At 35.2% G+C, this 56,828-nt stretch carries 58 protein-coding genes, 4 tRNA genes and 1 rRNA gene (1 of these 63 only partly in view); 21 read left to right on the plus strand and 42 right to left on the minus strand.

The genetic code is table 11. From position 1 onward, the window contains the following. The 32 genes from QM923_RS08335 to yfmF form a co-directional block, all read right to left on the minus strand. Positions 1–323: the beginning of a type IA DNA topoisomerase gene (locus QM923_RS08335; RefSeq protein WP_414291514.1), read on the minus strand. Its footprint begins 1,423 nt before the window's first position; only the first 323 of its 1,746 coding nucleotides appear in the window; it begins with the start codon at positions 321–323; its stop codon lies off the left edge, out of view. 161 nt (positions 324–484) lie between these two features. Beyond that, on the minus strand, positions 485–5,344 hold the full coding sequence (locus QM923_RS08340; RefSeq protein WP_414291515.1) for a PBECR4 domain-containing protein: 4,860 nt from the start codon (positions 5,342–5,344) through the stop codon (positions 485–487). Between the two features lie 11 nt (positions 5,345–5,355). After that, complete coding sequence (locus QM923_RS08345) at positions 5,356–5,616, minus strand: hypothetical protein (protein ID WP_044021393.1); 261 nt, start codon at positions 5,614–5,616, stop codon at positions 5,356–5,358. 117 nt (positions 5,617–5,733) lie between these two features. Then, complete coding sequence (mobP2, locus tag QM923_RS08350; protein WP_414291552.1) at positions 5,734–8,070, minus strand: MobP2 family relaxase; 2,337 nt, start codon at positions 8,068–8,070, stop codon at positions 5,734–5,736. Positions 8,071–8,119: 49 nt separating this feature from the next. Continuing rightward, on the minus strand, positions 8,120–8,569 hold the full coding sequence (locus QM923_RS08355; RefSeq protein WP_216732924.1) for a hypothetical protein: 450 nt from the start codon (positions 8,567–8,569) through the stop codon (positions 8,120–8,122). 10 nt (positions 8,570–8,579) lie between these two features. After that, entirely contained in the window at positions 8,580–9,368 is a 789-nt protein-coding gene (locus QM923_RS08360) for a DNA/RNA non-specific endonuclease (RefSeq protein ID WP_061409477.1), read from the minus strand. Positions 9,369–9,370: 2 nt separating this feature from the next. Beyond that, positions 9,371–9,718, minus strand: a complete 348-nt coding sequence (locus QM923_RS08365; RefSeq protein ID WP_414291516.1) for a hypothetical protein — start codon at positions 9,716–9,718, stop codon at positions 9,371–9,373. Further along, on the minus strand, positions 9,711–10,046 hold the full coding sequence (locus tag QM923_RS08370) for a hypothetical protein (RefSeq protein ID WP_049493995.1): 336 nt from the start codon (positions 10,044–10,046) through the stop codon (positions 9,711–9,713). The genes QM923_RS08365 and QM923_RS08370 overlap by 8 nt, the downstream gene beginning before the upstream one ends. 404 nt (positions 10,047–10,450) lie before the next feature. Further along, complete coding sequence (locus QM923_RS08375) at positions 10,451–10,738, minus strand: hypothetical protein (protein WP_084939918.1); 288 nt, start codon at positions 10,736–10,738, stop codon at positions 10,451–10,453. Between the two features lie 33 nt (positions 10,739–10,771). Beyond that, positions 10,772–11,128 (minus strand): hypothetical protein, encoded by a 357-nt coding sequence (locus QM923_RS08380; protein ID WP_414291517.1) that lies wholly within the window; start codon positions 11,126–11,128, stop codon positions 10,772–10,774. A gap of 418 nt (positions 11,129–11,546) precedes the next feature. Continuing rightward, positions 11,547–12,557, minus strand: coding sequence for a hypothetical protein (locus QM923_RS08385; RefSeq protein WP_261053604.1), 1,011 nt, complete (start codon positions 12,555–12,557; stop codon positions 11,547–11,549). Between the two features lie 4 nt (positions 12,558–12,561). Continuing rightward, a complete protein-coding gene (locus tag QM923_RS08390) occupies positions 12,562–13,044 on the minus strand; it encodes a hypothetical protein (RefSeq protein ID WP_414291518.1) in 483 nt (160 codons plus the stop codon). Beyond that, entirely contained in the window at positions 13,031–13,252 is a 222-nt protein-coding gene (locus tag QM923_RS08395) for a hypothetical protein (protein ID WP_000284342.1), read from the minus strand. The genes QM923_RS08390 and QM923_RS08395 overlap by 14 nt, the downstream gene beginning before the upstream one ends. Before the next feature lie 9 nt (positions 13,253–13,261). After that, a complete protein-coding gene (locus QM923_RS08400; protein ID WP_130897386.1) occupies positions 13,262–13,492 on the minus strand; it encodes a hypothetical protein in 231 nt (76 codons plus the stop codon). Further along, complete coding sequence (locus tag QM923_RS08405) at positions 13,485–13,931, minus strand: thioredoxin family protein (RefSeq protein ID WP_414291519.1); 447 nt, start codon at positions 13,929–13,931, stop codon at positions 13,485–13,487. Before QM923_RS08405 ends, QM923_RS08400 begins: the two co-directional genes overlap by 8 nt. Then, complete coding sequence (locus QM923_RS08410; RefSeq protein WP_001292118.1) at positions 13,928–14,350, minus strand: hypothetical protein; 423 nt, start codon at positions 14,348–14,350, stop codon at positions 13,928–13,930. The genes QM923_RS08405 and QM923_RS08410 overlap by 4 nt, the downstream gene beginning before the upstream one ends. 15 nt (positions 14,351–14,365) lie before the next feature. Continuing rightward, on the minus strand, positions 14,366–14,569 hold the full coding sequence (locus QM923_RS08415) for a hypothetical protein (RefSeq protein ID WP_000878299.1): 204 nt from the start codon (positions 14,567–14,569) through the stop codon (positions 14,366–14,368). Between the two features lie 8 nt (positions 14,570–14,577). After that, a complete protein-coding gene (locus QM923_RS08420) occupies positions 14,578–14,739 on the minus strand; it encodes a hypothetical protein (RefSeq protein WP_000600808.1) in 162 nt (53 codons plus the stop codon). Between the two features lie 88 nt (positions 14,740–14,827). Next, positions 14,828–16,330, minus strand: coding sequence for a primase C-terminal domain-containing protein (locus QM923_RS08425; RefSeq protein ID WP_414291520.1), 1,503 nt, complete (start codon positions 16,328–16,330; stop codon positions 14,828–14,830). A gap of 31 nt (positions 16,331–16,361) precedes the next feature. Next, complete coding sequence (locus QM923_RS08430) at positions 16,362–16,607, minus strand: hypothetical protein (protein WP_000601796.1); 246 nt, start codon at positions 16,605–16,607, stop codon at positions 16,362–16,364. A 43-nt stretch (positions 16,608–16,650) separates the two neighbouring features. Continuing rightward, entirely contained in the window at positions 16,651–16,950 is a 300-nt protein-coding gene (locus QM923_RS08435) for a hypothetical protein (RefSeq protein ID WP_414291521.1), read from the minus strand. Further along, positions 16,947–17,468: a modification methylase Sau96I gene (locus QM923_RS08440; RefSeq protein ID WP_414291522.1), complete on the minus strand. Its 522-nt coding sequence runs from the start codon at positions 17,466–17,468 to the stop codon at positions 16,947–16,949. Before QM923_RS08440 ends, QM923_RS08435 begins: the two co-directional genes overlap by 4 nt. Positions 17,469–17,807: 339 nt before the next feature. Further along, positions 17,808–19,028 (minus strand): peptidoglycan hydrolase PcsB, encoded by a 1,221-nt coding sequence (gene pcsB / locus QM923_RS08445; RefSeq protein WP_414291523.1) that lies wholly within the window; start codon positions 19,026–19,028, stop codon positions 17,808–17,810. A gap of 93 nt (positions 19,029–19,121) precedes the next feature. Beyond that, positions 19,122–19,616, minus strand: coding sequence for a rod shape-determining protein MreD (gene mreD / locus QM923_RS08450; protein ID WP_414291524.1), 495 nt, complete (start codon positions 19,614–19,616; stop codon positions 19,122–19,124). Continuing rightward, entirely contained in the window at positions 19,613–20,434 is an 822-nt protein-coding gene (gene mreC / locus QM923_RS08455; protein WP_414291525.1) for a rod shape-determining protein MreC, read from the minus strand. The genes mreD and mreC overlap by 4 nt, the downstream gene beginning before the upstream one ends. 31 nt (positions 20,435–20,465) lie before the next feature. Then, on the minus strand, positions 20,466–21,260 hold the full coding sequence (locus tag QM923_RS08460; RefSeq protein WP_414291526.1) for an energy-coupling factor transporter transmembrane component T family protein: 795 nt from the start codon (positions 21,258–21,260) through the stop codon (positions 20,466–20,468). After that, positions 21,253–22,092, minus strand: coding sequence for an energy-coupling factor transporter ATPase (locus QM923_RS08465; protein ID WP_414291527.1), 840 nt, complete (start codon positions 22,090–22,092; stop codon positions 21,253–21,255). Before QM923_RS08465 ends, QM923_RS08460 begins: the two co-directional genes overlap by 8 nt. Continuing rightward, positions 22,077–22,904 (minus strand): energy-coupling factor ABC transporter ATP-binding protein, encoded by an 828-nt coding sequence (locus QM923_RS08470; RefSeq protein WP_414291528.1) that lies wholly within the window; start codon positions 22,902–22,904, stop codon positions 22,077–22,079. The genes QM923_RS08465 and QM923_RS08470 overlap by 16 nt, the downstream gene beginning before the upstream one ends. 2 nt (positions 22,905–22,906) lie before the next feature. Continuing rightward, positions 22,907–23,446, minus strand: coding sequence for a CDP-diacylglycerol--glycerol-3-phosphate 3-phosphatidyltransferase (gene pgsA / locus QM923_RS08475; protein WP_414291529.1), 540 nt, complete (start codon positions 23,444–23,446; stop codon positions 22,907–22,909). A gap of 11 nt (positions 23,447–23,457) precedes the next feature. Continuing rightward, entirely contained in the window at positions 23,458–24,285 is an 828-nt protein-coding gene (gene rodZ / locus QM923_RS08480) for a cytoskeleton protein RodZ (RefSeq protein WP_414291530.1), read from the minus strand. Between the two features lie 42 nt (positions 24,286–24,327). Continuing rightward, positions 24,328–25,608 carry an EF-P 5-aminopentanol modification-associated protein YfmH gene (yfmH, locus tag QM923_RS08485; RefSeq protein WP_414291531.1) on the minus strand — a complete coding sequence of 427 codons (1,281 nt, stop codon included), beginning with the start codon at positions 25,606–25,608 and terminating at the stop codon, positions 24,328–24,330. Beyond that, on the minus strand, positions 25,605–26,855 hold the full coding sequence (gene yfmF, locus QM923_RS08490; protein WP_414291532.1) for an EF-P 5-aminopentanol modification-associated protein YfmF: 1,251 nt from the start codon (positions 26,853–26,855) through the stop codon (positions 25,605–25,607). Before yfmF ends, yfmH begins: the two co-directional genes overlap by 4 nt. 159 nt (positions 26,856–27,014) lie before the next feature. On the opposite strand from yfmF, the gene yaaA reads away from it, so the two are divergent. Next, positions 27,015–27,383 (plus strand): S4 domain-containing protein YaaA, encoded by a 369-nt coding sequence (gene yaaA / locus QM923_RS08495; RefSeq protein ID WP_414291533.1) that lies wholly within the window; start codon positions 27,015–27,017, stop codon positions 27,381–27,383. Between the two features lie 2 nt (positions 27,384–27,385). Further along, positions 27,386–28,477, plus strand: a complete 1,092-nt coding sequence (gene recF / locus QM923_RS08500) for a DNA replication/repair protein RecF (protein WP_414291534.1) — start codon at positions 27,386–27,388, stop codon at positions 28,475–28,477. Between the two features lie 53 nt (positions 28,478–28,530). Here the strand turns inward: recF and guaB are convergent, their stop codons facing one another. Beyond that, a complete protein-coding gene (gene guaB / locus QM923_RS08505; protein WP_414262705.1) occupies positions 28,531–30,009 on the minus strand; it encodes an IMP dehydrogenase in 1,479 nt (492 codons plus the stop codon). A gap of 162 nt (positions 30,010–30,171) precedes the next feature. Next, positions 30,172–31,197, minus strand: a complete 1,026-nt coding sequence (gene trpS / locus QM923_RS08510) for a tryptophan--tRNA ligase (protein WP_004250956.1) — start codon at positions 31,195–31,197, stop codon at positions 30,172–30,174. A gap of 207 nt (positions 31,198–31,404) precedes the next feature. Between trpS and QM923_RS08515 the strand changes: the two genes are divergently transcribed. Beyond that, positions 31,405–33,027, plus strand: coding sequence for an ATP-binding cassette domain-containing protein (locus tag QM923_RS08515; RefSeq protein ID WP_414291535.1), 1,623 nt, complete (start codon positions 31,405–31,407; stop codon positions 33,025–33,027). Positions 33,028–33,219: 192 nt separating this feature from the next. Here the strand turns inward: QM923_RS08515 and QM923_RS08520 are convergent, their stop codons facing one another. Further along, the gene (locus tag QM923_RS08520; RefSeq protein WP_414291536.1) at positions 33,220–35,874 is read right to left on the minus strand and encodes a YhgE/Pip family protein; all 2,655 of its coding nucleotides are present in this window, start codon (positions 35,872–35,874) and stop codon (positions 33,220–33,222) included. Positions 35,875–36,002: 128 nt separating this feature from the next. Here QM923_RS08520 and QM923_RS08525 point away from each other — a divergent pair, with 128 nt between their 5' ends. Further along, positions 36,003–36,545 (plus strand): TetR/AcrR family transcriptional regulator, encoded by a 543-nt coding sequence (locus tag QM923_RS08525; RefSeq protein ID WP_414291537.1) that lies wholly within the window; start codon positions 36,003–36,005, stop codon positions 36,543–36,545. 39 nt (positions 36,546–36,584) lie between these two features. Here QM923_RS08525 and QM923_RS08530 read toward each other — a convergent pair. The 7 genes from QM923_RS08530 to rlmH all read right to left on the minus strand — a co-directional run bounded on the left by QM923_RS08530 (position 36,585) and on the right by rlmH (position 39,756). Beyond that, positions 36,585–36,658 (minus strand) — tRNA-Asn (locus QM923_RS08530). A gap of 5 nt (positions 36,659–36,663) precedes the next feature. Beyond that, a tRNA-Glu gene (locus QM923_RS08535) sits at positions 36,664–36,735 on the minus strand. A gap of 51 nt (positions 36,736–36,786) precedes the next feature. Continuing rightward, the gene (gene comE, locus QM923_RS08540) at positions 36,787–37,539 is read right to left on the minus strand and encodes a competence system response regulator transcription factor ComE (protein WP_414291538.1); all 753 of its coding nucleotides are present in this window, start codon (positions 37,537–37,539) and stop codon (positions 36,787–36,789) included. Continuing rightward, on the minus strand, positions 37,536–38,855 hold the full coding sequence (gene comD / locus QM923_RS08545; protein ID WP_414291539.1) for a competence system sensor histidine kinase ComD: 1,320 nt from the start codon (positions 38,853–38,855) through the stop codon (positions 37,536–37,538). Before comD ends, comE begins: the two co-directional genes overlap by 4 nt. A 16-nt stretch (positions 38,856–38,871) precedes the next feature. Continuing rightward, positions 38,872–38,997, minus strand: a complete 126-nt coding sequence (comC, locus tag QM923_RS08550; protein ID WP_414291540.1) for a competence-stimulating peptide ComC — start codon at positions 38,995–38,997, stop codon at positions 38,872–38,874. A 164-nt stretch (positions 38,998–39,161) separates the two neighbouring features. Continuing rightward, positions 39,162–39,235 (minus strand) — tRNA-Arg (locus QM923_RS08555). A 41-nt stretch (positions 39,236–39,276) separates the two neighbouring features. Further along, on the minus strand, positions 39,277–39,756 hold the full coding sequence (gene rlmH / locus QM923_RS08560) for a 23S rRNA (pseudouridine(1915)-N(3))-methyltransferase RlmH (protein ID WP_414291541.1): 480 nt from the start codon (positions 39,754–39,756) through the stop codon (positions 39,277–39,279). A gap of 186 nt (positions 39,757–39,942) precedes the next feature. Here rlmH and QM923_RS08565 point away from each other — a divergent pair, with 186 nt between their 5' ends. From QM923_RS08565 to QM923_RS08645, 17 genes are all read left to right on the plus strand, one after another. Further along, entirely contained in the window at positions 39,943–41,127 is a 1,185-nt protein-coding gene (locus QM923_RS08565) for a S1C family serine protease (RefSeq protein WP_414291542.1), read from the plus strand. A 56-nt stretch (positions 41,128–41,183) separates the two neighbouring features. Further along, positions 41,184–41,945, plus strand: a complete 762-nt coding sequence (locus tag QM923_RS08570) for a ParB/RepB/Spo0J family partition protein (protein WP_414291543.1) — start codon at positions 41,184–41,186, stop codon at positions 41,943–41,945. A 212-nt stretch (positions 41,946–42,157) separates the two neighbouring features. After that, positions 42,158–43,516 carry a chromosomal replication initiator protein DnaA gene (dnaA, locus tag QM923_RS08575; RefSeq protein ID WP_414291544.1) on the plus strand — a complete coding sequence of 453 codons (1,359 nt, stop codon included), beginning with the start codon at positions 42,158–42,160 and terminating at the stop codon, positions 43,514–43,516. A gap of 158 nt (positions 43,517–43,674) precedes the next feature. Continuing rightward, entirely contained in the window at positions 43,675–44,811 is a 1,137-nt protein-coding gene (dnaN, locus tag QM923_RS08580) for a DNA polymerase III subunit beta (protein ID WP_006154821.1), read from the plus strand. 66 nt (positions 44,812–44,877) lie between these two features. Continuing rightward, positions 44,878–45,072 (plus strand): DUF951 domain-containing protein, encoded by a 195-nt coding sequence (locus tag QM923_RS08585; RefSeq protein ID WP_004250933.1) that lies wholly within the window; start codon positions 44,878–44,880, stop codon positions 45,070–45,072. Between the two features lie 84 nt (positions 45,073–45,156). Continuing rightward, on the plus strand, positions 45,157–46,272 hold the full coding sequence (ychF, locus tag QM923_RS08590; protein ID WP_195184356.1) for a redox-regulated ATPase YchF: 1,116 nt from the start codon (positions 45,157–45,159) through the stop codon (positions 46,270–46,272). Positions 46,273–46,344: 72 nt separating this feature from the next. After that, positions 46,345–46,914, plus strand: coding sequence for an aminoacyl-tRNA hydrolase (gene pth, locus QM923_RS08595; RefSeq protein ID WP_004250929.1), 570 nt, complete (start codon positions 46,345–46,347; stop codon positions 46,912–46,914). Beyond that, a complete protein-coding gene (gene mfd, locus QM923_RS08600; RefSeq protein ID WP_414291553.1) occupies positions 46,907–50,410 on the plus strand; it encodes a transcription-repair coupling factor in 3,504 nt (1,167 codons plus the stop codon). The genes pth and mfd overlap by 8 nt, the downstream gene beginning before the upstream one ends. Before the next feature lie 65 nt (positions 50,411–50,475). Further along, the gene (locus tag QM923_RS08605) at positions 50,476–50,742 is read left to right on the plus strand and encodes an RNA-binding S4 domain-containing protein (protein ID WP_004250926.1); all 267 of its coding nucleotides are present in this window, start codon (positions 50,476–50,478) and stop codon (positions 50,740–50,742) included. Then, a complete protein-coding gene (locus QM923_RS08610; protein WP_004250925.1) occupies positions 50,735–51,103 on the plus strand; it encodes a septum formation initiator family protein in 369 nt (122 codons plus the stop codon). Before QM923_RS08605 ends, QM923_RS08610 begins: the two co-directional genes overlap by 8 nt. 6 nt (positions 51,104–51,109) lie before the next feature. Then, positions 51,110–51,232 (plus strand): SP_0009 family protein, encoded by a 123-nt coding sequence (locus QM923_RS08615; RefSeq protein ID WP_004250924.1) that lies wholly within the window; start codon positions 51,110–51,112, stop codon positions 51,230–51,232. Then, entirely contained in the window at positions 51,225–52,493 is a 1,269-nt protein-coding gene (locus tag QM923_RS08620) for a serine hydrolase (protein WP_414291545.1), read from the plus strand. The genes QM923_RS08615 and QM923_RS08620 overlap by 8 nt, the downstream gene beginning before the upstream one ends. Next, complete coding sequence (gene tilS / locus QM923_RS08625) at positions 52,490–53,767, plus strand: tRNA lysidine(34) synthetase TilS (RefSeq protein ID WP_414291546.1); 1,278 nt, start codon at positions 52,490–52,492, stop codon at positions 53,765–53,767. The genes QM923_RS08620 and tilS overlap by 4 nt, the downstream gene beginning before the upstream one ends. 4 nt (positions 53,768–53,771) lie before the next feature. Then, positions 53,772–54,314: a hypoxanthine phosphoribosyltransferase gene (hpt, locus tag QM923_RS08630; protein WP_004250918.1), complete on the plus strand. Its 543-nt coding sequence runs from the start codon at positions 53,772–53,774 to the stop codon at positions 54,312–54,314. A 16-nt stretch (positions 54,315–54,330) separates the two neighbouring features. Next, a complete protein-coding gene (gene ftsH, locus QM923_RS08635; protein WP_036756480.1) occupies positions 54,331–56,289 on the plus strand; it encodes an ATP-dependent zinc metalloprotease FtsH in 1,959 nt (652 codons plus the stop codon). Positions 56,290–56,449: 160 nt separating this feature from the next. Next, positions 56,450–56,521 (plus strand) — tRNA-Glu (locus tag QM923_RS08640). A gap of 228 nt (positions 56,522–56,749) precedes the next feature. Then, positions 56,750–56,828 (plus strand): 16S ribosomal RNA (locus QM923_RS08645); the annotation flags it as partial.

Below are 56,828 nucleotides of genomic sequence, written 5' to 3' on the forward strand. Positions count from 1 at the left end.
TCTCTATCAGCATCCGTCCCAATAATCACTTGATCCGCTGCTACCACTTCATCATAGATTCTCTTAAATTTTTCTCTCGAATCCTTGTCCTCTTTCAGATGTTGCTTAAATGAAACATTTGTAAGAGGTAATTTATCAAGCGACCAATTGTCTGGTTCACTATATTCAAATAGGTGCCCTTCAGCAGCCACCACATGTACTTCAACTGGAAAATAGGGTGACTGCCTAATGACATAGACACCTTTCTTTTTTCTAAATTGTCCCAAAGCTGTAGCGTAAGCTTCTGCCTGTTTCTCTTTTTCAGCCAGAACAACTATAACCATATCATTCTCCTTCTACTTCATTTTCTGTCATTGTAATCTATAATTAAAAAATATTTTGTAAAGGGACATTGACACAGAATACAACGAGTTCATATCAAAAAACAACACAAAAAGTTATATAACTTTTTACACAAAAAAGAGGCTCAAAAAGAGCACTCTTTCTAGACTTTAAGCCCCTTCTTTGGGCTTTGGATAAAATTTTGATTCTGTACCACCTGTCTGTTTAACTGGTAAGGTTTTGTATGTTGTTCAACACTTTTTACAATCTTTGATACTGTTCCATGAATCCGTTTCATAGATTGCGCTAGTTGTTGATCATCAAGAGATGTCAAATTATCAGTCCAAATTGCCATATAGCGAATGGCTTTCTCAGAGGTATCTAAGCCAAAATGCTTAGAAACGAGATAACTTGTCATCTCAGCTTCAAGTTCTCTACGATCTTTTGAGACATCCTCCTTATACGAATTAGCAAATTTAGGATTATGTAAAGTAGCATGCGCTAACTCGTGAATAGTGGTTGCAACGACTTCCCCAGGAGTATTATCTGGATTCAAAAGTATCTTTTGTTCATCTGAATAAAAAGCTCCTTTCGCACTTCTCAACTCTTTTGCATCGTCTTGATAGATTGTTACCCCAATACCCTTAGCATAGTCTGAAAGCCCTTCAAGTACCTCTTTTGTACGAATATGATCCATATTAAAATCATAGTGACGATTTGGCATCGCTTTGGGATAAAATTCAGGTTTCAAGGTTGTTTGAGATAACTCAAATACTTTATACGTAGCGAATTTAGCTAAGCCTGTGTTTGAATCTCTTTCCTGGAAGAAGCGAGATTTCAATTTTCCTTCTTTCTTTAATGCCTTTTCTTCAGGTGTCGCTTCAGAAAGTCTTTTATATTTTGGATTGCCTTTTCCATTTTTTACCTGATTTCCATTTTCATCCAATACAGGAATCATCTCAACCATCATAGGTCTAAACAAGGTAATATGTGATTTTTCTCCTGTCTTAACCGAAAGATTGTTATGGACAACTTCTCTTGTTCGACCTGTTTTTTTATTGGTATAGGTATTTCTAGTTTCAAATACCTGATCTGAAGTAATCCCAAGAACTTCCCCCATCGATTGCCATTGATTATAGGTTGCGACTGCACTCGCTCCTGGCCACTGTTCCTGAATCAAAGCGACATTTCTAGGTGAGAGCTCTGGAAACTTACTCATAAAATTCAGATACTCTTCTAACCGTTCTGGTGTTTCTGTGTACTCTCTCACTTTTTGGAAAGCAACCTCACTCAATTCATGAGGCGTTAAAGCAGCATAATCAATACTACTTGAGTTTACTTCAGGAGTCTCCAAATCCGAAATAGGTTCCTCTTTCAGAATCTCCTCTACACGCTGAAGCAAATTATTTTTAGTTTCTTGCTTAGAAGATTGAAAAGCTACCGTTTCTCTTGTATCAAGAGTTTGACCTGCTACTTCTTCTGTCAATCGAAATGATTCATTTGCTTCCTGGGAAATTTCCTTATTCACCTCTCTATTTTCCAGCTGAGAAAGAATTTCTTCATCCATCGATGCTAGTTCAGATTGACCGTTGAGTCGACGATATCCTAATCCTAGCATTTGTGAAATTGGTGTAGTCTCATCTCCAATATCATATCGAATTCCCTCTTTGATCACTTCACCACCTGGAGCATAGACATCAAACTTAATTTTGGTAGGAGGGATATAGCCTTCAGTATTGCCTGCTGTTACTTGTTTCATTCCTTCTTGATGAATTGGATAAAAGTCCTGATTGGCCTTATATAGCTCCCTAGCGAAATCTTGATAAGATATCAGCTCTGTCTCTTTAAATGGCAATATAGGGCTTTCTGGGCGTTCCTCAGACCATTGAAGGCGTACATGGTAGTTTTCCTTATAGATATGATCTTGTATCCATTCTTTATAAAAATCTGAATTTGTATCTAGGAGATGATCTTTCCCAGCGGCTGCAATAATCTGATCAAATCTATCATTGTACTGTTTTGCATAGTCAAGATACTGATTCCATGCCTGATGAAATTCTTCTGGAGTTTTTGAGATGTCACTAGGCACGCCTAAATTATAGACAGTATCTAAGACTTGAGTAAACTTATTCGCATCAAGTAGGGAGTTATTCAGTGTATTCTCTGGAGCTGGTGGTTCAGGTTCTTCAGAAACCTCCTCATACTGCTTATTTTTTAAGATAGATAACATTTCCTCGCCACCATCTTTAACATATTCCTCATTAATCGATAGCTGTTCAATCTGGCCATCACGTTCACGGAATACGCCAAGAATAGGTGTTTTATCTACCGTCTCCAGTTCCTTGGTAAGTTTTGTCCGAGACTTAAAAACTGATATTGGAATATAGTTTTCTTCCTCTAACTCTTTGAATAACAAGATAATATCTTTATCATCAGACTTTATAAGACTATCAAAACGTCCATCATATCGCCTAAGATCAGTTAAATCATCAAAATAGAAAGATGTACTTTCTGTTGCTACTGAAAGATCTGATAAGACCTTTAGTTTGTCAAAAGCTGCATCATTATTAGCCAATAAAATATTATCAAAATGCCCATTTCCTTCTGCAAAATCATGTAAAGTTTTCTCGGGTGTCTGCCCTAATGCAATTGGTTTAATTCCTGTTAGGTGCATGAAGTGCTTTTCTTCAAAATGAACTTGTACAGTCTTATCAGGGGTAACATAATAAATCTTTGAGTTGGCCAACTCATCCAAATAATACTGTGCTGCATTTTGCAAAGCTAGTCGACGGATTGGACGATTCAATTTAGTTAATTCATCTAAGGAAATAGAGTGATAGTAGCCATCGTTACTTGACTGAAACTCTTCATTTATGGTAAAATAAAGTAAATGAGAGGATGTCGTAGGACGACTGGTAACAGAGCGTTCAAAGGTGCCAGCTTTTGGTACGGGTGTGGGACTGCCTTCAGCTTCGGGCTGTAAAGACCCCAGACTACCACTGGTCCTCTCGTTTTTTTGTTGCTCAAAAATCATATCTAGCTCTTGAGATTTCTCAGGGGCTTTTTCTTTTTCTTCTGAAGCCTCTATTATCTTAATGGGATGAGTCTCAAAACGTGACATCAAGTTATCCAATAATTCATGATTTAAAACCACTTCTCCCTCTTGCTCATCCAAATAGTGAAACAATGTATTTGGTGTTGTCACAAAACCATGGGCAAAGTCTCTTGTTCCCGATTCAATCAATGGATACTCCAACATTCGCTCAACCGATTGTGATAGATTATCAAGTGTTCTTTCACCAAAATAGACGCCGAAACTGTCACTTGAGAGGCTTTCTATCTGCTTGTTGGTATTGTATGCTGCTATTGCAAGTTCACCAATAAATCGGGTTGAAATATCTACTCCCAAAGTTCTCTGATGAGGTTTCAATGCTTGATACAAGGAATCTTGCTCAGGAGTTCCTTTTGTCTTGTATAAATCAATCGTTTGATCATCAATAGAGGTCAAAAGTGAATGAATGGGAGACAACACTTCCATTCGCTTATCATTGAGATATTTGGTAGGATGGCTATTTCCTAACTTCGCAAAGACATCATATAGATAGAAATCTGGGGCAAATTCAATCGATAATTCTCCAGATTGAATCCGATTATTTAAACTCTTTGTTAATGCTTCATTTTCACGTTTTACCTCTTCATAGCTCATCAATCTTCCAGCATTCTCCTCTATATTCCTAATAGACTCTTGATCGCCTGGAGAATGCTTTTCTTCCGCAGCTAGATCTGTTTCAGAGGGTCTAGTTGACTGAACAGAGAAAGAAATATTGTTCCAATTTTCTTTAAGCCACTCCGCATCTTCAGGAGAAAGGTGGCTGGTATCAGGAAAGTGACTTGATTCTGATAAAGTTGCTTCAGCTATTTCTTCATATTCTGATTTTCGACTATCAGATTTTTCTTCACGCTGACTTTTTAGAACATCATTCCAGTCCGTTTTATCTTGCCCTGATCTTAGTTCTGGTAGATCCGAATTGATAACAGCTCCTTTTGCTTCCAATTCTTGAATGAATGTTCTACCTGCTTTATCATTATCTAAAGCTAGGGTGATTAAATCCGCATTTTTCCCATCTTCAAAAAAGTGATGATCAATAGCGATTTGAAGTCCGTCTGCCATTTGTTCAGGTGTCCATCTTAGTGGTTTTCCTGAAATTTCAGCTTGAATTTGAGATAGATGACGGCCAATAGTCGATTCTTTCAAACCATCCATAGAAACTAATCTGACGTCCTGAAGACTATCCTTGTGCAATTCATAGTAGGACATTAAATCAATTGGACTCTCAGTGAAAATCAATCGTTTTGGACTGCCAATATCAACATGAATACCTGTCATAGGATCGGAGTTTTTCATAATCACTTTAGCATATCCATGTTTTGGCCACTTCTCCCAATTCTCCTGGATTCCTTGTAAAGAGGCTCCAACAACTTCACCTGAAGAAGAAAGGGACTTGAAGACAATAACTGGCTCAATCGCATTTGTTGTGACTCCACCAGTGCCTTCCGCAAAGTAGTCAAGTTTGGCGTTAGCTTGGGCTAAAACACCTTGTTCCAAAAAATAATCAATTGTTTCATCTGATAGTCCACGTTGATTCCGCAAGTGATCTCGTCCAGCTGAAAACGGCTGCTCGTATTTCTCAAGATAGTATTTAAAATCTTCTTGAGGTCTTTCAACCATTTGAAACTCTTTAAAATTTCCATCATTTAAAAAATCTACAGACTGGTTAAAATCTACTTCCTTTATTGTCTCAACCAAAGAAATCGCATCACCACCTGTATTTCTAGAAAACCATTTCCATAAATTTTTATCAGGTGAAATAACTAGGCTATCATGTTCTTTCCATCGATAGTCTCGTCCAGAACGAACCAGCTCCATCTGAAGCTCGTTTGCAACATCCAAAATATCTCTAGAACGTGCAAATTCAACACGTTCTCTACGACTTTTCCCACGTCTTGATTCTTGTTCTGTCATATAAAATCTCCTTAAAATCCTTCATACTGTGGTTTATACGGCTCTTTCTCTGCTTGTAGAAACGTTTCTGGATCTAAGTGAACCAATTCCCCTACTGAAAAAGATTCAAATAGCTCAGAATTTTCCTTAAAATCTAGAACCATTTCTAAATCAGAATTTCTTCCTTGACCCTCAAAATGCACTTGCTTGTTATCAGCATTCATTGCCGTAATTAACCATTCGGCTGAGAAATCAAAGTCTTCAACTGCAACATCTGGAAATACTAGCTCCATTTTTCTACTCCTTTCTCTTTTTATCCTTCTATTCTATGTAATAATCGAGAAATCACAGTTAAAGGGACAATAGATTTCCATTTTCAACAAAAAAAGTCATTGCTTTTACAATGACTCTTATATACTGTGTCCCTTCTCCTCCAGTTCTTGTCTCTCATCACTTCTCTCACGTTCCATAAGGGCTTTTTTATTTGCACGTTGGGCTCTTTGAAGAGAGTTGGTCAAGTTTCTCATAAAATCTGTATTGATGAGTGCTTTACCTTGAGATTGTTGGGTATTTTTTCTTTGCAAGACCTTTCTTTCTTGCATTTTTTGTGAAACAGCCTGAGCTAACTGACTTTTCTGGTTACTTTCTTCTTCCGGCAACAATTTTTGATAAAGTGATTTGAGTTCAGAAAATCCTTTCGCATTCTCCTGTTTTAATTTTTTAACAGTAGCTTGATCAGTCGTTTGTGAAATTTCCTTGTTTCGACTGTAAATCTGATGTTTCAGCTGAAAAATAGAGATATGGGTCTGTAGCTCTTCTATATAGCTATCTTTCGTCACAGGATAGCCCTTTAGAATAGTCAGCACTCCTTCATCTTGAAGAGGTTGAACTGCCGCTAATTCTCCCTTCAGACGTTTAATTGGTGCTTGAATTGCTAATAAATCAGCCTTTTCTACTGAAAATGAAACACTATCTTCAAACTGGTTAGCAAGAGATTGTTTTAGAGATTGGTCTGCTTCACCTAGTTTATAATTTGGGGTCAGTTGCAATTCAGTCAGCTGCAGTCTTTGAAGAATCTCCTTCTTTTTTAATTCAACAAATGGCTTATCCGTTTCAAGTGGTTGAATTTGATCAAAGAGAGTTTTACGAACTAATAAACTACTTTGTTTTTCTTCCAATAAACTCAATTTCAATGCATAGCGAAATGTTCCTAACTCCTGGCGTTCTTTCAATGATCGATCGCTTTTCTTTTTAGCCGCTTCTACAAGATCTTTCAAATCAGCTGAAGAAAATAGCGACAAGTCTCTTAAACTAAGTTGCTTCTCCAGTAAGTCTTCTTTCATTTGACTCACATCATAAACTAATTCCCTAACATATTCAGGACGTCCCAAACCTGTTCCGTGTTTATCATAAGCAGCATAGACTGGTTTTGTGATTTCAATAGGTTTTGCTCCATCTTTCAAATCATAACCCAGTTTTTTCCAGGCATCTAGTGTTTTGATGACACTTGCGTTAGGATCCTGGGCTAAAATTAATTTTTGATTCTTTACTGAGAAATTGGCCAAATTTTTTTCCAGCCGAACGTCAGCTATTTCAGGAGCATTCTCACGAAATAGGTGCAAGATTCTATTTGCTAGTCGTTCTCTCAACTCTTTTTCTCGATTCGCTATTAATTGCTGCAGATGATAGCCTGCAGCCTCCTGTTGTGTTTTCTCAAAACGACCATCAACTTTCCGAATCTTTTCGTAGGTTGATTTTTTTTCAGCTGAATAAGCTCCTCTATAGGTTTCTAGGAAGTCCTTCGTTTCTTTCAGGAATTCTTGATAGAGCTCTTTCCCATCATTTTCTAAATAGGAATCCAGATAGCGGTCGATGAAGAATTTACTGACTGCAAAATCTCTTGCATTTGATCCATAACGCCATTTTTTATCCATAGGCAAATGATTATAAGCCTGCTCCAAAAAATTTTTTTCAGCTGAAGAACGCACCTTCTGATCTCTAAATACAGAATTGATCAACTCACTTCTGATATTGGCCAAGATTTGTTCTCGTCGAACAATCATTCCTCTAGTCTTCTCATTCAACAGACCATGAAAAACATCACTTTTAAAACGCTCAATGGTTTTCTGGGAAAAGTTACCTCTATATTCCATTCGTCCACGAGGTCGATAGAAAAATTTATCTCTTGCAGATTCAACTTCAGATAAACCAAAATGCACATGAATATTATCTGTGTTCAAGTGAATGTTAGCCCACCAAAATGATGAGTCGGATAATCCTTCTTTTTCAATCAACCTTGGCAATGCTTCACGTATGACCGACTTGATAGCTTGCTGATCAACTTTTCCAGTTTCTAAATCGTATAGTCCTTCATTGGCCAGAAAATCATTATCAAAAGAGATAACACCTTGCCATAGAAGAGAGCCATTTTGATAAGCCTGTTCTAACTTACTTTTCAATTCAGTTACTTTGCTACGTTGCAAGTAATTGGTCTCTTTTGTAAAAATCGCTGTCATCTCTTCATTTTGATTTTCAGTAGCATAAGAACGATTCATATAATCGATGTACTCCTGGAAATTAAGTTTTGTTTCTGGGACTTCAGCTTGGATTTTTTGTAGTTCATCTTCAGTTAGAGACTCAATGTTTTGTCTGTGCGTTTCTAAATTTAATTCATTATCAACCTCAACAGCTTCGTCTCTATTGGTGTAGTCTACAAACCCACTATTTGCTTCTGTATATTGCAGCATGAAGGTAATACTTGGACTAGACTCACTCACTTCCTACTTCTCCTTTCAATTAATGAGAATGTTTGATAGTTTGACCACGTGCAATATCTTCTTGAATGACATCGTTGATTCTTGCCATCAATTCATGCTGTGTAGGATCCAATCGTGAATGAATAGATTCCAATTCTTGAACATCAAAATCATCTTTCGTAATAGCATGAAAGTTGGTTAGTGTTAGATAGAGAATTTGATCAAGTTGACGATGAATTGCCTTGTTGTCATTTCCAGAATCAAAGGTATCCCCCAAATTTTTTTCCAGCTGAGTCAGTCGCTCATAGAAATTTTTTCCTTCTCCTAATTCAATAAAAAGTTTATAAAAAACTTCAATCAAAGTGACAAGTGTTGCTGAATTATTTCGATACTGTTTCTGCAAAGCAGATGATTCTTTCAAGTAGGATTTTATTTCCTTAAATTTTTCATGTGTTTCTTCGCTAAAATATAAGCTAAGTCTTGGATTCATTTTTCCCTCCTCAAATTTTCTGAGATGATCCTGTCAAATAATTGATTTTATATCCTGGTTGAATATTAAAGATATACACATCAAATGAGATCTCATCATCTTCAATACTCTGTGCTTCCATACGAACTCCTCTAGCAACTAATTCCACATTTCTAAAGATGGGAGTTACTCGATAGCGAACATGGTGGTTCGTATTTTTTATGTAGTTAGCAATTTTATTTTCATAGTAGACCATTGATGATTGTTCATCTTCAAAATTTGCATTTAAAGCACGTGTACCTGTAAATAAATTTTTCGCATTCGCATTTTCTCCACTTAATTGAAAACCAATTAAGTGAGAACGATTATACAAATAATCTTCTTTACCGTTGAAGATTATTTTTTTATTTTTCCACCCTGTTGGTGTGACAGATGAAATAGATTCTCTGTCTTCCGTTGGCATCAATTCTTTTCCCAACATCGCTTCAGCAATTCCTACACGATTTAAAAAATCTAGATCAGAATATTTTTCCCAGCTGCCATTTTCTAAACTCAATTCGCTTTTTGTAAATTGTGATTTTTCATTGACGACAATCACCTGATTTTTTCCATCATACTCCTTCGATTTCAAATCATCATTTTTCAGAGTAGGATTCAAATTTGAGTCGGAATTTTTTTCTTCAGCTGAATCGGCTATGTTCAATTGATTCGGGATATCATTTTGTGTTAAGCCAGATTTGATAGCATTAAAATTGTTAGGTTGTACGATAAAGATTGCAAGAAAAATGAGAATGATGAACAGAGATTTATTCTTCTTCATTTTTAAACACCACCTGACCGTCGTTCAGCTTCAAGTGCAGATACATCATCCATAAAATGTAACCAATTTGTAGTTAGATCATTTACAATATCTTGTTTAACATTTAAAGCTGAAAGAGAAATTTCATTCTTCAACATCAAATCTAAAATCTGACTTTGTTGTTCTTTGATGACAGATAATGTTTCCGCAAATTGGTTATTGTACAAATTCAATCCGTCATTCATTACGATATTTTGAACTTGCGATAACATAAACTCATTAAAGCTTGAATAGTTATATTTTTTGGAAATATCTCGAAGTTGTTCAAACATATCATCAGGTATATTTCTGATTTTGATTTCTTTAGTCATCACTTTCCACCTCTCCTTCATACTCTAACCAACGTGAAATATGATCGCCATAACGATTCATTTTTTCTTCAAATTCAGATAGTATCCTGGTCTGTTTTTTCATTTGTTCCAGAACATGGTCAGAAGCTAATTTCATATTTTCCAAATGAGCAACATACAAATCTTGAGCACGATTAAATTTTCCGTACTCAATTTTTTCACGACAGATTGAGAGCAGAAAATCATTAAATGACTTAGCTTTATTTTTTTCTGCGAGTGCTTTTAGATAATTAATTTCATCATCAGTAAGCCCTCTAATCTCAATTCGATTTTGTTTTATATTTGCCATTGTTTTAAATTTTCCTTTCTAAAAAACAGCGCCCTTCTTTTTTCTTTTGTCGAAGCAAAAGCAAAAAGAAGCAAAAAAGAAAACTTCAACCTCGCAACATCACGAACCGTGTCGGTTCTATTTTTGCGGTTTTTCAACACACTAACACACACAGAGGGACTAAGGTCCTTTTTAGGTGTGTTGTGTTAGAAAAGAGCATAAGGGAAACTGTCCCCACGAAGCGTGTGGAGTTGATAGTATCAACGTTTCCGGTACCGGTAATTTTCTCGGTTTCACCTACTTACACACACACGCTATACTTACCTTTACACACTTTATAGGTGTTATACTTACACCGTTTTTCTTCTTTACATACTTTTACTTACACTATTTTTGACTTCATTGAGAAGTTAAAAACTCAAAAATTAAGACTGATTTTCAGCTGGAAAGTTTCCTTCTTCACGATTTTTCTTAGCTGCTAAACGTTGTTCTTTTTCATCTTCTTTGATAAGGTTTAATTCCATTTTTAACTCTTCAAAAATTGATTCATACGACTGATTTTTATTTTTCTTCAATTGAATTTGAACATAAATTTTACCAATTTGTTTTTGAAGATTCTCTTCTGCTTCTTTACGTTCCTGTTCCAAAAGGGCAACTCTTTTCTTTGCCTCTTCTAGTTGATTATCAATTTTTTTTAAATCATTTTTGGCCATGATTACTTCTCCTTTTTTCTAATTTCGTATTTCTTATTTCCTTAATTTATTTCCTGCAAAGCTGGTAATTTTTTCTTTTATAATTTGGAAGTTGCTCCACAAATCGCCATCTAATTTTTTCAAATCAATTACATAAACTTCATGATCATTTTTCTTGATGGTTAGTGTGAAAGAACGTTCATAAATTTTAATTTCCTGTAGAACGAGGTACATTGAAGAAAACATTTCTCCTTTATACCCTGGATTACTATGATAGGTTATTCCATATTCATCAATATCCAGCGCAACCCTTTTTTGTTTTCTAAGCAAACCTTTTGTACTTGTGAATACAGTACGATGCTTTCTAACTGGTTGATTCTCCCTTGGTGCTAATTTAAGTTGTTCTTTCATTTTTCTGCCTTTCTTTTTTTGATTGATTCTAGTATAAAAGATAACTAAAAAAAATTTTTTAAAGGGACAATCATAAAAAATAAACCCCCTTAATTCAAAAATTAAGGAGATTCATTCTCTTTATTCACTATCGTTTATCTTATCCCACAAGGGTTGGAACCAAATAGAGCTTAACAATGGACGATATAATATCTTTGTCAAAATTGTAGAAATTAAAATACTAAACCATAGTACACTCATGGTATCGTAATAATAAAGAATTGTAGAAGAGTTAAGATTTACAAACCACTGATAAGTAAGAAAGGCCGACACAGTAAGTAAAATATATAGAGTGAAGCAACAATCAATCATTATAAAAAACATTACATGGTAAAGCTTTTTAAAACTTTTCTTTGATTTCATTTCATTTTACCTCACTTTAATTCATTTCTACAGTTTCAATAGGGTTTGAAAATTCAAATGTTCCATCTTTAACTGCCTGTTTTTTCTTGTCCAAAGACTCCAATTTAGCCTTCAACTTTTCAATGTTTTTATAGGCTGTTTCAATGGTTCTATTCTTCGTTTCAATGTTTGTATCCAGCGTAGCAATATTCTTTTGATTGGCTTCGAGATCATCACCTGTTAGATATTTTGCTTCTGCTTGAAGACTCGCTTTTCGTGAATTATCATCTTCAATTGATTCCTTCAATTGAGCAATTGATGTTGTCAATTTTTGAGACTGTTCATTCTGGAAATTGATCTCTTTTTCGATTTCCTGAAGAGTAAATTCTTCTCTGGAGACAACCTCAATAGCTTTGATTTCAAGCTGAGGATTTTGAGGAGTTACAAAAAACTGTACAGTGTCGTCTTCTCCAGATTTCTTCTGAGAAACCTTTTTAGAATCACTGGATGGAGATGAAATATTCACATCAATTGAGCTAGAAGAGACTGTCTGATTCGTCACATCGATCGCAAATGCACCAAAATTCTTCGGAACTCCTTTAATAATAACTGATACTTTATTATCAATGATTGGCACAACATCCATCTCTATTTTTGAGTCTTTATGCTGCGCATAGAGTTTCCATTTCAATCGTTTGGCATCGATGCCCCGATCTATCGAAGTCGTAGCATCTTTCGTCTCAAATTGTAAAACGATAATTCCAGTATCTGGTGAATATTCCTGGCTGACCAGTTTCATCTCACCACTGCCATTCGCAAAAACCTGCTTTGTTTTGAGTTGTTCTGAAGTATAAGTTTGTCTTTGTGGCGAGAAAATTGCTCCCATCAAAAGGGTTAACCAGGTCACAAACAACATTGAGAAAATAACTAGTTTTCTCTTAATAATATTCTCTTGAAACCAAACTTTAGTCTTAATAAATGGTTTCAAAATTGGGCTAGATTTTATCTTTTCAATCCATCGTTTGGATATTTCGATTAAAGTAGACATTTTATTATTCCTTCCTGATTTTTTCATAATACTGATATGTTAAAGAGTTTATATCAGTCTTTTTTTCAGTAGCCCAAATTATAAATAATGATAAAGAAAAAACTATAATAGCTACAAAAATAGTTGCAAACATATCTCTCATTAACTCGACACTTCCAAAATAAAATGATTCAAAGACTGTCATAAAAGAAACTTCTTTTACTCCTACTAATTTAAGAAAAGTTGGACTCATATTAACTAAATTTACAATTACATACGCATTAAATCCTAAAAAGAGATTTACTGATACTAAAACTAGCGAAATAAAACCAGATACACCTCCTAAAATTGCAAAAACTCGATACTTCACATTTGTTGCAAACAACATATCAAAAGTTGATACATCGTCGAAACCTTTTTGTTCACTCGATAGCGTGTAATTTTTTATACCTCTTAAATGTTTGTTAGCTCTTTTTTGCTTCAAACTAGGTGATTTAGTTCTTCTCATTCCTCTTATATCCTTTCCAAATAAATGAAACCTTACTTTTCGGCCAAACACTTTTTAGTAGCATTAAGAACGCCAATGGCAGCCTTTTCGTTTTGATTTCATTTCCGAAGTTATCACATATAGTTATCCTGAAGAGTGGTACGAACCAGATCGCAATCAAGATAGTTCCAACCACGCCATGCGCAATAGCATTTAAAATTTGATACATACTACCTCCTTAAATACAGCCTAACTTTTCAGGTGCCAAATCCAATGTTAGCCAAAGAGCTTCATCATGCGAAATATGTGTTAGTTGTCCTCCCTCATCATTAAAACGATGTAGGGTAAACGTTCCATCTGATAATTTTCCTAAAACAACCATTCCTTCATTTGTCCTAGTACGCCACAGTTCCCAATCATTTTGAAAAGCTGTCTCGGCCCACTTACTCAGTTTTATTCTTTTAGTCATTTATGGCCTCCTGGATCCCTTTCTCATCTGCTACAATCTTTTCCTCTGAATCCCTCAAAGCATATAGATATTTCTTTATTTTTCCCTTACGAATCTTGACGATAGTTGCAGCTTTTTCAACCTGGTATTTTTCTACCAACTTTTGACCTTCTTCTGTCTGAGTGTCAATATAAAATGTAGGATAAGAACCTTTATTGGCTGCATCTACAACTACACTTTTTCCAACCTGACAGTAAGGACAATCTTTTTTATAAAATACTAGATTTACATTTTGATCAAGTACAGTATTCTGGTATTCCTTCTGAGTAAGGTGAGGATTGTAATCTAAGATAAAATAATCTTTATATACCCTATACCCTCCTAGAACTGCGAGACTCACAACTAAAATGATAAGAATAGCCCCTACAGCTAACTTAATGTGTCTAAAAAGCTCTCTCATCCTATTTCCTCCTCATCCATAAAATCAAATATGGATCCTTGAACATAATCAATCTTGGCTAATTCTTTTATTTCTGATTTCAAGTTAGTGAACGTTGTCATCACTTCTTGAAAAAGTAAAGGATCAAATTCCTCGGAATCCAATACACGGACAATTGGCAACATTGGATAGTGATCTCTCAACTCCTCCTGCAGATAATCTGAAATCATTTTATCATTCGAGATAACACTATCTACTCTAATAATCGCTGGAATGCTAGAAATACTCTCCTCGTTTTGATAAAAAGTTAAAGCTACATCTCCTGCAGAAACAGACTCAAATTTTAAGTTATCCGATGAAAGTTTAAAATAATAAGCCAATGGTTCTTGTCCAACTCCTGTTAGGTAGTATCCACGGATAATTTTGAATAACTCTGACATCAACCTGTCTCCTTCCTAACAAACTTTTAGAAGTCTAAACGGAGCTTGATACACATCTGGATAGTGAATCAATCTCTTTTTTCTTTGTTCAGGAAGTGGCTTTCGATAATGTTTTTGAAGATACTGAAATGCTAGTCCCAAAGTATCAAAAACTAAAACTTTATTCTCCCCATTACAAATATAGTCACCTAATTCAAAACTGAAAATTACGTACTTCATTCTTTTTCTCACTTTCTATTTTGGCTAATCATTGCCAGCTGATCTGTCTCTAACTCAGCATCATATCCGTTTTCAAAACGAACTTGTTGACGAATCCCTATAAGTGAGAGAACTAAGAAAAATCCTCCTACAAATATAAGACTAAACAATCCAACTAAAATCAAAATCATATCATTCCTCCTTAAGTTATTTTATATACATGTATATCTTTGTAATAATCGTAGATATAAATGTAAGGCAGTTTACGGGTTTTTAAAATTATCCAATATCAAGTTCAAATAGAGATATTTGTTGTGTTTGTTTAAACCCATCTTTAACCCTTTCTATCACTCTCTGAGTGAACTCTATACTTTCTTCAAAGAAAGTGGCAATATTGGCCATATAAGCTTCCTGACGTTCTTTCTTTACCTGAATAAGGGAAAGTAAGATTGCTTTGATAGAGGCTAATCTGATGCCTCCTCCACGGCCATGTTTGACTGTGAAGAAGATCTTTTGTTCTGTTTTGAGAACCTTCAATACTTTGTCTAATGAGCGCTCAGGAATGTTCAAATTCTCTCGTATCTCTTTTTTTGTCGTCTGAATAAATGGATCCTCAGATTGATAGAAGCCTTCTAAATAGGCCATTACGTCTGTTTTCCATTCATGAAGATGACTATTCTTTCTGTCAGCACGTTTCTTCTTAAACTTGTACCAACGTTGCTTCACAAAGAGATCTGAAGCCTTGAGTTCCTGATTGACCCATGCTTTACATAAAGTCATTACATAGTCACGACTAGCAGCTTCATATTTTCCTGAGTAGGCGCTTGTGATAATCTTATGATATTCAGCTGAAGAGAGTGGTTCGTCTAGATTTGCATTAAAACTAGAAAGAACCTCCTCACACTCTTCCTGATCGATTCCTGAAGAGAAGTTAGCTAAAGCCAGCGTGAAAAGAACGTTGTTTCTTCCCATCAAGGCTTTTCCACCCTTGATATTTCCCTCTCTCATCAACAATTGATACCAGGGTTCATCAATCTGTTTTACCCCTTCAGAACCTGAAATAACTGTCAAATTTGGCTTTTTACTTGGGAAGGGAAGGTCTGATTGCTTCATTGACCAATCTAACCACTCCTGAAACGAATAAGTATAGTCAGCATCAAAGAATTCAACGTTATCAGTTCGAGGAATCCGAGCAATCCCAAAATGGTTACAGGTCATATCTACTGGTAAAGTTTGAGCAAAGTAATTTCTCAAATTTTGAGAGATAGCTTTGGCCACCTTCACCACTCGAAATTGAGAATGAACTGTAACATAAGCTGATTCTGAGAGGACAAAATAGGCTTGAAATCCCTTATCAGATTTTAGAATCAACGTCGGCATAAAACCTAACTCCAGGGAAGCAGTTAAAATATCTCCTGTCGTCATTTCTTCAGCTGAAGAGGTAATATCAAAGTCAATGTAGAATGTGTTAATCTGTCTAAGATTATCTTCAGAGTGGCCACGTGTAATCCGTCGTCCAGCATCGCTATAGCTTCCATAGCAATATACGTTAGGGGTCCAGTGTGTAAACTGATCCTGATTCTCCAGCAATGATTCGATAGAGGTTAAAACAACACCACGTGCCTTCACCATATTCGCTTTTGAACGATAAGCAAATACAGAGCCTCGTCTTCCTTCTTCAGCTGAAGAGATGAGATGTAGATGACTATTCTTAAATTTTTGTGTTCTTAATCCGTCTTTTGTGATGATGGATAAGCATTTTAATAAATCAATCTTTTTCATGGTTTTTAGGACTCTCATATCCCTTCACTAGTTATAGTTTGAAGTCAAGTACACTTATAATATATGGCGCCAACTCATTATATGAGAAGTAAATCATTGCCCCTCCTACCAAAATTAAAAATATACTTAACATCCATTCCCAAGGACTTAGAGACAAAAAGAAATCTTTCTCACCACTCCAGCCAAGTCTAATGTCTGTATTTTTAGCTATGATAAATACTCCATTGAACGAAATGCACACTCCTATAATAAACAATACAATAAACAACAAAATCATATAATTTCCTCCTACCCTCTTCTGAGGTTTTTTATTTTAACACTTAAATTTTATTTAAGCTCTTAATGTGTGCATCATAAACACACTTTTTCAACTCAAAGAAAACGCTCATATTTTCTTCGATAAACAAGCTCTTTTTCACCTCTCCGTCTGCGTAAAACAGACCGTTTAAGAGAAAATTTATTTTCTCTTGAAAAATGTCATCTAACATCAGCTTACTTTTCTCCAAGCAAGCTACCAAATGCGATGAATTGTTTGCGTAACGCATCGGCATCTCAAAAGCGCTTTCCACGCTTTTAAAATCAAAATTCGTAAAATCTTTATTTGTTTCTGTGTTTTTCATATTTCTTTCCTCCTATGTTCATTCTCATTTATTCTCATACTTTTAGGTAGCTTTTTACTCGGTAAACAGTAACCTTCGGATAAGTCCCTTTTGCTATAAAATTCAGGACTATTTGTCATGATGTGATCACTTCTTCTCCATCCTCGACGAAGTTGTTTGTAAGATAAAGAAACACGCTTCTCAATTTCTTTAAAACTAAATCCCAACTTCAAATATGTTGTTACAATAGTAGTAGCATGTTCTTTGGACTCTTCGCTTCTTGTTCTTCGCTGAAAGTTAATCTGCTTATCTTCTTCATTTAATGCTATCTGATAATCAATAAACAACTTCCGCATTTCCATAATTTTATGTTGCCAGGCCAAACTGTAAGGCTGCCCTGAATATCGATTCACTAAGTCCTTTACGGGTTGTTTAAATTTCAGCTGAAGAGGATCGAATTCGCCAAGGTCAGAAAAGGGATCAATGAAACCTAATGGTTCGCTTTGAATTAATTCATTGTATAGCGCTTCTCTGTCCATCCTAATATATCTCCTTCTGTCAAATGCACGTCATTGAGTCAAATAAGCTTAACTGGATGGTTGTAGGCGCTTGTTCGCTGTTTCCATTCTTATCATGATCGATAACGTCAAAGATTTCTAACGTGTCTAAATTCATTACAATCTCTAATCCTAACATCGTTGAACTCCTTTCAAATAGAATTTTAAGCGAACAAAAAAGAGAACAGATTTCTCTGTTCTCCTAAAAATATTGAATTATTTGATTTTCTAAAAACTCTTACCACTTACTGATAGTTTTTTAGAAGAACTTAACAATTTCAAGACAAGAAAAGAGACTCGGAAAGAGTCTCAATTTTTTCATTAGTTTGGATAGATGTAAGTAACATAACCTTCAGAAGTTGTAGTTGGGTTGAACCATCCACGTTTGTTACCGATTGTACGATCTCCACCGTAGTTAGATTCTGATACTTGGATACTTGTTGTAGATGAAACAGCTGTAACAACCGCTACGTGTCCATAGCCACCATCATTCCAACATGCAATCGCACCAACTTGTGGTTGAGAACCAGTACGGAAACCTGCTGCAGCTGCACTTGTTGCCCACTGCGCTCCGTTACCCCAGTAATCTCCAGCCCAAGGTGCCAATGTTTTAGCTCCCCATGTACATTCTCCAGTTGGATAACTTGAGGCATTTGAACTATAAGATGGACGTGGTCTTGATACAGTTGGTGTTGGAGCTGGTGTATAGCTTGATTCTTCTTCGTCAGATGATGAAGATGCTGATGTTGATGTAGCTTGTACTTGTGCTACAAATGTTGTGTTTGCTGAAGCTGCAACTGTTTGTTGTTGACTTGTTTGTTGAGCTTTGTAAGCTGCTTCTGCTTCTGCCGCTGCTTTTGCTTCTGCCTCAGCTGCTGCCTTTTGCTCTAGCAAGGTAGCTTTTTCACTTTCTGCAGTAGCTTTTTCTGCTGCAAGATTCAACTCAGCCACTTTCAATTCAGCTTGTTTTGTTGTCAAAGCCTGGGCGTCATCTGCAAGTGTTTGTTGGTTGGCAATAACTGTGTTGATTGCTTCATTGTTAGCAACTTGTTTCTCAGCAATAGCTTTTTTATCTTCTTTTTGTTGTTGCAACATTTTGTTGTTAGCTGATACAATTTCACTCATAGCCGCTACACGAGAAATAGCTTCTGTGATTGAGTTAGAGTTAATAATTGTATTAATGTAGCTTGTAGCAGTTCCGTTAGTTTGTGCACTACGAGCTTGGTTTTCAAGCGATTCATTACGAGCTACGATATTTTTTGAAAGCTCTGTGATTTCACCTTCAAGTTTTTTAGATTCTTCTTGAAGTCTTTCATTCTCAGTTTGCAACTTTTCTTGTTCTGTTTGAATAGCTGTAACTTGAGTTTGAACTTCATCAACTTGTTTTTGAGCTTCCTTTTGTTGCGTTGTCAACTCACTAATTTTGCTATCTTGAGCTGCAATTTTTTCATCTGTTGTGTTAGCTTTAACACTTGAAAGAACAGCTCCTTGTGAAACCAATACTGTACTTAACAAAAGTGATGCTAGAATTTTTTTCTTCATATGTGTAAATACTCCTTCTTAAAAAAGACAATACTAGTATATCAAAAAAAGGCCTAATAAATATTACGCCTTTATTACAGTTTTGTTTCTTTCTTATAGATATATTTTTTCAAAAATATATTGGAAAACTATCATCCATATAAAATTCAATATCATAGTAGGACCCAGACTATAAACTATAAAAACAGGTAGATTTTCAGCAGTCAATCCAACCACGTGTGCTAGGATAAAGCTAGCAAATTCAAATGTAAAAGTCATCATTAAAATAGCTAATAATCTTGTCCATCTATTTAACAAAATAACAGAGTTGCTTTTATATACGATTGCTCCAATAATCACAAAAAGAAGACTGGCTATCCCTATCAGATGGAAGAAATAGATATCGTATATAAGTCCTAGAACCAAGCAATAGGCCAAAAACAGATATTCTGATACTTCTATTGTTTCGAATAATAAGAAGATGAAGATAAAGTGGCTTACAATTTGAAGATGTGGAAAAAAGCTGTTTACAAACTGCCCTAAATGGCTATCTATCAAGACAATCAAGGGCAATAGTAAAAACATTCCTATCTGCTTAAAAAGTCTCATGATGGATTCCCCACTAACTCTACAACTTTAAGGTTCATTGGATCAGCATGTAACTTAACCATAACTTCTCTTGTTAGATAGTCAGTGCTATGTGTCACTGATACGACTTCTCCTACAGGGATATCTGTAGCGTTAAAGTTCCCCAAACCTCCAGTCACCACTTTATCTCCCTGACTAATATCGCCACTGCTATTTAGCTGGCTGATTTTCAAAAGTTCTTTTTCCTTATCATAACCAGTGATGATACCATAAATGCTACTAGAACCGTGCTGAATTTTAACAGAAATCTTCTCCGTATTTTCAGCGTTTGTTAATAAATTGACCACTGTTGAGTTGTCTTCTACGTTTTCAACGCTTCCAACCAATCCTCCACCAGAAACAACAAGCATACTAGTTGTTACACCTTGTTGCGAACCAACATTAACTGTTAACTCTTGTTTCCAAGTCGCCGGAGTTCTCATGATAACATCCGCAGCAATTAGCTTAGTCGCATTTAATTTTGACTTCATATCTAGTAATTGACGCAGTTGTTCATTTTCTTCTTTTAAGCGATCTGCTTCATTCTTTTCCTTTTCCATTTGATAGAATTCTTTTTTTAGAGTTTCATTCTCATTGTAAGCTCTCGTCAAATTTCCTAAATCTGACTTTGTAGATTCTAACCATTGAAATGGTTTTTGCACAATTCTATCTATCAGAGAAATTCCATCTCCAGCTTTTGTCACAACTGTACTTGATTTCGTCATTACTAAAAGAACAGAAACTACTAAAACAACGACAAATAGAACAATGATATATTTTGATTTTTTAAAACGGTTCATACCTCTACCCTATCTCATTCTATACTTCACTTTAGGATTTCAACAAAAATAGAATCAAACCCAACACACATACCAGGAGTAAGGCCACACTATCTTTATTCATCCAATTCAACTGCCGGTACTGACTGCGTCCGTTACCACCTTGATATCCTCTAGCCTCCATGGCTGTAGCAAGAGAGTCTGCTCGTTTCAAACTCGTAGCGAATAAAGGAATCAAAATAGGAATCATAGCCTTAACTTTTTGGATTATATTTCCTTCTCCAAAATCAACACCACGCGCCTTTTGAGCGTTCATAATTCGAATCGTATCATCCATTAAGGTTGGTACAAAACGCAAGCTCATAGACAACATAAGTCCAATTTCATGAACAGGAACCTTAAATCTCTTTAAAGGCCCAAGTAAGGACTCAACTGCTGTAGCCAAGCTTAATGGCATGGTTGTCAAGGTAAGCAAAGTTGAGAAAAAGATAATCAACACAAAGCGACAAAAAATGATTCCCGCCTGCTCAATGCCATGACTCGTGATTTTAATAAACCCCATCTCGAACAAGACATCTCCACCAGAGATAAAGAAAAGTTGAAAAAGGGTTGTAAAAGCAATCAGAAAAAACATAGACCGCAAACCTTTTAAGAAAAAGGATAAGGGAACCTCAGATAAGGCTACAAATATACCTGTTACAACGAAAAGGATCAGATTAGTTATTGGATTATTGGCCCAAAAAACGATCATAATCAATAAAATCATTGCCACTAACTTACTACGAGGATCCAAACGATGAACAATCGAATTTCCTGGTATGTAACGACCTAAAATCATGTTATCCATTGATGAACTCCTTAAACTCCTCTATCGTTATCGGCAATTGTTTAAAAGAAACTCCTCGTTCAGCTAGCCTTTGAGCAAATCTTGTAATTTTTGGAACACCTAATTGGATTTTTTCCATGAATTCGACATTTTGAAAAACAAGACTTGGCTTCCCACTCTTGACCAACTTTCCTTTTTCCATCACATAAACTTGGTCAGCAAATTCGGCCACATCATCCATCAGATGGGTCACTAAAACAATCGTGATACCATCCTGATGAAGTTTTTTAAACAAGGCCATTAACTCTTTTCGACCAATTGGATCCAAACCAGCTGTCGGCTCATCTAAGACCAAAATGCTAGGCTCCATCGCCAAAATACCAGCAATCGCAACCCTTCTCATTTGTCCGCCTGAAAGCTCAAAGGGACTACGTCCAAAGAGTGACTCATCAATTCCTACTAAAGCTAGTTTTTCACGCGCAATAGCTTCTGCCTCTTCTACAGAAACTCCAAAATTTTGAGGTCCAAAAGCCACATCTTTTAAGACAGTCTCCTCAAAGATTTGATTTTCTGCAAACTGAAAGACTAAGCCCACTTGTTTGCGAATTTGACGAATTTGCTTATTGACGGATGTTGATGTAATTAATGTATCAAAGACATGAACACTTCCCTTTGTGGGAACCAACAAACCATTCAAAAGTTGAAGGATTGTAGACTTTCCGCTTCCTGTATGCCCAATAATCGCAGTATAAGAGCCATCCTCTATTGACAAATTAACATTGGACAAGGCAGCTGAGGCAAAGGGTGTTCCTTCCTGATACGTATAACTCACATTGTCTAGAATAATTCCCATAAAGCCTCCTCGAGCTCCTCTTCGATCAGGTAGTGCTCTGGTAATTTCAAGCCACTAGTACGTAGCGATTCTTTTAATTGGTTGACAAAGGGTTGATCTAAACCAATTTGATCTAAATCTGACCTAGAGAATAATTCTCTAGGAGTACTTGTTGACTCGACCTCTCCTTTTTTCATCACCAAAACACGGTCGCTCATAGCAACCTCATCTAAGTCATGTGTAATGGATATGACTGTCATATGGTGGTCTTGACGAATCTTTTGAACTATCTTAATCAACTCTAGTCGTCCCTCTGGATCCAACATGCTTGTAGCCTCATCCAAAATTAAAATGTCTGGTCGCAGAGCAACAACTCCTGCGATAGCCACTCTCTGTTTTTGGCCACCTGACAAGCGAGCTGGTTCCTTTTTAGAAAATTCAGCCATCCCAACTAATGACAGAGCTTCAGAAACTCGCTTCTTCATCTCTTCAAGTGGAATCCCCTGATTTTCAAGCCCAAAAGCAACGTCATCTTCTACGGTTGCCCCCACGAATTGGTTATCAGGATTTTGAAATACCATACCAATCTTACGTCTTTTTTCCCAGACGTTTTCCGGAGTTAGGCAATCACCGTCTATCCAAATTTCTCCAGATTCCGCTTCTAGCAAACCGTCAATCAAGCGAACAGTTGTTGATTTTCCACTACCATTATGACCAACGATAGACAACCATTCTCCACGTTTAACGTGAAACGAAATGTTATGAACATCATAGTGTTCTTGATCTGTCTGGTATCGAAATGACAGATTCTTAATTTCAATAATCGATTCCATATCTAGCGAAAAGTTCCTTTAAACAAATACGCGCTTCCCTTGAAGTAATCATAACCAGAATAAACTGTAAAGAACAAAGCGATATAAAGAGTTATCTGACCAAGTAAATTCCAATGAAATAACAAGAAGATAATCGCAAACATCTGGCTAAATGTTTTGATTTTTCCTGGCATTGCTGCAGCTAAAACAGTTCCACCAGTTTCAACTAAGAGTAGGCGCAACCCAGTAACTGCAAGTTCTCGGCAAATGATTACAGCAACTATCCAAGCAGGAGCCATATTTAGACCTACTAGCATTATGAAGGCCGACATAACTAACAACTTATCTGCCATTGGATCTGCGAATTTTCCAAAATTGCTAACTACTTGCCATTTTCTAGCTAAATAGCCATCTAGATAGTCAGTGATGCTGGCAATGGCAAAAATAATTGCTGCTATTTTATGTAACACAGGAGACTGTCCAAATGATAGAAGGAGAACAAAAATTGGAATAAATAAAATTCTACCAAGCGTAAGTATGTTAGGAATATTCTCTTTTTTCATGTTATCCTTCCTTAATTTGAACTTAATTTCAATGTAATCCAGCCAGTTTGACCAGTTAATTTTGAAGTATCAATTTCCTGATTATCGATCTTGATTTTCACGCCTTTGACAACGCCTAATGTGATAGTTACTGGAGAGCCTTTAGAAACTGTTGTTTTGGCCATCTTATTATTAGGCTCAAGAGTAGTTCCTCCAGCCAATTCAGTATCTGAAACACTAATCCAGCTTGTTGCATCCGTCACAGATAGTTGAAGTTCGGCAGTATCTTTTGTAGTTTTATATTCTACCGATATAACATCTCCCTGACCAGAAACCGTCACAGTTGATGCATTGCTCGAACTTGATGGGCTAGTGGTTTGATCGCTAGTTGTTGTTTCACTACTTGTTGCACTTGTTGTCGTAGTCACAACATTATAGTTGGCTGAAGTTGTTGCTGTCGGTTGTGTTTGAATGTAATTCCAAACATAATAAGAAACAAAAATTATAATAGATAAGGAGAAGAGAATAAAGTAAAACAGAGGAAGCAAGGAACGTTTCTTGCGATTAGAACGTCTACGACCTGATAGTTCTATCTCATCAACATCAACTTCCTCATAGGTAATCATACTCCCTGAATCATATGCATCTAAAACAAGGTTTTCATCTAACTCAACTGCCCAAGCATACTTCCTCAAAAAAGAACGTGTATAAAAAGGACTCGGCAATTGGTCGAAATCATCTGATTCTAAAGCCTCAAGCAGATTCAATTGAATGTCTGTCTTGCGCTGCAATTCCTCTAAACTCAAACCTTGATTGATTCTTGCTAAACGTAACACTTCACCAATTGTTTTTTTTCTCATACTTACCATGCCTTCTTTCTAGTTTATTTTATATTTCGATGGCTATAGTGGAAAAATTGTAAATTCAACTATTTCACTATTGTCGATAAAATGATGTCCTACCTCAAGAACATCATCCAAGGTCATTTCCTGTATAATCTTTGGTAAATCAAACAGGGTTGTTTCGTCAGAATGCGACTGATATTGGGTCGCAATAAATTCTAAAGAGTTCATATTATGGATAAATTCTCCATAAATTTCACTTTTGATTAAATCAAGATGTTCCTCTGATACATCTGAATCGGTAGCAAAGTTCTGAATTGCCTTCCGGAATTGATGCGAAATAGCAACAGGTTCCTTTGTGTCCATTGTCAGCATCAAAAAGTTAAAACGTCGATTGATCTCAACTTCTAAAGATAATGAAGAATCTAATTTCCCAGTTTCATACAAACTCTGAAATCTTTTAGAAGTCCAACCAAACATCATTGTAAATAAAGCTCTTAGTAAGACGCTATATCGATAGCAGTCCAGATGATCCATATCAGAATTCGTTCGAACTCCTATTGCTAATTTAGGTGATGCAACATCCATACGAATGCTCTCAACCTTCTTTACAGGGTGTAAAGCGATAGGTTCTTTTAGATTTGGAACTATACAACCTCCAACATCCTTTTGTGAGAAATAATTCTGTATCAACTCTAAATCAAAATTTCCAACAAGGAAAATTTGGCTATTGACAGGAGTGTAAAACTCATCAAAATTATCCCGTAGATCCTCTAAACTAATATCTTCTATCGAATCTTCAGTCCCAACAATATCTGAAGCTAGTGGAGTTTCCGGATATAGATTTGCAAGTGTTTTAAAGAACAAGCAAGAATCAGGATCATCCTGATACATTTCGCGTTCTTGCTGAATAATATCCTTTTCTCGTTCAACAGATTCTTCAGTAATGTTAAAGCTAGTAACAAGCTCGTCAAGCAAGTCCAAACACTCAGCGACATTGTCAGAGGTTGAAAAAAGATAACTTGTATTTGTAAAGCTTGTAAAGGCGTTACTATCTGCACCTAATTTGGTAAATGCAGCCATGATATCTTCAGAATTTTCTCTTTCAAAAAGTTTATGTTCTAAAAAATGAGCAATCCCCTTAGGATATGTTTTCTTTTTACTATCTCTAGCTGTAAACTCAGTGTCAACTGAACCAACATAGACAGTTACTACACCATAAACTTCGTTAAAATCATTTTTAGGAAGTAAAGAAACTGTCAATCCGTTTTCTAATTTTGCTTGATAAAGAGTTTCCTTTACAGCAGGATAATATTTCTCTTGAAAAGTAACTCTAGTCATTCTGCTCCTTCCATAAAATAGATAGCCTGCAATTTCAAACTAGATGCTGCCCTACAGATTTCATCCTTGTCAACTTGCTCTAGTCTCTCTATCAAAGTATCCATGTCTAAAACCGATTTACCAAAAAAGAGGCTTAAGTATTCTCTGTCTATAATCGAATCTTGATTATCCTGACTCAACAACATCGTCCTACGAATCATTTCCTTAGTTTGATTTACTTCAGCATCTGTAAATCTACCATTTTTGATAGCTAACAATTGATCATTCATCAATTTTCTTACCTTGTTTCGGTTTTGACGATTTATCCCAGCAAACAATCTTAAAAATCCACTAAAGAGATCTAAGTGACTAGAAACAGTGTAGGCCAACCCTTCCTTTTCCCTAACTTGAGTAAACAATTTAGAGTGCGGGAAAGCTCCAAGCAAACCATTCACAAGAAGCAAGGCCATCTTTTGATCATCTCCATAACCAATTGTGCTATGATAACCCATTTCTAGAATAGACTGACCCAGGTTTTTCCTAGCAATTCCTTCTCTAAGAACATTAGAATAACCTTGCTGATATTGAATGTTTACAGTTTCTTTACGACCTGTCAAGTTAAATTTCTTCAAGTTTTCTAAGACTTCAATTTCATTAAAATCACCTAAAAAGAATAAATCAATTCTATCTTCTTTCAGCATTTTTTGAAAACTTGAATAGCAAGATTTAGAAGTCTCTTTGGAAATTCTGGCAATTAAATTTCTAGGAACTAACTGCATTGATTCTTCTTGGAAAAACAACTGATCTAATTCTTTATGGGCAAAGAAGAACGGATCCTCTAATTCTGATTCTAATCTCGCCAACAATTGTTTTTTTTCAATTTCAAAGGCATTGTTGTCAAATTCATCTTCATTTGACAATGGATTAAATATGACTTGATACAATAATTCTAAAATCTGAGCAGTTAATACGTTTTTCTTACTTAAAAATTCATCTCGAACATAAGTCAAACTCACGTCTACTAAGTGACTTTGCCCCCTTCTATAAGCATGAGTTGACAAATCTGCTCCATACAATGCTGCCAGATGTTTTCTAAGAACCTGAGCAGTTGGATAGCCTTTATTAGCAGTTTCAAGCATACTGGCACTTAGCATGCGACCAGAAATTAAATCCAGAGATAATGGAGCTGTGAAACGCATGGTTATTTTATTTGTCTTAAACTTTTTAGATTGGATAAAATGCACTGCAATTCCAGGGAATAACTCCATCTTTTACCTCCTTTTACATAGAGTTCTATTATACCATGAAAACGAAAATTTTTCCTGTTCTCTTTGACTCTTTTGAAATTAAAATCGTTTTCATATCAGTAGTTTCTTCGCAACTATTTTGAGCAAAATATGGTATAATACCAAAGATTGAGGTGAACTATGGAATACAAATTATTTGAAGAATTTATTACTCTCCAAGCTCTTTTGAAAGACCTTGGTGTTATACAAAGTGGCGGCGCTATTAAATCTTTTTTATCTGACCATCTTGTATATTTTAATGGCGAATTAGAAAATCGTCGAGGCAAGAAAATTAGAATCGGGGATTCTATTGAAATCCCTGATTTAAAAACTCAAATTATTCTAGTTAAACCAACATCAGAAGAACTAGAGGAGTTTCGTCTAGAAAAACTTGAGAAAGAACGTGTAGCTAAACTTGTCAAGGAAATGAATAAAAAGGTACAAAAAAAGCCAGCGAAAAAGAACCAGTCAACAAAAGCAAAACCTGTACCACGTTTCCCAGGTAGATAATTATGTGGCTGAAAAATCTATCCATTAGACAATTTCGTAACTATCGAGATGTTGAAGTTAATTTTAATCCAAAATTAAATGTATTTGTTGGCCGAAACGCTCAAGGAAAAACCAATCTTCTCGAAAGTATTTACTTTTTAGCCTTAACAAGAAGTCATCGAACAAAGACTGATAAAAATTTAATTCAATTTGAAGAAGAACAACTGCAAGTTTCTGGAATCTTGCAAAAGAAAACAGCAAGCATTCCACTTGAAATTGACTTAACACAAAAAGGGCGAATTACTAAAGTGAATTACTTAAAACAAGCTCGCCTATCAGACTATATTGGTCATATGAATGTTGTCTTATTCGCTCCAGAAGATTTACAACTTGTCAAAGGCGCTCCGGCTGTTCGTCGTAAATTCATTGACATAGAATTAGGGCAAATCAAACCGATTTACTTGTCAGACCTGTCAAGTTATAACCACGTCCTTAAACAGAGAAATACCTATCTCAAATCTACACAAAACATCGACGAGACTTTCCTAACTGTTCTTGATGACCAACTAGTAGAGTATGGCTGTCGTGTAATGAATCATCGAGCTGACTTTATCCAGAAAATGGAACTCTTTGGCAAGAAAAAACATTTTGACATCTCAGATCAGTTAGAAGAACTGTCAATCCGTTATCAACCTTCTGTAAACTTTGTTGACAAGAAACATTTGGCTGAATCTTTCCATATGGCACTTCAAAAAAGTAGATCTAGAGATTTATTTAAGAAGAATACTGGAGTTGGTCCTCATCGGGATGATATGATTTTCATGATTAATGGAATGGAAGCAAGTTTCGGAAGTCAAGGGCAACATCGTAGCTTGGTGCTTTCTATAAAACTTGCTGAAATCGAATTGATGGAGAGCATTACCAAAGAATCTCCCATTCTTTTGCTTGACGATGTCATGAGTGAACTTGACAATACTCGTCAACTTAAATTATTGGAAACTATTTCTCATAACATTCAAACTTTTATTACAACTACTAGTTTAGACCATCTTCAAAACTTGCCTGATAACTTGAGCGTCTTTACAGTAGATAATGGTCAATTGACTGTAAATTAAAATTTACATCTATGTAAAATAAAAAAATCTCCCGTTTAACAGGAGATTTTTTATTACATTGAATAGTTTGGTGCTTCATTAGTGATTTGCACATCGTGTGGATGGCTTTCTTTTAGACCAGCACCTGACATTTCGATAAACTGAGCATTGTCATGTAATTCTTTTAGGTTAGCAGCACCACAGTAACCCATACCAGAACGAATACCACCAATCATTTGGAAAACAATATCAGCTGCCGCACCTTTATAAGCAACACGACCTTCGATTCCTTCTGGAACCAGTTTGTTTGCTTCATTGACAGAACCTTGGAAGTAACGGTCGCTTGAACCCTTCTTCATAGCAGCGATTGAACCCATACCGCGGTATGTCTTAAACTTACGTCCTTGGAAGATTTCAGTTTCACCTGGAGCTTCATCTGTTCCTGCAAACATTGATCCGAGCATCACTGCGTTTCCTCCAGCAGCAAGGGCTTTTACAATATCTCCAGAATATTTGATTCCACCATCAGCGATAATTGTTTTGCCATATTCACGAGCAACTGCTGCTGCATCGTAAATTGCTGTTACCTGGGGAACTCCTACACCAGCAATAACACGAGTTGTACAGATTGAACCTGGGCCAATACCGACTTTAACAACGTCAACACCTGCATCATAAAGAGCACGCGCACCTTCAGCAGTAGCGATGTTCCCAGCAATCAGTGTACGGTCTGGGAAATGAGCACGAATTTCAGCGATTTTACGAAGTACACCCGCTGAGTGACCATGGGCAGTATCGATAACAATAGCATCAGCTCCTGCTTCAAAGAGGGCTTCTGCACGTTCAAATGTGTCAGAAGTAACTCCTACCGCACCTGCAACTAGAAGACGACCGAATTCATCTTTTGCCGCATTTGGGAACTCAATCACTTTTTCAATATCTTTAATGGTGATTAAACCAGAAAGACGACCCTCTTCGTCAACTAGAGGTAGTTTTTCAATACGGTGTTCTTGAAGAATACTCTCAGCAGTTTTTAAATCTGTACCAACCGGAGCAGTAACTAGGTTTTCACTAGTCATGTGTTTTGAAATTGGTTGGTTGTAGTCAGAAATGAAACGCAGATCTCGGTTGGTCAAAATACCAATTAACTTACGGTCTTCTAGAGTTTCAACCACTGGGATACCACTGATACGGTAACGGCCCATGAGTTCATCTGCTTCAGCGATTGTATGTTCAGGAGTCAAGAAGAATGGATCAATGATAACACCATTTTCAGAACGTTTTACCTTACGAACTTCATCTGCCTGTTGTTCGATAGACATATTTTTATGGATAACTCCAAGTCCACCTGCACGCGCGATTGCAATGGCCATTTGGCTTTCTGTTACAGTGTCCATTGCAGCTGTAATAATTGGGATATTTAAAGTCAAATTATCTGCTAATTTTGTTGTTAAATCCGCATCATTAGGCAACACATGACTCTCTGCTGGAATTAGCAATACATCATCAAAGGTAAAACCTTTTTTCAAAAATTTAGTGTCCCAATTAGACATTGAAGTTTCCTCTTTTCTTACTTTATTGAGCTAAACGCTTTTTGTATTGTATCTATCATACCATTCTATGAAAATTTGTCAATTAAATTTATAAGAGAATAAATAAAAAACTATCCCTCTTATTTTAAAGAAGAAATAGTTTTATAGTTCATATTTTATCCATTAGTGAAAGTAATTTAGACCCATTGCAGCTTTTACTTCTGATAGTGTTTGCCCAGCAACTTCTCGAGCTTTTTCACTACCTTTTTGGAGCATATTATAAACCTCACCCATATCTTTAGCATATTCTAGGCGACGTTCACGGATTGGACCAAGTTCACGTTCTAGGATTTCAAGTAGATAACGTTTGGTCTTAACATCACCAAGGCCTCCACGTTGATAATGTTCCTTCATTTCAGCAATTTCTTGAGCATCCTCAGGTCGACCGAATACGTCCAAGTAATGGAAAACCATATTTCCTTCAATCTTACCTGGATCCTCAACACGAATATGGTCTGGATCTGTATACATACTCATTACTTTTTTACGCAAAGTATCTGCATCATCAGCTAGGTAAATTCCATTATTAAGTGATTTCGACATTTTGGCATTACCATCAAGACCTGGTAAACGTCCCGCACCTTCGTGCTCAGGGTAAATTCCTTCTGGTTCTACTAAAACATCACAGTTATAGGCATGGTTGAAAGAACGCACAATTTCACGTGTTTGTTCAATCATCGGCTTTTGATCATTCCCTACTGGAACCAAGTTAGCCTTAAATGCTGTAATATCTGCTGCTTGCGCAACTGGATAAACTAAAAATCCAGTTGGAATACTTTCACCAAAGCCTTTTTGAGCAATTTCAGTCTTTACGGTTGGATTTCGTTCCAAGCGAGCTAATGAAACTAGGTTCATATAATACATAGAGAGCTCTGCCAATTCTGGAATCTGGCTTTGAATGAAAATCGTTGCTTTATTAGGATCTAATCCCACTGCAAGATAGTCCAAAGCAACATTCCCAATAGACTCTACAATAGTTTGTGGATCTTTTGCATGGTCTGTTAATGCTTGCTGGTCAGCTAAAAAAACAAACATGTCATATTTATTTTCTTCTTGTAGTAAGACACGATTTTTCAAACTACCAACGTAGTGCCCAATATGTAATTTCCCCGTTGGACGATCTCCTGTTAAAATAATGGGTTTACTCATCTTATTCTCCTTTGATATGGTCCTTTCAATTATAGCATTTTTTTAATAAAAAGACAGATAATTTTTTTATTGAAACAATAGAGATGTTACCCCTTTCAATCGTAAAGGGGTTGTCAACTTTGTTTACAAAAAATTGACAAATAAAAATTTGAATAATTGATGATTTTCTAGTAGAATTAGAGTATTACATATAATAGGAGAAAAACTTTGCTAACAGTATCTGATGTTTCACTACGTTTTAGTGATCGCAAACTTTTTGATGATGTAAACATCAAATTTACAGAAGGAAATACCTATGGTTTGATTGGTGCCAACGGTGCTGGAAAATCAACCTTTTTAAAAATCTTAGCTGGAGATATTGAACCGACAACTGGGCATATCTCTCTTGGACCAGATGAACGTCTTTCAGTACTTCGTCAAAATCACTTTGACTACGAAGATGAGCGTGTTATTGATGTTGTTATCATGGGTAATGAAAAACTATACAACATCATGAAAGAAAAAGACGCCATTTATATGAAAGAAGATTTTTCAGAAGAAGATGGTGTTCGCGCAGCTGAACTTGAAGGAGAATTCGCTGAACTAGGTGGTTGGGAAGCTGAGAGTGAAGCTTCACAACTCTTACAAAATTTGAATATTCCAGAAGAACTTCATTACCAAAATATGAGTGAACTAGCAAATGGCGACAAAGTAAAGGTTCTCCTTGCTAAAGCCCTCTTCGGTAAACCAGATGTCCTTCTTTTGGACGAGCCAACCAATGGTCTGGATATTCAATCCATCACTTGGCTAGAGGATTTCCTAATCGACTTCGATAATACGGTCATTGTCGTATCCCACGACCGTCACTTCTTGAATAAAGTATGTACTCACATGGCTGACCTTGACTTTGGAAAAATCAAACTCTATGTCGGAAACTACGACTTCTGGAAGGAATCTTCTGAGCTTGCTGCTAAATTGCTAGCAGACCGTAATGCTAAAGCAGAAGAAAAAATCAAACAACTTCAAGAATTCGTTGCTCGTTTCTCTGCCAATGCTTCTAAATCAAGACAAGCAACTTCACGTAAAAAAATGCTTGACAAGATCGAGCTAGAGGAAATTGTTCCTTCTAGTCGTAAATACCCATTTATCAGCTTTAAAGCTGAACGTGAAATTGGGAACGACCTCTTGACAGTAGAGAACTTATCTGTAAAGATTGACGGTGAAACTATTCTTGACAACATCAGCTTCATCTTACGTCCAGGTGACAAGACAGCTCTTATCGGACAAAACGACATCCAAACAACTGCCTTGATTCGTGCAATCATGGGTGAAATTGAATATGAGGGAACTGTCAAATGGGGAGTTACAACTAGTCGCTCTTACTTACCAAAAGACAATTCAGCTGATTTTGCTGGCAGTGAATCTATTCTTGACTGGCTCCGTCAATTCGCAAGTAAAGAAGAAGATGATAACACTTTCTTGCGTGGTTTCCTTGGTCGCATGCTCTTTTCTGGAGACGAGGTTAACAAGCCTGTAAACGTCTTGTCAGGGGGAGAAAAAGTGCGCGTGATGCTTTCGAAACTCATGCTTTTGAAATCAAACGTTCTTGTACTTGACGATCCTACTAATCACTTAGATTTGGAATCTATTTCAAGTTTGAACGATGGATTGAAAAACTTCAAAGAATCTATCATCTTTGCCAGTCACGACCATGAGTTTATTCAAACTTTGGCTAACCACATTATTGTCTTATCTAAAAACGGCGTCATCGATCGTATTGATGAAACCTATGATGAATTCTTAGAAAATGCTGAAGTTCAAGCAAAAGTCAAAGAACTTTGGAAAGATTAAGTATAACTTTAAAAAACTCAGTTGGGCTCCCAACTGAGTTTTTTTATTTCTTATGAATTTTTAGTTGATAGTTCTGTCAATCTGATTCTATTCAACATATTCATTGTTTCACGTTAAACATTCTATTATTAGATTTATAAATTCTTGACAAGATTCATGCACATAAAAAATCGACCAAATTGGTCGATTTTTTTAATCTTCTTCCATTTTTTTAGGTTGATAAGCTAGCATACCTAATCCTATGAATAGAACTAAAGTTACAAGAAGGAAAACTACCTGATGGTGAATATTTCCTGTCATAGAAATGGTTTGTCTCAATCCTGAAACTGAATAACTCATTGGCAACCAAGGATTGACAGCCTTAAAGAAATCATTAGTCAAAGCAAGTGGATAAGTTCCTGCACTTGATGCTAATTGTAATAATAGTAAAATAAGAGAGAAGAAAGCACCTAAGCGACTATTCCATGTCGTTAACGCGGTTACCATAGACATAAAGGTCAAACTTGCGATGATGATTAAGAACAAGGTTCTCATTTCATGATTTGCCGTTAGACCGATAAGATGAACTCCTCCATAGACTAAGACAGCTGCTAAAACAGCTATAACTCCATTTATTTCGAAACGAGATTTAACCCATGCCCAACGACTTTCAGGATGACGACCTGAAGGTAACTTAGCAAAAATCATATTTGTTGATAACGCAGCAACAAAGAGGGCCACAGATATCATATAAGGAGCCATAGCAATCCCATTTACAGGAGCCTGATCATTGTCTGTTTTTGAAAGACTCAAGGGCTCAGATAATACTTCTGCATTATTAGACTCTGTTGATGCTGTTTTTAGTTGATTGCTAGCAGCGTTCAATCCATGTTCTAGTCCAGTAGCTCCTACTTGTAAACTTTCAATACCAGCAGTTAAAGTTGTTCCACCATCTGCTAGTTTTCCAGCGCCATCAGCAATTTTCATTGCTCCACTTTCTAACTGAGAGCTAGCTGCAAGCAATTGACTTGATTTATCTGTTAATTGACTAGATCCTAGCTGTATTTTATCAAGTCCTGCAATTAAGTCTGAACTCTTACTATTTAATTGGCTAGAACCAGATGATAGTTTTTCAATACCTGTTACTAATTCTGGTGTTTTACCAGCTAGAGTATCCAAACCAGTTGTCAATTTTGAAGAGTTTTCTGTCAACTTGGTTGAGCCAGAAACCAATTGATCCAAACTTGTTGTTAAAGTTGTATTCTTTTCACTTAGTTGATTTACACCTAAAGAAATAGTATCCAATCCTTTAGTATAGTCATTAACTCCATTTTCAATCGATTGACTTCCAGGAACTAATTGATTATCTACAGCATTTTGCAACTGTGTAAATCCACTTGACATAGATGTCAAGGAACTAGACGCTATAGGTAAAAGTTGATTTGCTTTAGTCTGTAAAGTAGAAAGATTAGAGACTGGTTGGTTTATACTTCCTAAATTTTCTTTTAAATCTCCTGCCGTCGTTAAAATTGCTTTTGCTGACTCTATCGTAGAATTAGAATTATTTGAAACAGCTGCAGTCAGTTCTTGTTTCTGAGTATCAGTAAGAGATTGATAAGTTGCTGTTGCTTGAAGATTGGTAAGAGTTTTCTCTTGCTCTGTTTGACTATTAGTCACAATAGTTTGAGCAAGAGTAGATATATTCGCTAAATCATTAGATATTGTACTTTTAAGTTCAGTATTATCTGAAATAGTTACAGCTTGAAGTGCTTTATTCAATTCATCTAAACTAGTTGCTAATTGAGTGATTTCCTCTTTTTGTTGAGATGAAGTATTCAATTGAGTCGAAATTTCTTTAATCCCTTTATTTAATTGGGTAATACCTTCTCTCAATGTATCTGATTGACTAGATAATTGATTTGCCCCAATAGATAGCTTGTCAACACCGCTTGTGTAAGCATTGACACCAACTGAAAATTGATTGAGACCTGTATTCAGTTGCGAAACTCCTCCAGCATATGTCTTCATTCCAGTATTTAGCTGATTGACACCTGCTACTAATTCTGGAGTCTTGGAAGATAATTGATTAAGTCCAGTGTCAACCTGTGAAACTGCACTTGTATAGTTCTGTAAACCATCATTAAATGTACCTAAGCCACTATTCAGTTGCTTTACTCCTGTTACATACGTTGTCAACCCTTTTGTAAATTGATTTGTGCCATCAGAAAAGGTTAAACTTGAACTAGCTAAAGTATCAAGATTAGAAGATAATGTCTGACTTCCTACAGCTAACTGACTAGCCCCATTGGCCAATTGTTCACTTCCATCAGCTGCCTTCGTTAAACCAGATTTTAAATCTCCCATCTTTTGAAATAAAGCTTTCGTATAGGTTTCGGTTACATTAGCAGAAACATTCTGTTTTAACTGTGTCATGGCAGAATCACTCATCTTGCTTGCAATGAAACTATGCCCGCTAGAAGTTTGGTAGTTAATATTCATTTGTTCTGGGTGATTTGATAGAATAGAAGCAGCCTTTTCCGATAAGTCACTTGGTAAAGTTACTACCATATAGTAATCACCGTCTTCTAGACCCTTCTTACCTTCTTCTTCACTGACAAAATGAAAATCTAATGATTTTTTTTGCTCTAAATTGGACACCATGTCTTTTCCAATAGTCATTGTGTTTCCATTATAAGATGCTTCTTTATCATTATTAACGACCGCTACAGGCAACTCAGATAATTTACCATATGGATCCCACATAGATGATAAAAATATGATGTTGTATAAAGCAGGAATAAGAGAAATCCCTATCATTACAATGATAAAGGTTGGTTTTTTAAAAATTGCTTTCCATTCTTTAAACATATTGTCTCCTTTTTTACACATATTGTCTAAAATTTTGATATAATAGATTATACATTAAAAATTCTTATTTACAAGTCAAAATTATCATTTTTAGACACTAAGTCTATTTTTGTTCACAAGGAGGAACTATGAAAGAGAGCAACAAACGCTTAAAAACCAAACGTACTATTGAGAACGCCATGGTTCAATTATTAACGGAACAACCATTTGATCAAATTAGCACTATTAAGCTGGCAGAAAGAGCCGGAATTAGTCGTTCTAGTTTTTATACTCATTACAAAGATAAGTATGATATGATTGAACATTACCAAAGTAAGCTTTTTCATACCTTTGAGTATATTTTCCAAAAACACGCAAATCATAAAAGAGATGCTATTCTAGAAGTGTTTGAATACTTAGAGTCTGAACCTTTACTAGCTGCTCTTCTATCTGAAAATGGTACAAAAGAGATACAAAACTTCTTGAGAAATAAACTTCACATTATGCTTAGCACTGACCTCCAAAAACGCTTTATGCAATTAAATTTAAACAATATTGAGTTAGAGTATAGCAGTATTTATCTAACAAACGCACTATTTGGTGTATGCCAAACCTGGATTGCTCATGGAAAAAAAGAAAGTCCACAAGAAATGACAAACTTTCTTATGAAAATGTTGGGAGATGCAAATTAGAGACAAAAAAAGAACACCAATGGTGTTCTTTTTGCTTGACTCCGCCAGTAGGACTCGAACCTACGACATCATGATTAACAGTCATGCGCTACTACCAACTGAGCTATGGCGGATAATATAGTCCGTACGGGATTCGAACCCGTGTTACCGCCGTGAAAAGGCGGTGTCTTAACCCCTTGACCAACGGACCATCTATCTGTAGCAGATATAACCATTATATCAATTTCTTACTAATTGTCAATCACTTTTTAGATTTTTTCTCCAGAATATCTCTTAATTTCCGTACCTTTAGACGGGTAATTGGACAACGATGATCCTCATAAAAAACCACTTCTAAATTTTTTCGATCAATTTCCCTAATATTTCCTACATTGACAAGAAATGATTTATGAGCGGAATAGAATCTTTGAGTATCTTTATCTTTTTCTTGAATATCCGTCATCGTCCCATAAAATTCTTTAGCAAAATTCTTACCAATAATCCTTAATTTATGAGATACTCCTGTTGTTTCAATATACAAAATATCATGGTAGGGAATTTTTAAATCATTTCCTTTGTAGTTATAGTCAAAATAATCCACAACATCTTTATTTTCAAGTAGCATACTCTTGGTATATAAGATACTCTGTTCGATACGTTTTTTAAATAACTCATCATTGATATCTTTATCAACAAAATCCAAAGCTGATACTTGATATTTGTACGTTAAGGTAGCAAATTCTGATCTACTAGTGATAAATACGATAATTGCATAGGGATTGTGGTGACGAATAAACTGTGCGACTTCAAATCCTTTTTTCTCAACTCCATGAATATCAATATCTAGAAAATAAAGCTGATTTACTTCATCATTTTCGATATATTCCTTAAATTCTCGTTCTTTACCTGTTGTTTTATAAGAAATAGGAATATTTAATTCCTTTGAAATTTCATCCAAGGTTTTTTCTAGTCTGACTTGATGTTGAATAACATCTTCCAAAATTAATACTTTCATTCAAACTCTCTCTTAAATCTAATAATCTGTCTAAACGTACTATCTTCCATCTCTGTTTCTAAAATGATATTTTCATACTGATCCAAAATTTCTTTAACATTTTTAAGTCCTATTCCTCTATTTCTACCTTTAGTAGAAAAACCTAGTTCAAACAAATCTTCTGAAGGTATCATGGTAATTTTACACGAATTTTGAATCACGATAACTGTTTCCAAATCCATCTTAATCACTGCAACTTCCATTTTTTTCAAATAACTTTCTGCAGCACCTTCAACGGCATTGTTCAATAATACACTCATAATACGCACAAGATCAAGTAAATCTATTGACAACCTTGTGATAATATCCTTTACTTCTAGTGTAAACTCTACGTCATTATTTCTGGCATATACAATAGATTGAGCAATCAAACTTCGTAAAGCTGAGTCTTCTATATTGTTTAAATCAAAGTATGTATACTTATCTGAACGTAATTTTTGATTAGCTTTGACCAAGACTTCATTGTAAACTCTGTCAATTTCCTGTAAATCTTTACTGTCAATCGCTATTTGCATACTGACAAGCATCCCTGCATAATCATGACGAAAACCACGGATTTCATTATACAAAGCCACAATTTCATCTGTGTAAGTCTGTAAATATTCTTGTTCAAATTTTTTCTGTTTTAGGGCTATTTCTTTTTCAACTCGCACCTTATGAGAATTCATAGCGAAGAAGATTAGTAGCAAACAAATAAAGACAATTGTTGCTAAAATACTACCAAAACTATTAAAATGCGCATGAGTACTTACCATATCTGAAATGAGTGATAGAACATGTAAAGCAAAGAAAGCAAGTATAACTTTCTTTAGAAATGGATAGAGGTAGTCTCTGTCAAAATAATTAAGTTCAAGGTGAAAATAAGTAATAATTTTTTTTATAATAAAATAAGTTAGTAATAAAACTACTAAAAAGAAAAAATCTTCATATTTTGTTACAAAAGAATCACCTGTTATAGAGGATATGGTTACGGATAAAAAAGTATGAGTGCTATGATATAATAAAGATAATAGTAGACTGATAAATATTCCTTTATACTTATTGTATTTCTTTAATTCTATCTGGTAAATGGAAACAAGTAATGGAAATAAAAATTTAGATATACCAAAGCCACCTAAGTTTAATAGATTAATAAATTCCTCAAGTAACAACACTGAAATAAGTGTATAACAAAGAAAAATAAATTGTTCTTTTCTAGTTACTTTACATATCCATCTATAACTTTTGCTAATTATAAAAAAATAGAAAATAGCTATTAATAATCCAAATAAATCCATTACTTTTACCTTTTATTTATTTTTTCTTTGGAAATATAAGTTCACGTATTGAGTTTAAAAATCTCCAATCCCCACCTTGGATTTCCTGTAATTCTTTTTCTGTAAGTTTTTTGAACTGCTCTAATTTAACTGTTTTTTCCATATTAAATTCTCCTTTATTGTTTTTTTCTTGTAAATCAACTTACAAGCCTATTATACAAAACGGAGTATGTCTTTAAACAATTCATTCTCAACTGCACATTTTTGTACCTGAACTGTCATTTTTTACAAAAAACGCTGGGTTTCCCCAGCGTTAAATCTAGTATATGATCCCAGCAGGATTCGAACCTGCGACCGTTCGCTTAGAAGGCGAATGCTCTATCCAGCTGAGCTATGAGACCTAACTAGTTTATCTTATCAAAATAATTGAGAATAGTCAATCCTATTTATGATAGGGAGAACCTTGTTGGATAGTAAAAGCTCGGTATATCTGTTCTACAAGAACTAGACGCATTAATTGGTGAGGAAGAGTTACACGACCAAAACTAAGGGATAGATTCGCACGCTTTTTTACTTGAGGAGTGAGTCCTAAACTCCCACCAATCACAAATGTTAAGGTTGAATAACCATTAATAGAAGCTTGTTCTAATTGGCTACTAAATTCTTCAGAAGATAATGTCTTCCCTTCAATGGCTAAAACAACAACAAATTCTCTATCACCAATTTTAGAAAGAATTCTATTTCCCTCTAAATCCAAGATTTTTTCATTTTCAGAATCACTAGCACGATCGGGTGTCTTTTCATCAGCTAATTCAATCATTTCTACAGCAGCAAATCGTGATATTCTTTTAGAATATTCTGCAATTCCATCTTTGAGATACTTTTCTTTTAGTTTTCCAACTGTTACAATTTTTATTTTCATGCTTCTATTTTATCATAATCGCATTCTATTCACATCTTATTCACAAATGAAAAAGGTAAAAAAACACAATAAATTCACAAGTTTTAATCAGTTATCCACAGATTGTTAAAAACTTTAGCTTTTTTAAGCTAGGATTAAGTTAATAATTTTATACTTTCACTAATAAATCAAATATGGAGGATTTGTATGAAAAACTTAAATAAGTTTTCAAAAACAATTGGACAACTTTTACTAGTTATACTTATTAGCTTTTTTAGTGGTCTATTAGGAAGTTTGACTGTTCTTCAATTCAACCAAAAACAAGGAAATGGAGAACAAAATAGTACAGCGGTCACTCAGACGGCTTCGAAAAATGAAAATTCTATCACACAGGCTGTAGATAAAGTTAAAGATGCAGTTGTATCGATTATCACTTATTCAGAAAACTCTCAAGGTAGTTTTGTTGGAACTGATGATACTGATACAGATTCAAACACTGAACAAATTAACAGTGAAGGTTCTGGGGTTATCTATAAAAAAGATGGGGATGATGCTTATCTTGTAACCAACACTCACGTTATTAGTGGCGCTAAAAAAGTTGATATTCGTCTAGCAGATGGAACAAAAGTACCAGGTGAAATTGTTGGTTCTGATACCTATTCTGATATTGCAGTAGTGAAAATATCTTCAGAAAAGGTCTCTACAGTAGCGGAATTTGGGGATTCAAGTCAATTAGCTGTCGGGGAAACAGCTATCGCAATCGGTAGTCCTTTAGGTTCAGAATATGCAAATACAGTTACACAAGGGATTGTATCAAGCTTGAACAGACACGTTTCTTTGAAATCTGAAGATGGACAAGCTATTTCAACAAATGCCATCCAAACAGACACAGCTATTAACCCTGGTAACTCTGGAGGTCCTTTGATTAACATTCAGGGACAAGTTATCGGTATTACATCAAGTAAAATTGCCTCAAATGGTGGGACATCCGTAGAAGGTCTTGGCTTTGCTATTCCTGCAAACGATGTTAAGAATATTATTAAACAGTTGGAAAAAGATGGAAAAGTAACTCGACCAGCTCTTGGTATCCACATGGTTAATTTGACAAACCTTAGTACTGCTGATCTAAAAAAATTAAAACTTCCTGAAAACGTTACTTCTGGTGTAGCTGTTCGTTCTGTTCAAAAGAACATGCCTGCAAATGGACATTTACAACAGTATGATGTTATCACAAAAGTAGATGATACTAAGATTTCTTCTACTACTGAATTGCAAAATGCGCTATACAGTCACTCTATTGGAGATGAAATGACTGTAACTTATTACCGTAATGGTAAAGAAGAAAAAACTACAATCAAACTAGATAAGAGTACAAGCGATTTAAATCAATAGTTTACATATTTGTAAACCTACTTTACAGAATATTAAAGATATGATACTGTAGAGATATGGAAGAACTCAAACTAATTCGTATCAGTGATATTCAAAAAAATCCCTATCAACCTCGTAAAGAATTTTCAAAAGAAAAAATTGAAGAACTTGCCCAATCTATTAAAGAAAATGGTTTAATTCAACCCATTATCGTTCGTCAATCTCCAGTTATCGGATACGAAATTCTAGCTGGAGAAAGACGGTATCGGGCATCAATAGCAGCTGGGCTCACAGAAGTTCCTGTAATCATCAAAAAATTATCTGATCAGGATATGATGGTTCACTCAATCATTGAAAATTTACAACGAGAAGACTTAAATCCGATTGAAGAAGCAAAAGCTTATCAATCTTTAATTGAAAAAGGATATACTCACGCAGACATTGCTGCAAAAATGGGGAAATCACGTCCGTATATTACCAATCTTGTTCGCTTGCTAACGCTCCCTGATTTTATTTTAAACGAGGTAGAAGCTGGAAAATTATCTCAAGCACATGCTAGACTCCTTATTCAACTATCTACTGACGAACAAAAAAAATTACTCTATCGCATTCAGACAGAGGATTTATCGGTTCGACAGGTGGAACATCTACTTAAAGAAGAAAAAAATAAGAAGAAAACCAAAGAAAAAGATCACTTTATCAAAGAAGAAGAAGAAAATTTAAAAAAATTGCTGGGGTTAGATGTCCAGATTAGTCTCAAAAAGAAGGAAGCTGGGAAAATAACCATTTCTTTTCATAATCAAGAAGAGTACCAACGTTTTATTAACAGCCTGAAATAAGGCTGTTATTTTATTTTTCTCAAATCACATACTTATCCACTGTATTAGTAGAGAAAAAATCAATAAAATCAAAATCTAGGGCTTTTATCCACAAGTTGTGGATAAATCTTTTAAACATTGTGGATTGTTTTTCACAAGTTGTGGAAAAATTGCTTGCTATATGATAAAATAGTGATTAAGATTACACCATTTAGAAAAGGAGGAGTTTGTTGTTGAAAGAAAAACAATTTTGGAATCAGATTTTAGAATTAGCTAAAGAGAGATTAACACGGTCAATGTTTGATTTCTACGCAACACCTGCTGAATTAATAAAGGTTGAGGGAAACGTAGCTACTATATTTTTACCAAGATCTGAAATGGAAATGGTTTGGAGTACAAAACTCAATGATATTATTGTAGCTGTCGGTTTCCAAATCTATGACACTGAAATAAAAGCTCAATATGTATTGACTAAAGAAGATTCTAATACCTCCGATATAGCAAGCAATGTTGAAAACAGTAATCATCAACAGGAAGAAATTAAAAAATCTATACCCTATTCAGAAACAGGATTAAGAGACATCTATACTTTTGATAATTTTATCCAAGGTGATGGAAATATTTGGGCTAAGTCTGCTGCTTTAGCCGTCTCGGAAGATCCTGGACTAACTTATAATCCTCTGTTTATATATGGAGGACCCGGTTTAGGAAAAACTCACTTGCTCAATGCTTTGGGGAATGAAATTCTTAAAAAAAATCCTAATGCGCGTGTTAAATACATTCCTGCTGAAAGCTTTATTAATGAATTTTTAGATCATCTAAGACTCAATGATATGGATAATTTTAAAAAAACCTATCGAAGCCTAGATCTCCTACTTATTGATGATATTCAATCTCTTAGTGGAAATAAAGTACAAACTCAGGATGAATTTTTCAATACATTTAATAAACTTCACAGTAATAATAAACAGATTGTTTTAACGAGTGACCGCAGGCCAGAACAACTGGAAAATCTACCTGAGCGTCTTGTCACGCGCTTCTCATGGGGACTAACAACGGATATTACTCCTCCAGATTTTGAAACTCGCATTGCTATCTTAAACAGTAAAACGGAAGATCTTGATTATCATTTTCAACCTGACGCAATCGAATATTTGGCTGGCCAGTTTGATTCAAATGTACGTGAATTAGAAGGTGCCCTTAAAGATATTAGTCTCATGGCTAAAGTTAAACAAATCAACACTATAACTGTTGATATTGCATCTGAAGCTATACGTGCTCGAAAACAAAGCGGCAGCACCATGATCGTCATTCCGATTGAAAAAATCCAAGAGGAAGTTGGAAAATTTTATGATGTGAGCGTTAAGGAGATGAAGGGAACTAGACGTGTTCAGAATATTGTTCTAGCTCGCCAAGTTGCTATGTACCTAGCTAGAGAATTAACTGATAACAGTCTTCCAAAAATCGGAAAAGAATTTGGTGGTAAAGATCATACAACCGTCATTCATGCTCATGCAAAAATCAAATCTATGATTGAAACTGATGATAAATTACGTATAGAAATCGAAACCATCAAAAAGAAAATCAAATAACTTGTGGATAAGTGTTTAAAATTTTACTGATTTATTAACAAATTTTAAACAAGTATAACTTCTTGATTTTTCTAAACTAAACTTGGTTTTCCACAGTTTTCACACAGACTACTATTACTATTAACCTTCTAATAATAAAAATAAATAAAGGAGATTCCATGATTCATTTTTCTATTAATAAAAATTTATTCCTGCAATCATTAAATATTACTAAACGTGCTATTAGTTCAAAAAATGCTATTCCTGTTTTATCAACTATTAAAATTGATGTGACTAACGAAGGAATTACATTAATTGGATCAAATGGTCAAATTTCAATTGAGAATTTCATTTCTCAAAAAGATGAAAATGCAGGTCTTTTGATTAACTCTTTAGGTTCTATCCTTCTAGAAGCTTCATTCTTTATCAATGTAGTCTCAAGTCTTCCAGATGTGACGCTTGATTTCAAAGAGATTGAACAACATCAAATTGTACTAACAAGTGGAAAATCAGAAATTACTCTGAAAGGAAAAGACAGCGAACAGTATCCACGTATTCAGGAAATCGCAGCAAGTAATCCTCTAGTTCTTGAAACAAAACTTCTTAAGAAAATTATCAATGAAACTGCTTTTGCTGCTAGTGTACAAGAAAGTCGTCCTATTTTGACTGGTGTTCACTTTGTTTTGAGTAATCATCAAGAATTAAAAACAGTTGCAACAGACTCACATCGTCTCAGTCAGAAAAAATTAACTCTTGAGAAAAATAGTGATAATTTTGATGTTGTCATCCCAAGTCGCTCTCTACGCGAATTTTCAGCTGTTTTTACGGACGATATTGAAACAGTAGAGATTTTCTTCGCAAACAATCAAATTCTCTTTAGAAGCGAAAATATTAGCTTCTATACACGTCTCTTAGAAGGTAATTATCCTGATACAGATCGTCTGATTCCAACAGATTTTAATACGACAGTGACTTTTGATGTTGTTAATCTACGTCAATCTATGGAACGTGCACGTCTTTTATCAAGTGCTACTCAAAATGGAACTGTAAAATTAGAAATCAAACAAGGAGTAGTTACAGCTCATGTAAATTCTCCAGAAGTTGGTAAAGTAAACGAAGAAATCGATACAATTGCTGTATCTGGTGAAGATTTAACTATTAGCTTTAACCCAACTTACTTGATTGAAGCACTAAAAGCCTTGAATAGTGAAAAGGTAACAATCAGCTTCATTTCAGCAGTTCGTCCATTTACCTTGGTACCAGCTGATACAGATGAAGATTTCATGCAGCTGATTACACCGGTTCGTACAAATTAATGGAAAGAGGTTGAGCCTAGCTCACCTCTTTTATGATATAATCAGAAATATGAAAAGGAGAGTAGTATGTATCAAGTTGGAAATTTTGTTGAAATGAAAAAACCACATGCCTGTACAATCAAATCTACAGGTAAAAAAGCCAATCGTTGGGAAATTACACGTCTAGGTGCAGATATCAAAATAAAATGCAGTAATTGTGATCATGTTGTCATGATGAGTCGCTATGATTTTGAAAGAAAAATGAGTAAAATTATCGACTAAATGCAAGGAGTTAGAGGGTTAGCAAGTTTTCCCTTTTTGTGTTATAATATTGAAGATTGAAATGTGAACGGAGAATGAGAAATTATGGCTTTAACAGCAGGTATCGTGGGTTTGCCAAACGTTGGTAAATCAACCCTATTTAACGCAATTACAAAAGCAGGAGCAGAGGCTGCAAACTATCCATTTGCAACTATTGACCCAAACGTTGGGATGGTAGAAGTTCCAGATGAACGCCTCCAAAAATTGACGGAAATGATTACTCCTAAGAAGACAGTCCCAACAACCTTTGAATTTACAGATATTGCAGGGATTGTAAAAGGTGCTTCTAAAGGAGAAGGTCTTGGAAATAAATTTTTGGCCAATATTCGTGAAGTTGATGCCATTGTCCATGTAGTTCGTGCCTTTGATGATGAAAATGTCATGCGTGAGCAAGGTCGTGAAGATGCTTTTGTAGATCCATTGGCAGATATTGATACCATTAACCTAGAATTGATTCTTGCTGACTTAGAATCTGTTAATAAACGCTATGCGCGTGTGGAAAAGATGGCACGTACACAAAAAGATAAGGAATCAGTTGCAGAATTTAACGTTCTCCAAAAGATTAAACCTGTCCTTGAAGACGGTAAATCAGCTCGTACTATTGAATTTACAGATGAAGAGCAAAAGGTTGTCAAAGGTCTTTTCCTCTTGACTACGAAACCAGTTCTTTATGTAGCTAACGTTGATGAGGATGTTGTTGGAGACCCAGATTCTATTGATTATGTGAAGCAGATTCGTGAATTCGCAGCAACAGAAAATGCAGAGGTAGTGGTGATTTCTGCGCGTGCTGAAGAAGAAATTTCTGAATTAGACGATGAAGATAAAAAAGAGTTTCTTGAAGCCATTGGTTTGACAGAATCAGGTGTGGATAAGTTGACTCGTGCTGCTTACCATCTACTTGGACTTGGAACTTACTTCACAGCTGGTGAAAAAGAGGTTCGTGCTTGGACCTTTAAACGTGGCATGAAAGCTCCTCAAGCTGCTGGAATTATCCACTCTGACTTCGAAAAAGGATTTATTCGTGCAGTGACTATGTCTTATGATGATTTGATTAAATACGGATCTGAAAAGGCTGTAAAAGAAGCTGGACGCTTGCGTGAAGAAGGAAAAGAATATGTCGTTCAAGATGGCGATATTATGGAATTCCGCTTTAATGTATAATCAACATTTTTAATAGTGTCAATTAGGTTGGAAAAAAATTCCAACCCTTTTGGCTTTTGAAAGGAAATTTAAATGACAAAATTACTAGTAGGATTGGGAAATCCAGGGGATAAATATTTTGAGACAAAGCATAATGTTGGTTTTATGTTGATTGACCAACTAGCAAAAAAACAGAATGTATCCTTTACACACGATAAAATATTCCAAGCTGAATTAGCTTCATTTTTCCTTAATGGTGAAAAAATTTATCTAGTGAAACCAACAACTTTTATGAATGAAAGTGGGAAAGCAGTTCATGCTTTATTAACCTACTATGGTTTAGATATTGAAGATTTACTGATTATTTACGATGATCTTGACATGGAAGTAGGAAAAATTCGACTTCGCGCTAAAGGATCAGCTGGCGGTCATAATGGTATCAAGTCAATTATTCAACATATTGGTACACAGGTTTTCAATCGTGTAAAGATTGGTATCGGTAGACCTAAAAAAGGAATGTCTGTTGTTCACCACGTTTTGAGTAAATTTGACAAGGATGACTATATAGGTATTTTACAGTCTATTGACAAGGTTGACGATGCTGTAAATTATTATTTACAAGAGAAAAACTTTGAAAAAACAATGCAGAAATACAATGGGTAAGGGAATGTCATTAATCGAATTCTTTTTAGAGAACAAGCAGATACAATTATGGGATGAGCATTTATCTCTCAAGCAGAGGGAATTACTACTAGGTCTCTCTGGTTCAGCAAAGTCTTTAGCTATTGCAAGTAGTGTTAAATATCAGAACAAGATTTTAGTAATGACATCTACTTATGGAGAAGCTGAGCGTCTAGTAAATGATTTAATTTCTATCCTGGGTACTGATATGGTTTATCCATTTTTAGTAGATGATTCACCAATGGTAGAATTTTTAGTATCGTCTCAAGAAAAGATTTTTTCAAGAGTTGAAGCCTTGCGTTTTCTAAGAGATAAATCTCAAAAAGGAATACTAGTTTGTAACATGGCAGCTAGCCGTTTATTCTTACCAGATCCTCAAGTCTTTGATAACAGTGTGTTAAAACTTGAAGTTGGCGAAGAATGTGAACAAAGAGAATTAAAAAATCAATTGATTTCACTTGGTTATAAAAAAGTTACTCAAGTTCAAAGTCAAGGTGAATTTAGTCTTCGAGGGGATATTTTAGATATTTTTGAAACTTCACAACTATCTCCTTACCGAATAGAATTTTTTGGTGATGAAATAGATGGGATTAGAGAATTCGACGCAGATACACAATTATCAAAAGAAAGTCGGTTAGAAATTTCTATATATCCAGCTAGTGACATTTTATTAACTATTGAAGATTACAATCGTGGTCAACAATTCTTAGAACATGAGATTGATAAAACTATTTCACCTACATTAAAGTCGTACCTAGAAGAAGTTTTTAGTTGTGCGAAAGAGCAAGTTCTTCATGCTGATATTCGTAAATTTTTGTCTGTTTTTTATAAAAAACAGTGGACCTTGATTGACTACTTGAACCAAGCGCCTATTATCTTTGATGATTTTCAAAAAATCATGAATCAGTATGATATTTTTGATAAGGAAACAGCTGGCTACTTTACAGAAGATTTACACAACAGTAAAACTGTATCAAGTTTACAATATTTTGCTGATGTAGAAAGTCAGTTTAAAAAATATTTACCAGCTAGCTTCTTTTCTAATTTTCAAAAGGGACTTGGAAATCTAAAATTTGATCATCTTTATCAATTTAATCAATATCCTATGCAAGAGTTCTTCAATCAGTTTTCTTTTCTGAAAGAAGAAATTGAACGCTATAAAAAATTAAAATATACGATTGTTCTTCAATCAAGCAGCCAAATAGAACTAAAAAAACTATCAACGATTCTTGATGAATATAGCATTAAAGTTGACAACAGTAATCAAAGTGAAATCTGTAAAGGAACTGTCAATCTTGTTGAAGGAACTCTTCGTCATGGTTTTCATTTTGTGGATGAGAATCTTGTATTCATCACTGAATATGAAATTTTCAAAAAGAAGATTAAACGCAAATATAGAAGACAAAATATCAGTAATGCTGAAAGATTAAAGGATTATAATGAGCTCCAAAAAGGAGACTATGTTGTCCACCAAATCCATGGAATTGGTCAATATTTAGGAATCGAAACGATTGAACTCAAAGGGATTCACCGAGATTATGTAAGTATCCAATATCAAAATGGAGATCGAATTTCTATCCCTGTAGAACAAATCCAAACCTTATCTAAGTATGTTTCAAGTGACGGTAAGGCTCCAAAGTTAAACAAATTAAACGATGGACGTTTTAAAAAAGCTAAGCAAAAAGTTAAAAATCAAGTTGAAGATATTGCAGATGACTTAATTAAGTTATATGCAGAGAGGAGTCAACTTGAAGGTTTTGCATTTTCAAAAGATGATGAAGATCAGGTTGCTTTTGATGAGGCTTTCCCTTATGTTGAAACTGAGGACCAACTTCGAAGTATAGATGAAATTAAAAAGGATATGCAGGCATCTCAACCAATGGATAGACTTTTGGTTGGAGATGTTGGTTTTGGTAAGACTGAGGTGGCCATGCGAGCTGCTTTTAAGGCTGTCAACAATCATAAACAAGTTGTTGTTTTAGTACCTACTACAGTTTTGGCTCAGCAACATTATAGTAATTTCAAGGAAAGATTTGAGCAGTTTGCTGTCAATGTAGATGTATTAAGTCGTTTTAGAAGTAAAAAAGAGCAGACTGAAACACTTGAAAAATTGAAAAAAGGCCAAGTTGATATCCTGATAGGAACCCATCGAGTTTTGTCTAAAGATGTTGAATTTGCAGATTTAGGATTGATCATCATCGATGAAGAACAACGATTCGGTGTTAAACATAAGGAAGCTTTGAAGGAATTAAAAAAGAAGGTTGATGTCTTAACTTTGACAGCTACACCAATTCCTCGAACTCTACATATGTCTATGCTAGGTATTCGAGATTTATCTGTCATCGAAACTCCCCCAACCAATCGATATCCTGTACAAACCTATGTCCTTGAACAGAATGATCGTGTCATTCGAGATGCTGTATTGAGAGAAATTGATCGTGGTGGTCAGGTTTACTATCTTTACAATAAAGTTGACACGATTGAAAAGAAGGTTTCAGAGTTACAAGAGTTAATTCCTGAAGCTTCTATTGGTTTTGTTCATGGTCAAATGAGTGAAATTCGTTTGGAGAATACACTACTTGACTTTATTGAAGGTGAATATGATATTTTAGTAACTACGACAATCATTGAAACAGGGGTAGACATTCCAAATGCCAATACCTTGTTTATAGAAAATGCGGATCACATGGGTCTGTCTACCTTGTATCAATTAAGAGGTCGGGTTGGTCGTAGTAATCGTATCGCTTATGCCTATCTTATGTATCGACCTGACAAATCTTTGACAGAAGTTTCAGAAAAGAGATTAGAAGCTATCAAGGGATTTACCGAATTGGGTTCTGGTTTCAAAATCGCTATGCGCGATTTATCCATCCGTGGAGCGGGTAATCTTTTGGGAAGTTCGCAGTCCGGTTTTATTGATTCAGTTGGTTTTGAACTCTATTCTCAATTACTGGAAGAAGCAATTGCTAAGAAGAATGGAACTGATAAGAAACGTGAAAAAGGTAATGCTGAGTTAATTCTACAAATTGATGCCTATCTCCCGGATGAGTACATTTCAGATGAACGACATAAAATTGAGATTTACAAGAGAATTCGTCAAATTGACAACCGTGTCAACTATGAAGAATTACAAGATGAGTTGATAGACCGATTTGGAGAGTATCCAGATGTAGTTGCTTACCTCTTAGAAATTGGATTAGCTAAAGCTTATCTAGATAAAGTATTTGTCAATCGAGTTGAAAGAAGAAATAATAAGCTTGTCATTCAATTTGAAAAAATATCACAACAGCTATTTTTAACACAAGATTATTTCCAGGCTCTTTCTCAGACAAATTTGAAGGCTAATATTTCTGAAAATCAAGGTTTAATCGAAGTTGTTTTTGATATTCGAAATAAAAAAGACTATGAGATTTTAGAAGGACTCTTAACCTTTGGAGAATCGTTAGCGAAGATAAAAGACTTAAAAGAGTTACATTAGGGATTACCTTTTTTCTTCTATAAAAGGGATAAAAATGGTACAATAATAATTTGAGGTATTATAAGATGAGATTAGATAAATATTTAAAAGTATCACGAATTATTAAACGCCGTACGGTAGCTAAGGAAGTTGCAGATAAAGGGCGAATCAAGGTAAACGGTATCCTTGCTAAAAGTTCAACTGATTTAAAAATCAATGATCAGGTTGAAATTCGTTTTGGAAATAAATTGTTGCTTGTAAAGGTGCTCGAAATGAAAGATAGCACAAAAAAAGAAGATGCAGCTGGAATGTATGAAATTATCAGTGAAACAAGGGTAGAAGACGATGTATAAAAAAATAGTCCAAATGAATAATTCATTTATTCAAAATGAACACCAACGACGTAAATACATGATGGAAGAACGTCAAAAACGTAATCGTTTTATGGGTTGGGTTTTGATTTTGATTATGTTGCTATTCATATTACCAACTTACAATTTAGCACAAAGTTACCAACAATTACTAACACGTCGCCAGCAACTAGCTGATTTGAAAAAACAATATCAGGACTTGAGCGATGAAAAGGATAAAGAAGCTAGTTTAGCAACTAAGCTAAAAGATGAATCCTATGCGGCTAAATATTCCCGTGCAAAATATTATTATTCAAAAACATGGGAGGAAGTTTATACAATTCCGGACTTACTTCCTAGGTAATGCGAAATGGAAAATTTATTAGATATTATCGAAAAATTTTTAAGTCAGTCAGATGAAAAATTAGATGAGTTAGCTCAAAAGAATCATCTGTTACGACTACAAGAAGAAGAGGGGAAAAAGAATGCGTAAATTTTTAGTGATATTACTACTTCCTATTTTCCTAAAAAGCGTTCAAGTAGTAAGCACTGAGAATCCAGTTATAATTCCAAAACAAGAAGTTTATTCTTTAACTCATACTCCGTATCATTTTTATTATCAAGATACTATAGAATCTCCAAAATTTTATGGTGAGACGCCAGTTTATTCTACAGAAGACTTGATTAAAGAATCAGGAAAAGTCAATGCGGAAACAAAATTATCTGTTTTAGAATGGCGATTAAATAAACAAGGACAGCCTGTCTTTAAATTGTCAAATAATCAATTTGTAATGGCTGATAAACGATTTTTATACGATAGTTCCATCGTAAACGATTTTTCTAAGCGAGTATGGCTAGAACCAGGATTTGTCGTTTATAATAGTCCTTATGATCAACAAGAATTAAAGTCTACTTTAGCGCCTTATCAAGAAGTTGAAGCAGATATGTCTATTTTTGCTGAAGGTCGTGAATTCTTACATATCAAGCAAACAGGCTGGATTTCGACGGATTATATTTCCGATGATGATAATCGTATTCAGAAAGTACAAGAGTTGCTATCTGCAAATTATCAAAATGAACAGTTCTCTATTTATATTAAACAATTGAGTACAGGTAAGGAAGCTGGCATTAATGAAAATCAAAAAATGTACGCTGCTAGTGTTATGAAATTACCTTATCTTTATTCTGTTCAGGAAAAAATCAATCAAGGTGATTACCAACTTGACACGAAATTGAAGTATGTTTCCGAAGTTAATGATTTCCCTGGTTCTTATAAGCCCGAAGGAAGTGGAAGTCTCCCTAAAACAGCGGACAATAAAGAATACACAATCAAAGATTTAATTACAAAAACAGCAAAAGAATCTGACAATGTAGCTCATAATATTCTTGGTTATTATATTACGAATAAATCAGATGAAGCCTTTAAAAAAGAAATGACTACTATCGCAGGTGAGGAATGGGATGTGACAGATAAATTGGCTTCAGCTAAAATGGCTGGTCAAGTTATGGAATCTATTTATAATCAGAATGGTTTTGTTTTAGAATCCCTTTCACAAACATCTTTTGATAATCAGCGGATTGCTAAGAATATTTCTGCTAAGGTAGCCCATAAAATTGGGGATGCAGATGAATTTAAACACGATGTAGGAATAGTCTACACAGATTCTCCTTTCATTATTTCAATCTTTACCAAAAATTCTGATTATGATACCATTTCTAAAATTGCTAAGGATGTCTACGAGGTCCTAAAATGAGAGACCGAGATTTTTTAAATCATTTTCTAGAAAAAGGTTACTTTGAAGGACATTCAAGAGTTGTGCTAGCCTTGTCTGGTGGGTTGGATTCGATGTTTCTTTTTCAACTTCTTTTGACCTATCAAAAAGAACTTGGTATTGAATTGTTTTTAGCTCATGTAAATCATAAACAACGACCGGAGTCAGATAAGGAAGAAAATGAATTAAGAAAATTAGCTGAACAAGCTGGAGTTCCAATTTATGTAGCTTGTTTTACTGGAGATTTTTCAGAAGCGAATGCTCGTCAATTTCGCTATGAATTTTTTAGAGAAGTGATGGAGAAAACTTCATCTACAGCTCTTGTAACAGCTCATCATGCAGATGATCAAGTTGAGACAATCTTTATGCGATTGATTAGAGGTGTTAGACTACAACATTTATCAGCTATTAAAGAAAGACAAATGTTTGATAAGGGAGAGTTGATTCGTCCTTTGTTGTCTTTTTATAAGAAGGATTTTCCTGAAATTGAGCATTTTGAAGATTCAACGAATAAAGAAAATCACTATCTTCGCAATCGTATTCGCAACCTCTATCTGCCACAGTTAGAAAAAGAAAATGTTCAGGTAAAAAAAGCAATTTCAGAGTTTGGAAAAGAAGTTTCTGATTATCAAATTGCTCTGGCTGAATTATCTCAAGCGGTTGATGTGGAAGATTTAACTCAGTTTTTATCTTTTTCCGAAGCAACACAAAGAGTTTTACTACAACAATACCTTAGTCGTTTTGCTGATTTAAATGTAACAAGAGAACAATTTCAAGAAATTCATCATATTTTAAAAACTAAGAGTCAGTATCGCCATAGTATAAAAAATGGTTATGAACTTATAAAAGAATACCAGCACTTTCAAATTGGTAAAATCAGACCAAAGTCTGATGAAAAAAGTAGTGAGTGTGTGTTAAACTATCAAAATCAAGTTTATTATGAAGGTTTTCTATTTTCATTTGGAATTCCTCTAAAAGGTGAAAATGTTCAACAAATAAATGTTTCCCGTGAAACATCATTGATTTTGCGACATCGACAGCCAGGTGATTATTTGATAATAAATGGTCATCGAAAAAAAGTAAGGCGACTTTTTATTGATTTAAAAATTCCTGCAGAAAAACGAAAAAATGCGATTATTGTTGAGCAATTCGGAAAGATTTGTTCAATTTTAGGAATTGAACTCAGTGATTTGAGTATAAAAATGAAAAATGATATAATGAACACTATACTTTATATAGAAAAAATAGATAGGTAAAATCATGTTAGAACAAGACATCAAGAAAATTATGATTTCGCAAGATGAAATTACAGAAGCAGCTAAGAAGTTAGGTGCTCAATTGACAAAAGATTACGAAGGTAAGAATCCGATTTTAGTTGGAATTTTAAAAGGATCCATTCCTTTTATGGCAGAATTAGTCAAATATATCGACACTCATCTTGAAATGGATTTTATGATGGTTTCTAGTTATCATGGTGGAACTGTAAGTAGTGGTGTCATTAATATCAAACAAGATGTAACTCAAGATGTTAAAGGTAGACACATTGTCTTTGTAGAAGATATTATTGATACTGGACAAACATTAAAAAGCTTGAGAGATATGTTTACTGCGAGAGAAGCAGCGTCTGTTAAGATTGTTACTATGCTGGATAAACCAGAAGGACGTACTGTAGAAATCGAAGCAGATTATACATGTTTTACAATTCCAAATGAATTCGTTGTAGGCTATGGTTTAGACTATAATGAAAATTATCGTAACCTTCCTTATGTAGGCGTATTGAAAGAGGAAGTTTACTCAAAATAGAAGGGTAAGTTGTTGAATGCAAAAACAAAATAATGGTTTTATAAAAAATCCATTTCTTTATTTGTTGATGATTTTCTTGTTAGTAACGGGATTCCAGTACTTCTTTGCTGGAAGGGCTGCAGGGCATAGTCAACAAATTAAATACTCAGAATTGGTGCAGGAAATCACTAATGACAATGTAAAAGAAATAACCTATCAACCAAGTGGTAGTGTTATTGAAGTGTCTGGTGTCTATAAAACTGCTAAAACAGAAAAACCGGAAACAGGGATTCAGTTTTTCACACCTTCTGCAACAAAAGTAGAAAAATTTACAAGTATTATTCTTCCATCGGATACTACTGTAGCAGATTTGCAAAAACTAGCTGGTGAACACCAAACACAAGTTGAAGTCAAGCACGAAAGCTCAAGTGGTATGTGGATTAACATCCTAGTTTCGGTAGTGCCATTTGCCATTTTATTCTTCTTCCTATTTTCTATGATGGGAAATATGGGAGGAAATAGCGGACGCAATCCGATGAGCTTTGGACGCAGTAAAGCTAAGGCTGCTAATAAGGAAGATATCAAAGTACGCTTTTCAGATGTAGCAGGAGCTGAAGAAGAAAAACAAGAACTTGTTGAAGTTGTTGAATTCTTGAAAGATCCAAAACGCTTTACAAAATTAGGTGCTCGTATCCCAGCTGGTGTTCTCTTAGAAGGACCTCCGGGAACTGGTAAAACATTACTTGCTAAAGCAGTAGCAGGAGAAGCTGGAGTACCGTTCTTTAGTATTTCAGGTTCTGACTTCGTAGAAATGTTCGTCGGTGTCGGTGCGAGCCGTGTACGTTCACTCTTTGAGGATGCTAAAAAAGCAGCACCAGCTATTATCTTCATCGATGAAATTGATGCAGTTGGTCGCCAACGTGGAGTCGGTCTTGGTGGAGGTAATGATGAACGTGAACAAACCTTGAACCAACTCTTGATTGAAATGGATGGTTTTGAAGGAAATGAAGGAATCATTGTCATTGCGGCAACAAACCGTTCTGACGTATTAGATCCAGCACTTCTTCGTCCAGGTCGTTTTGACAGAAAAGTATTGGTTGGTCGTCCAGATGTTAAAGGACGCGAAGCAATTCTGAAAGTCCATGCTAGAAATAAACCTCTAGCAGAAGATGTGGATTTGAAGTTAGTAGCACAACAAACTCCAGGTTTTGTTGGTGCTGATTTAGAAAATGTATTAAACGAAGCGGCATTAGTTGCTGCCCGTCGCAACAAATCAGTCATTGATGCTTCTGATATTGATGAGGCAGAAGATCGCGTTATTGCAGGGCCTTCTAAGAAAGATAAAACTGTTTCCCAAAAAGAACGTGAAATGGTTGCTTATCACGAAGCCGGGCACACTATCGTAGGGTTAGTCTTATCAAATGCGCGTGTCGTTCATAAGGTAACAATTGTTCCACGTGGTCGTGCAGGTGGTTACATGATTGCTCTTCCAAAAGAAGATCAAATGTTGCTGTCTAAAGAAGATATGAAAGAACAATTAGCTGGTTTGATGGGTGGACGTGTTGCTGAAGAAATCATCTTTAATGTCCAAACAACAGGTGCATCAAACGACTTTGAGCAAGCTACACAAATGGCGCGTGCAATGGTTACGGAGTATGGTATGAGTGAAAAACTTGGACCTGTTCAATACGAAGGAAATCATGCAATGTTTGGTGCTCAAACTCCACAAAAATCTATTTCAGAGCGTACAGCTTATGAAATTGATGAAGAAGTTCGAGCATTGTTGAATGAAGCACGTAATAAAGCAGCTGAAATTATTCAATCAAATCGTGAAACGCATAAATTAATTGCAGAAGCCTTATTGAAATATGAAACATTGGATAGTACACAAATCAAATCTCTTTATGAAACAGGGAAAATGCCTGAATCAGTAGAAGAGGAATCACGTGCCCTATCATATGATGAAGTCAAATCAAAAATGGCTGAAGAAAACTAAAATATTGGTAGACGAGATACAAGAGAGGATACTATTATATCCTCTCTTTCTTATTATAAAAACCAATCTATGAAAAACTAGAAAAAAATTTCAGAAAAACAAATCAAACTAGTTGACAAGATTCTAAAAGTGGGTATAATAGAAAGAGTTAAAAAGCTCAGGTCCGTTGGTCAAGGGGTTAAGACACCGCCTTTTCACGGCGGTAACACGGGTTCGAATCCCGTACGGACTATGGGTATATCGCGGTTGATGGAAATAGGATTTAAAAAAAGTTAAAAAAACCTGTTGACAGAGAAAAGTGACTGTGATATACTAATATAGTTGTCGTAAGCGCGACAAAGACCTTTGAAAACTGAACAAGACGAACCAATGTGCAGGGCACTATAACTTAAGGTTATAGTACTGAACAATGAAAAAACAATAAATCTGTCAGTGACAGAAATGAGTGAGAACTCAAACTTTTAATGAGAGTTTGATCCTGGCTCAGGACGAACGCTGGCGGCGTGCCTAATACATGCAAGTAGAACGCTGAAGGAGGA

This window comes from Streptococcus infantis (genome assembly GCF_047463275.1).
Lineage (GTDB): Bacteria > Bacillota > Bacilli > Lactobacillales > Streptococcaceae > Streptococcus > Streptococcus infantis_AF.

Coding starts and splice junctions, on each gene's coding strand:
- QM923_RS08340 (WP_414291515.1), bottom strand. CDS start 5,344: ATGACAGAACAAGAATCAAGACGTGGGAAAAGTCGTAGAGAACGTGTT.
- QM923_RS08345 (WP_044021393.1), bottom strand. CDS start 5,616: ATGGAGCTAGTATTTCCAGATGTTGCAGTTGAAGACTTTGATTTCTCA.
- mobP2 (WP_414291552.1), bottom strand. CDS start 8,070: ATGCTGCAATATACAGAAGCAAATAGTGGGTTTGTAGACTACACCAAT.
- QM923_RS08355 (WP_216732924.1), bottom strand. CDS start 8,569: ATGAATCCAAGACTTAGCTTATATTTTAGCGAAGAAACACATGAAAAA.
- QM923_RS08360 (WP_061409477.1), bottom strand. CDS start 9,368: ATGAAGAAGAATAAATCTCTGTTCATCATTCTCATTTTTCTTGCAATC.
- QM923_RS08365 (WP_414291516.1), bottom strand. CDS start 9,718: ATGACTAAAGAAATCAAAATCAGAAATATACCTGATGATATGTTTGAA.
- QM923_RS08370 (WP_049493995.1), bottom strand. CDS start 10,046: ATGGCAAATATAAAACAAAATCGAATTGAGATTAGAGGGCTTACTGAT.
- QM923_RS08375 (WP_084939918.1), bottom strand. CDS start 10,738: ATGGCCAAAAATGATTTAAAAAAAATTGATAATCAACTAGAAGAGGCA.
- QM923_RS08380 (WP_414291517.1), bottom strand. CDS start 11,128: ATGAAAGAACAACTTAAATTAGCACCAAGGGAGAATCAACCAGTTAGA.
- QM923_RS08385 (WP_261053604.1), bottom strand. CDS start 12,557: ATGTCTACTTTAATCGAAATATCCAAACGATGGATTGAAAAGATAAAA.
- QM923_RS08390 (WP_414291518.1), bottom strand. CDS start 13,044: ATGAGAAGAACTAAATCACCTAGTTTGAAGCAAAAAAGAGCTAACAAA.
- QM923_RS08395 (WP_000284342.1), bottom strand. CDS start 13,252: ATGTATCAAATTTTAAATGCTATTGCGCATGGCGTGGTTGGAACTATC.
- QM923_RS08400 (WP_130897386.1), bottom strand. CDS start 13,492: ATGACTAAAAGAATAAAACTGAGTAAGTGGGCCGAGACAGCTTTTCAA.
- QM923_RS08405 (WP_414291519.1), bottom strand. CDS start 13,931: ATGAGAGAGCTTTTTAGACACATTAAGTTAGCTGTAGGGGCTATTCTT.
- QM923_RS08410 (WP_001292118.1), bottom strand. CDS start 14,350: ATGTCAGAGTTATTCAAAATTATCCGTGGATACTACCTAACAGGAGTT.
- QM923_RS08415 (WP_000878299.1), bottom strand. CDS start 14,569: ATGAAGTACGTAATTTTCAGTTTTGAATTAGGTGACTATATTTGTAAT.
- QM923_RS08420 (WP_000600808.1), bottom strand. CDS start 14,739: ATGATTTTGATTTTAGTTGGATTGTTTAGTCTTATATTTGTAGGAGGA.
- QM923_RS08425 (WP_414291520.1), bottom strand. CDS start 16,330: ATGAAAAAGATTGATTTATTAAAATGCTTATCCATCATCACAAAAGAC.
- QM923_RS08430 (WP_000601796.1), bottom strand. CDS start 16,607: ATGATTTTGTTGTTTATTGTATTGTTTATTATAGGAGTGTGCATTTCG.
- QM923_RS08435 (WP_414291521.1), bottom strand. CDS start 16,950: ATGAAAAACACAGAAACAAATAAAGATTTTACGAATTTTGATTTTAAA.
- QM923_RS08440 (WP_414291522.1), bottom strand. CDS start 17,468: ATGGACAGAGAAGCGCTATACAATGAATTAATTCAAAGCGAACCATTA.
- pcsB (WP_414291523.1), bottom strand. CDS start 19,028: ATGAAGAAAAAAATTCTAGCATCACTTTTGTTAAGTACAGTATTGGTT.
- mreD (WP_414291524.1), bottom strand. CDS start 19,616: ATGAGACTTTTTAAGCAGATAGGAATGTTTTTACTATTGCCCTTGATT.
- mreC (WP_414291525.1), bottom strand. CDS start 20,434: ATGAACCGTTTTAAAAAATCAAAATATATCATTGTTCTATTTGTCGTT.
- QM923_RS08460 (WP_414291526.1), bottom strand. CDS start 21,260: ATGGATAACATGATTTTAGGTCGTTACATACCAGGAAATTCGATTGTT.
- QM923_RS08465 (WP_414291527.1), bottom strand. CDS start 22,092: ATGGGAATTATTCTAGACAATGTGAGTTATACGTATCAGGAAGGAACA.
- QM923_RS08470 (WP_414291528.1), bottom strand. CDS start 22,904: ATGGAATCGATTATTGAAATTAAGAATCTGTCATTTCGATACCAGACA.
- pgsA (WP_414291529.1), bottom strand. CDS start 23,446: ATGAAAAAAGAGAATATTCCTAACATACTTACGCTTGGTAGAATTTTA.
- rodZ (WP_414291530.1), bottom strand. CDS start 24,285: ATGAGAAAAAAAACAATTGGTGAAGTGTTACGTTTAGCAAGAATCAAT.
- yfmH (WP_414291531.1), bottom strand. CDS start 25,608: ATGACTAGAGTTACTTTTCAAGAGAAATATTATCCTGCTGTAAAGGAA.
- yfmF (WP_414291532.1), bottom strand. CDS start 26,855: ATGGAGTTATTCCCTGGAATTGCAGTGCATTTTATCCAATCTAAAAAG.
- yaaA (WP_414291533.1), top strand. CDS start 27,015: ATGGAATACAAATTATTTGAAGAATTTATTACTCTCCAAGCTCTTTTG.
- recF (WP_414291534.1), top strand. CDS start 27,386: ATGTGGCTGAAAAATCTATCCATTAGACAATTTCGTAACTATCGAGAT.
- guaB (WP_414262705.1), bottom strand. CDS start 30,009: ATGTCTAATTGGGACACTAAATTTTTGAAAAAAGGTTTTACCTTTGAT.
- trpS (WP_004250956.1), bottom strand. CDS start 31,197: ATGAGTAAACCCATTATTTTAACAGGAGATCGTCCAACGGGGAAATTA.
- QM923_RS08520 (WP_414291536.1), bottom strand. CDS start 35,874: ATGTTTAAAGAATGGAAAGCAATTTTTAAAAAACCAACCTTTATCATT.
- QM923_RS08525 (WP_414291537.1), top strand. CDS start 36,003: ATGAAAGAGAGCAACAAACGCTTAAAAACCAAACGTACTATTGAGAAC.
- comE (WP_414291538.1), bottom strand. CDS start 37,539: ATGAAAGTATTAATTTTGGAAGATGTTATTCAACATCAAGTCAGACTA.
- comD (WP_414291539.1), bottom strand. CDS start 38,855: ATGGATTTATTTGGATTATTAATAGCTATTTTCTATTTTTTTATAATT.
- comC (WP_414291540.1), bottom strand. CDS start 38,997: ATGGAAAAAACAGTTAAATTAGAGCAGTTCAAAAAACTTACAGAAAAA.
- rlmH (WP_414291541.1), bottom strand. CDS start 39,756: ATGAAAATAAAAATTGTAACAGTTGGAAAACTAAAAGAAAAGTATCTC.
- QM923_RS08565 (WP_414291542.1), top strand. CDS start 39,943: ATGAAAAACTTAAATAAGTTTTCAAAAACAATTGGACAACTTTTACTA.
- QM923_RS08570 (WP_414291543.1), top strand. CDS start 41,184: ATGGAAGAACTCAAACTAATTCGTATCAGTGATATTCAAAAAAATCCC.
- dnaN (WP_006154821.1), top strand. CDS start 43,675: ATGATTCATTTTTCTATTAATAAAAATTTATTCCTGCAATCATTAAAT.
- QM923_RS08585 (WP_004250933.1), top strand. CDS start 44,878: ATGTATCAAGTTGGAAATTTTGTTGAAATGAAAAAACCACATGCCTGT.
- ychF (WP_195184356.1), top strand. CDS start 45,157: ATGGCTTTAACAGCAGGTATCGTGGGTTTGCCAAACGTTGGTAAATCA.
- pth (WP_004250929.1), top strand. CDS start 46,345: ATGACAAAATTACTAGTAGGATTGGGAAATCCAGGGGATAAATATTTT.
- mfd (WP_414291553.1), top strand. CDS start 46,907: ATGGGTAAGGGAATGTCATTAATCGAATTCTTTTTAGAGAACAAGCAG.
- QM923_RS08605 (WP_004250926.1), top strand. CDS start 50,476: ATGAGATTAGATAAATATTTAAAAGTATCACGAATTATTAAACGCCGT.
- QM923_RS08610 (WP_004250925.1), top strand. CDS start 50,735: ATGTATAAAAAAATAGTCCAAATGAATAATTCATTTATTCAAAATGAA.
- QM923_RS08615 (WP_004250924.1), top strand. CDS start 51,110: ATGGAAAATTTATTAGATATTATCGAAAAATTTTTAAGTCAGTCAGAT.
- QM923_RS08620 (WP_414291545.1), top strand. CDS start 51,225: ATGCGTAAATTTTTAGTGATATTACTACTTCCTATTTTCCTAAAAAGC.
- tilS (WP_414291546.1), top strand. CDS start 52,490: ATGAGAGACCGAGATTTTTTAAATCATTTTCTAGAAAAAGGTTACTTT.
- hpt (WP_004250918.1), top strand. CDS start 53,772: ATGTTAGAACAAGACATCAAGAAAATTATGATTTCGCAAGATGAAATT.
- ftsH (WP_036756480.1), top strand. CDS start 54,331: ATGCAAAAACAAAATAATGGTTTTATAAAAAATCCATTTCTTTATTTG.